This window comes from Proteiniclasticum sp., assembly GCF_003514505.1.
In the GTDB taxonomy this organism is placed as follows: domain Bacteria; phylum Bacillota; class Clostridia; order Clostridiales; family Clostridiaceae; genus Proteiniclasticum.
The window spans coordinates 57,672-114,218 of the sequence record NZ_DOPX01000019.1; the positions used below are offsets into that span (position 1 = coordinate 57,672).

General features: G+C 43.8%; 60 protein-coding genes and 1 riboswitch (2 of these 61 running past the window's edge). Of the genes, 31 read left to right on the forward strand and 29 right to left on the reverse strand.

Features of this window, described 5'->3' with window-relative positions; translation table 11 throughout:
• Both DEF30_RS06530 and DEF30_RS06535 read left to right on the forward strand, forming a co-directional pair.
• Positions 1–156, forward strand: the final stretch of a protein-coding gene (locus DEF30_RS06530; protein WP_294097505.1) for a methionine gamma-lyase family protein. 1,131 nt of this gene lie to the left of the window's left edge; only the last 156 of its 1,287 coding nucleotides appear in the window; its start codon lies beyond the left edge, outside the window; its stop codon occupies positions 154–156.
• Positions 157–250: 94 nt separating this feature from the next.
• Positions 251–1,576 (forward strand): hemolysin family protein, encoded by a 1,326-nt coding sequence (locus DEF30_RS06535; RefSeq protein ID WP_294097506.1) that lies wholly within the window; start codon positions 251–253, stop codon positions 1,574–1,576.
• Positions 1,577–1,621: 45 nt separating this feature from the next.
• On the opposite strand, the gene lexA is transcribed toward DEF30_RS06535, so the two are convergent.
• Entirely contained in the window at positions 1,622–2,227 is a 606-nt protein-coding gene (gene lexA, locus DEF30_RS06540) for a transcriptional repressor LexA (RefSeq protein WP_074909580.1), read from the reverse strand.
• 219 nt (positions 2,228–2,446) lie between these two features.
• Here lexA and deoD point away from each other — a divergent pair, with 219 nt between their 5' ends.
• The 25 genes from deoD to DEF30_RS06665 all read left to right on the forward strand — a co-directional run bounded on the left by deoD (position 2,447) and on the right by DEF30_RS06665 (position 23,368).
• Positions 2,447–3,154, forward strand: a complete 708-nt coding sequence (gene deoD, locus DEF30_RS06545; RefSeq protein WP_294097507.1) for a purine-nucleoside phosphorylase — start codon at positions 2,447–2,449, stop codon at positions 3,152–3,154.
• Between the two features lie 163 nt (positions 3,155–3,317).
• Positions 3,318–3,794: a DUF2975 domain-containing protein gene (locus DEF30_RS06550; RefSeq protein ID WP_294097508.1), complete on the forward strand. Its 477-nt coding sequence runs from the start codon at positions 3,318–3,320 to the stop codon at positions 3,792–3,794.
• Between the two features lie 14 nt (positions 3,795–3,808).
• Complete coding sequence (locus DEF30_RS06555) at positions 3,809–4,009, forward strand: helix-turn-helix transcriptional regulator (protein ID WP_074909574.1); 201 nt, start codon at positions 3,809–3,811, stop codon at positions 4,007–4,009.
• Positions 4,010–4,140: 131 nt separating this feature from the next.
• A riboswitch (cobalamin riboswitch) is annotated at positions 4,141–4,334 on the forward strand.
• A 90-nt stretch (positions 4,335–4,424) separates the two neighbouring features.
• Positions 4,425–5,807 (forward strand): cobyrinate a,c-diamide synthase, encoded by a 1,383-nt coding sequence (locus tag DEF30_RS06560; RefSeq protein WP_294097509.1) that lies wholly within the window; start codon positions 4,425–4,427, stop codon positions 5,805–5,807.
• Complete coding sequence (locus DEF30_RS06565; RefSeq protein WP_294097510.1) at positions 5,785–6,303, forward strand: ECF transporter S component; 519 nt, start codon at positions 5,785–5,787, stop codon at positions 6,301–6,303. The genes DEF30_RS06560 and DEF30_RS06565 overlap by 23 nt, the downstream gene beginning before the upstream one ends.
• On the forward strand, positions 6,300–7,037 hold the full coding sequence (locus DEF30_RS06570; protein ID WP_294097511.1) for an AIR synthase related protein: 738 nt from the start codon (positions 6,300–6,302) through the stop codon (positions 7,035–7,037). Before DEF30_RS06565 ends, DEF30_RS06570 begins: the two co-directional genes overlap by 4 nt.
• 15 nt (positions 7,038–7,052) lie before the next feature.
• The gene (gene cobU, locus DEF30_RS06575; protein ID WP_294097512.1) at positions 7,053–7,625 is read left to right on the forward strand and encodes a bifunctional adenosylcobinamide kinase/adenosylcobinamide-phosphate guanylyltransferase; all 573 of its coding nucleotides are present in this window, start codon (positions 7,053–7,055) and stop codon (positions 7,623–7,625) included.
• Positions 7,615–8,373, forward strand: a complete 759-nt coding sequence (gene cobS, locus DEF30_RS06580; RefSeq protein WP_294097513.1) for an adenosylcobinamide-GDP ribazoletransferase — start codon at positions 7,615–7,617, stop codon at positions 8,371–8,373. The genes cobU and cobS overlap by 11 nt, the downstream gene beginning before the upstream one ends.
• 31 nt (positions 8,374–8,404) lie before the next feature.
• Positions 8,405–9,904 (forward strand): cobyric acid synthase, encoded by a 1,500-nt coding sequence (locus DEF30_RS06585; protein WP_294097514.1) that lies wholly within the window; start codon positions 8,405–8,407, stop codon positions 9,902–9,904.
• Complete coding sequence (gene cbiB / locus DEF30_RS06590; protein WP_294097515.1) at positions 9,873–10,856, forward strand: adenosylcobinamide-phosphate synthase CbiB; 984 nt, start codon at positions 9,873–9,875, stop codon at positions 10,854–10,856. The genes DEF30_RS06585 and cbiB overlap by 32 nt, the downstream gene beginning before the upstream one ends.
• A complete protein-coding gene (locus DEF30_RS06595) occupies positions 10,849–11,901 on the forward strand; it encodes a histidinol-phosphate transaminase (RefSeq protein ID WP_294097516.1) in 1,053 nt (350 codons plus the stop codon). Before cbiB ends, DEF30_RS06595 begins: the two co-directional genes overlap by 8 nt.
• A 32-nt stretch (positions 11,902–11,933) precedes the next feature.
• Positions 11,934–12,902, forward strand: coding sequence for an ABC transporter substrate-binding protein (locus tag DEF30_RS06600; RefSeq protein ID WP_294097517.1), 969 nt, complete (start codon positions 11,934–11,936; stop codon positions 12,900–12,902).
• 8 nt (positions 12,903–12,910) lie between these two features.
• Positions 12,911–13,957, forward strand: coding sequence for an iron ABC transporter permease (locus tag DEF30_RS06605; protein WP_294097518.1), 1,047 nt, complete (start codon positions 12,911–12,913; stop codon positions 13,955–13,957).
• On the forward strand, positions 13,954–14,751 hold the full coding sequence (locus tag DEF30_RS06610) for an ABC transporter ATP-binding protein (protein ID WP_294097519.1): 798 nt from the start codon (positions 13,954–13,956) through the stop codon (positions 14,749–14,751). The genes DEF30_RS06605 and DEF30_RS06610 overlap by 4 nt, the downstream gene beginning before the upstream one ends.
• Positions 14,748–15,278 carry a cob(I)yrinic acid a,c-diamide adenosyltransferase gene (locus DEF30_RS06615; protein ID WP_294097520.1) on the forward strand — a complete coding sequence of 177 codons (531 nt, stop codon included), beginning with the start codon at positions 14,748–14,750 and terminating at the stop codon, positions 15,276–15,278. The genes DEF30_RS06610 and DEF30_RS06615 overlap by 4 nt, the downstream gene beginning before the upstream one ends.
• 284 nt (positions 15,279–15,562) lie before the next feature.
• Positions 15,563–16,036 (forward strand): Na+/H+ antiporter subunit E, encoded by a 474-nt coding sequence (locus DEF30_RS06620; RefSeq protein WP_294097521.1) that lies wholly within the window; start codon positions 15,563–15,565, stop codon positions 16,034–16,036.
• The gene (locus tag DEF30_RS06625; protein ID WP_294097522.1) at positions 16,033–16,299 is read left to right on the forward strand and encodes a monovalent cation/H+ antiporter complex subunit F; all 267 of its coding nucleotides are present in this window, start codon (positions 16,033–16,035) and stop codon (positions 16,297–16,299) included. The genes DEF30_RS06620 and DEF30_RS06625 overlap by 4 nt, the downstream gene beginning before the upstream one ends.
• 12 nt (positions 16,300–16,311) lie before the next feature.
• Complete coding sequence (mnhG, locus tag DEF30_RS06630) at positions 16,312–16,626, forward strand: monovalent cation/H(+) antiporter subunit G (protein WP_294097523.1); 315 nt, start codon at positions 16,312–16,314, stop codon at positions 16,624–16,626.
• Positions 16,613–16,852 (forward strand): hydrogenase subunit MbhD domain-containing protein, encoded by a 240-nt coding sequence (locus tag DEF30_RS06635; protein ID WP_294097524.1) that lies wholly within the window; start codon positions 16,613–16,615, stop codon positions 16,850–16,852. The genes mnhG and DEF30_RS06635 overlap by 14 nt, the downstream gene beginning before the upstream one ends.
• Positions 16,849–17,157 carry a hydrogen gas-evolving membrane-bound hydrogenase subunit E gene (mbhE, locus tag DEF30_RS06640; protein WP_294097525.1) on the forward strand — a complete coding sequence of 103 codons (309 nt, stop codon included), beginning with the start codon at positions 16,849–16,851 and terminating at the stop codon, positions 17,155–17,157. Before DEF30_RS06635 ends, mbhE begins: the two co-directional genes overlap by 4 nt.
• A complete protein-coding gene (locus DEF30_RS06645) occupies positions 17,150–17,575 on the forward strand; it encodes an MnhB domain-containing protein (RefSeq protein ID WP_294097526.1) in 426 nt (141 codons plus the stop codon). The genes mbhE and DEF30_RS06645 overlap by 8 nt, the downstream gene beginning before the upstream one ends.
• Positions 17,572–17,949, forward strand: coding sequence for a cation:proton antiporter subunit C (locus tag DEF30_RS06650; protein ID WP_294097527.1), 378 nt, complete (start codon positions 17,572–17,574; stop codon positions 17,947–17,949). Before DEF30_RS06645 ends, DEF30_RS06650 begins: the two co-directional genes overlap by 4 nt.
• Positions 17,942–19,438 (forward strand): proton-conducting transporter membrane subunit, encoded by a 1,497-nt coding sequence (locus DEF30_RS06655; protein ID WP_294097528.1) that lies wholly within the window; start codon positions 17,942–17,944, stop codon positions 19,436–19,438. The genes DEF30_RS06650 and DEF30_RS06655 overlap by 8 nt, the downstream gene beginning before the upstream one ends.
• Positions 19,439–19,447: 9 nt before the next feature.
• Positions 19,448–21,502, forward strand: a complete 2,055-nt coding sequence (locus tag DEF30_RS06660; protein ID WP_294097529.1) for a proton-conducting transporter membrane subunit — start codon at positions 19,448–19,450, stop codon at positions 21,500–21,502.
• Positions 21,503–21,778: 276 nt separating this feature from the next.
• Complete coding sequence (locus tag DEF30_RS06665) at positions 21,779–23,368, forward strand: complex I subunit 5 family protein (protein ID WP_294097530.1); 1,590 nt, start codon at positions 21,779–21,781, stop codon at positions 23,366–23,368.
• 543 nt (positions 23,369–23,911) lie between these two features.
• Here DEF30_RS06665 and DEF30_RS06670 read toward each other — a convergent pair.
• The 17 genes from DEF30_RS06670 to DEF30_RS06750 form a co-directional block, all read right to left on the reverse strand.
• Positions 23,912–24,904 carry a tyrosine recombinase XerC gene (locus tag DEF30_RS06670; RefSeq protein WP_294097531.1) on the reverse strand — a complete coding sequence of 331 codons (993 nt, stop codon included), beginning with the start codon at positions 24,902–24,904 and terminating at the stop codon, positions 23,912–23,914.
• 624 nt (positions 24,905–25,528) lie between these two features.
• Positions 25,529–26,518, reverse strand: a complete 990-nt coding sequence (locus tag DEF30_RS06675) for a hypothetical protein (protein WP_294097532.1) — start codon at positions 26,516–26,518, stop codon at positions 25,529–25,531.
• Between the two features lie 13 nt (positions 26,519–26,531).
• On the reverse strand, positions 26,532–28,034 hold the full coding sequence (locus tag DEF30_RS06680) for a hypothetical protein (RefSeq protein ID WP_294097533.1): 1,503 nt from the start codon (positions 28,032–28,034) through the stop codon (positions 26,532–26,534).
• Positions 28,009–28,914 carry a substrate-binding domain-containing protein gene (locus tag DEF30_RS06685; RefSeq protein ID WP_294097534.1) on the reverse strand — a complete coding sequence of 302 codons (906 nt, stop codon included), beginning with the start codon at positions 28,912–28,914 and terminating at the stop codon, positions 28,009–28,011. Before DEF30_RS06685 ends, DEF30_RS06680 begins: the two co-directional genes overlap by 26 nt.
• Before the next feature lie 136 nt (positions 28,915–29,050).
• Positions 29,051–29,464 carry a protease inhibitor I42 family protein gene (locus DEF30_RS06690; RefSeq protein ID WP_294097535.1) on the reverse strand — a complete coding sequence of 138 codons (414 nt, stop codon included), beginning with the start codon at positions 29,462–29,464 and terminating at the stop codon, positions 29,051–29,053.
• Between the two features lie 131 nt (positions 29,465–29,595).
• On the reverse strand, positions 29,596–30,129 hold the full coding sequence (locus tag DEF30_RS06695; protein WP_294097536.1) for a hypothetical protein: 534 nt from the start codon (positions 30,127–30,129) through the stop codon (positions 29,596–29,598).
• A gap of 15 nt (positions 30,130–30,144) precedes the next feature.
• Positions 30,145–31,140 (reverse strand): flotillin-like protein FloA, encoded by a 996-nt coding sequence (gene floA / locus DEF30_RS06700; protein ID WP_074909512.1) that lies wholly within the window; start codon positions 31,138–31,140, stop codon positions 30,145–30,147.
• Between the two features lie 15 nt (positions 31,141–31,155).
• Positions 31,156–31,416, reverse strand: coding sequence for an NfeD family protein (locus DEF30_RS06705; RefSeq protein ID WP_294097537.1), 261 nt, complete (start codon positions 31,414–31,416; stop codon positions 31,156–31,158).
• Between the two features lie 6 nt (positions 31,417–31,422).
• Positions 31,423–32,715, reverse strand: coding sequence for an NfeD family protein (locus tag DEF30_RS06710; protein ID WP_294097538.1), 1,293 nt, complete (start codon positions 32,713–32,715; stop codon positions 31,423–31,425).
• A 235-nt stretch (positions 32,716–32,950) separates the two neighbouring features.
• Positions 32,951–33,547: an alpha/beta hydrolase gene (locus DEF30_RS06715; RefSeq protein WP_294097539.1), complete on the reverse strand. Its 597-nt coding sequence runs from the start codon at positions 33,545–33,547 to the stop codon at positions 32,951–32,953.
• Between the two features lie 177 nt (positions 33,548–33,724).
• Positions 33,725–34,486 carry a hypothetical protein gene (locus DEF30_RS06720; protein WP_294097540.1) on the reverse strand — a complete coding sequence of 254 codons (762 nt, stop codon included), beginning with the start codon at positions 34,484–34,486 and terminating at the stop codon, positions 33,725–33,727.
• 147 nt (positions 34,487–34,633) lie between these two features.
• Positions 34,634–36,061, reverse strand: coding sequence for an adenylosuccinate lyase (gene purB / locus DEF30_RS06725; RefSeq protein WP_294097541.1), 1,428 nt, complete (start codon positions 36,059–36,061; stop codon positions 34,634–34,636).
• 39 nt (positions 36,062–36,100) lie between these two features.
• Entirely contained in the window at positions 36,101–37,000 is a 900-nt protein-coding gene (locus DEF30_RS06730) for an MBL fold metallo-hydrolase (RefSeq protein ID WP_294097542.1), read from the reverse strand.
• Between the two features lie 153 nt (positions 37,001–37,153).
• On the reverse strand, positions 37,154–37,414 hold the full coding sequence (locus DEF30_RS06735; RefSeq protein WP_031576178.1) for an HPr family phosphocarrier protein: 261 nt from the start codon (positions 37,412–37,414) through the stop codon (positions 37,154–37,156).
• A 71-nt stretch (positions 37,415–37,485) separates the two neighbouring features.
• The gene (locus DEF30_RS06740; protein ID WP_294097543.1) at positions 37,486–37,944 is read right to left on the reverse strand and encodes a PTS glucose transporter subunit IIA; all 459 of its coding nucleotides are present in this window, start codon (positions 37,942–37,944) and stop codon (positions 37,486–37,488) included.
• Positions 37,945–37,955: 11 nt separating this feature from the next.
• Positions 37,956–39,149 carry a pyridoxal phosphate-dependent aminotransferase gene (locus DEF30_RS06745; protein ID WP_294097544.1) on the reverse strand — a complete coding sequence of 398 codons (1,194 nt, stop codon included), beginning with the start codon at positions 39,147–39,149 and terminating at the stop codon, positions 37,956–37,958.
• A 33-nt stretch (positions 39,150–39,182) separates the two neighbouring features.
• Entirely contained in the window at positions 39,183–40,013 is an 831-nt protein-coding gene (locus tag DEF30_RS06750) for a PHP domain-containing protein (protein ID WP_294097545.1), read from the reverse strand.
• A 295-nt stretch (positions 40,014–40,308) separates the two neighbouring features.
• Between DEF30_RS06750 and DEF30_RS06755 the strand changes: the two genes are divergently transcribed.
• Both DEF30_RS06755 and eutP read left to right on the forward strand, forming a co-directional pair.
• Complete coding sequence (locus DEF30_RS06755) at positions 40,309–40,671, forward strand: BMC domain-containing protein (RefSeq protein ID WP_031576170.1); 363 nt, start codon at positions 40,309–40,311, stop codon at positions 40,669–40,671.
• A 2-nt stretch (positions 40,672–40,673) separates the two neighbouring features.
• The gene (gene eutP, locus DEF30_RS06760; protein ID WP_294097571.1) at positions 40,674–41,105 is read left to right on the forward strand and encodes a EutP/PduV family microcompartment system protein; all 432 of its coding nucleotides are present in this window, start codon (positions 40,674–40,676) and stop codon (positions 41,103–41,105) included.
• A gap of 85 nt (positions 41,106–41,190) precedes the next feature.
• Here the strand turns inward: eutP and DEF30_RS06765 are convergent, their stop codons facing one another.
• The 5 genes from DEF30_RS06765 to DEF30_RS06785 all read right to left on the reverse strand — a co-directional run bounded on the left by DEF30_RS06765 (position 41,191) and on the right by DEF30_RS06785 (position 48,517).
• Positions 41,191–42,384 carry an MFS transporter gene (locus DEF30_RS06765; RefSeq protein WP_294097546.1) on the reverse strand — a complete coding sequence of 398 codons (1,194 nt, stop codon included), beginning with the start codon at positions 42,382–42,384 and terminating at the stop codon, positions 41,191–41,193.
• A 152-nt stretch (positions 42,385–42,536) separates the two neighbouring features.
• Positions 42,537–44,093 carry a ribonuclease Y gene (gene rny, locus DEF30_RS06770; RefSeq protein WP_074909485.1) on the reverse strand — a complete coding sequence of 519 codons (1,557 nt, stop codon included), beginning with the start codon at positions 44,091–44,093 and terminating at the stop codon, positions 42,537–42,539.
• Between the two features lie 315 nt (positions 44,094–44,408).
• The gene (recA, locus tag DEF30_RS06775) at positions 44,409–45,509 is read right to left on the reverse strand and encodes a recombinase RecA (RefSeq protein WP_074909484.1); all 1,101 of its coding nucleotides are present in this window, start codon (positions 45,507–45,509) and stop codon (positions 44,409–44,411) included.
• Positions 45,510–45,653: 144 nt separating this feature from the next.
• Positions 45,654–46,739 (reverse strand): hypothetical protein, encoded by a 1,086-nt coding sequence (locus tag DEF30_RS06780; RefSeq protein WP_294097547.1) that lies wholly within the window; start codon positions 46,737–46,739, stop codon positions 45,654–45,656.
• Between the two features lie 50 nt (positions 46,740–46,789).
• Positions 46,790–48,517, reverse strand: coding sequence for a phospho-sugar mutase (locus DEF30_RS06785; protein WP_294097548.1), 1,728 nt, complete (start codon positions 48,515–48,517; stop codon positions 46,790–46,792).
• Positions 48,518–48,795: 278 nt separating this feature from the next.
• Here DEF30_RS06785 and DEF30_RS06790 point away from each other — a divergent pair, with 278 nt between their 5' ends.
• Complete coding sequence (locus DEF30_RS06790) at positions 48,796–50,256, forward strand: aminotransferase class I/II-fold pyridoxal phosphate-dependent enzyme (RefSeq protein ID WP_294097549.1); 1,461 nt, start codon at positions 48,796–48,798, stop codon at positions 50,254–50,256.
• 59 nt (positions 50,257–50,315) lie between these two features.
• Here the strand turns inward: DEF30_RS06790 and DEF30_RS06795 are convergent, their stop codons facing one another.
• Together DEF30_RS06795 and DEF30_RS06800 are read right to left on the reverse strand one after the other, a co-directional pair.
• On the reverse strand, positions 50,316–50,912 hold the full coding sequence (locus DEF30_RS06795) for a YdcF family protein (RefSeq protein WP_294097551.1): 597 nt from the start codon (positions 50,910–50,912) through the stop codon (positions 50,316–50,318).
• Positions 50,913–50,935: 23 nt separating this feature from the next.
• The gene (locus tag DEF30_RS06800) at positions 50,936–51,715 is read right to left on the reverse strand and encodes an acyl-ACP thioesterase domain-containing protein (RefSeq protein WP_294097553.1); all 780 of its coding nucleotides are present in this window, start codon (positions 51,713–51,715) and stop codon (positions 50,936–50,938) included.
• Between the two features lie 207 nt (positions 51,716–51,922).
• On the opposite strand from DEF30_RS06800, the gene idi reads away from it, so the two are divergent.
• The gene (gene idi / locus DEF30_RS06805) at positions 51,923–52,438 is read left to right on the forward strand and encodes an isopentenyl-diphosphate Delta-isomerase (RefSeq protein WP_294097555.1); all 516 of its coding nucleotides are present in this window, start codon (positions 51,923–51,925) and stop codon (positions 52,436–52,438) included.
• A 63-nt stretch (positions 52,439–52,501) separates the two neighbouring features.
• Here idi and DEF30_RS06810 read toward each other — a convergent pair whose 3' ends face one another.
• The 4 genes from DEF30_RS06810 to DEF30_RS06825 form a co-directional block, all read right to left on the reverse strand.
• A complete protein-coding gene (locus DEF30_RS06810; protein ID WP_294097557.1) occupies positions 52,502–53,107 on the reverse strand; it encodes an indolepyruvate oxidoreductase subunit beta in 606 nt (201 codons plus the stop codon).
• Positions 53,100–54,875, reverse strand: coding sequence for an indolepyruvate ferredoxin oxidoreductase subunit alpha (gene iorA / locus DEF30_RS06815; protein WP_294097559.1), 1,776 nt, complete (start codon positions 54,873–54,875; stop codon positions 53,100–53,102). The genes DEF30_RS06810 and iorA overlap by 8 nt, the downstream gene beginning before the upstream one ends.
• On the reverse strand, positions 54,872–55,780 hold the full coding sequence (locus DEF30_RS06820; protein WP_294097560.1) for a phosphate acyltransferase: 909 nt from the start codon (positions 55,778–55,780) through the stop codon (positions 54,872–54,874). Before DEF30_RS06820 ends, iorA begins: the two co-directional genes overlap by 4 nt.
• A 205-nt stretch (positions 55,781–55,985) precedes the next feature.
• Positions 55,986–56,547: the 3' portion of an alpha-hydroxy-acid oxidizing protein gene (locus DEF30_RS06825; RefSeq protein ID WP_294097561.1), read on the reverse strand. 470 nt of this gene lie beyond the right edge of the window; the window shows 562 of its 1,032 coding nt (coding positions 471–1,032); its start codon lies off the right edge, out of view — the gene reads right to left on this strand; the stop codon is at positions 55,986–55,988.

The following is a 56,547-nucleotide window of genomic DNA, read 5'->3' on the forward strand; positions in this document are numbered from 1 at the left end:
GTCATCATGGCGGCAGGAGCTTTTATACAGGGCGCTTCCATTGAGCTGTCCTGTGATGCTCCAATTAGAGAACCCTACACTGCATATTTTCAGGGCGGCCTGAGTTTTGACCATGGAAAGATCGGTGTGCTCATTGCTCTCTCAAGAATCCTATAGATTCTCGAGAACTTATGCTATAATGAAATCAGTTTATTTCAAGAAATCTATATTTAAAGGAGAAGAGAATAGGCTTACAGCCTAGAATGAATGTATGGAAAGTGATTTAGGTCCCCAGTTGTTAACCATTGTTTTGCTTATACTTGTCAATGCTTTTTTTGCGATGGCTGAAATGGCCATGGTGTCTGCCAACAAAGTCCGGATTGGTGTGGAGGCGGACAAAGGAAATCCCAGAGCGCTAAAGCTACAGAAGATACTCGAAAGGCCCAGTGATTTTCTTTCAACCATTCAAGTTGGGATTACCCTCGCCGGATTCCTGGCATCCGCCCAGGCAGCCACAGGAATTGCGCAAGAAGTGACAATGCTCTTTGCTTCTATCAGCATCAGAATCAATCAGCAGGTGGCAATTGTTCTTATTACAATTGTTCTAGCATATTTCACTCTGGTTTTTGGTGAACTGTTACCAAAACGCATCGCTCTTCAGAACTCGGAGAAAATTGCCATGACCATGGTGCCGATCATAGGATTTGTCGCTATGATCCTCAAACCTTTTGTGATGCTTCTATCTTTTTCCACCAGTCTTTTTGCGAGACTTTTTGGTATTCATACGGATAAGCTGGAGGAAAATGTGTCTCTGGAAGAGATACGCTCCATCATTGAAGTTGGAAAAGAGAAAGGGGTCATCAATGAGACTGAACGTGATATGCTGGATGGGATTTTTGAGTTTGACAATAAGCTTGCAAGAGAAATCATGACACCAAGAACAGAAGTGGAAATGATTGAAATCTCTGAGCCCACTAATAATGTCATTGCAAAGGTCACCAACGGCAATTACTCCAGAATCCCCTTCTATCTGGATGAAGTGGACAATGTCATTGGCATTCTCTATATCAAAGATTTATTCCGCGAACTGGTCAATAAGGGAAAACCCGGCAGTATCGAAGAGATTCTGCGCAAGCCATATTTTGCGCCGGAAAACAAGTATATTGATGATCTTTTTAAAGAAATGCAGGTGGCCAATGCTCAAATGGCTATACTGCTGGATGAGTACGGTGGATTTTCAGGGATAGTGACCATCGAGGATATCCTGGAGGAGATTGTCGGAAACATTTATGATGAGCATGATGTGATGGACGAGTACATCAATAAAGTCACAGACAATATCTATCTGGTAGATGCTCTGGTCTCCATTGATGATTTTAATGACAGTCTTGGTTTTGAGATAGAATCCGAGAATGCGGACTCCATTGGTGGATATGTCATTGAAAGACTGGGACGTGTCCCCAAAAAGGGAGATTCCGTTTATTACCAAGGGCATGAATTCAAAGTACAGCAAATGGCTGGAAAAAGAATCAAAGTGCTGAAAGTCATCATGAATCAGGAAAAACTGGATAAAGGATATATTGATGAAGAATCATAACTGAATAAACGCCTGACAGAAATTATTCTGCCAGGCGTTTTATTTTTAATATTTTCTGTAGAGGCCTACCAATTTACCGAGGATTTCACATTCCATGACAATGATCGGTGCCATGCTGGAGTTTTCCGGCTGAAGCCTTACATGATTTTTTTCCTTGAAATATCTCTTGATGGTGGCGTCACTGCCAATCATTGCCACTACGATATCTCCGTTTTTAGCACTGCTGGCTTTTTCGATGATGGCAAAGTCGCCATTGTGGATTCCAGCTTCGATCATGCTTTCTCCCTCCACCCTCAGAATGAAGAGATCATTATCGTGCTTCACAAATTTTAGAGGCATCTGGAAGTAATCTTCAACGTTTTCTACGGCCAGGACGGGCTCACCTGCGGTGATCTTACCCACCATGGGGATTGGCACCATTTCGATGCTCTTGTTGATAAGTTCAGGTATCATCAAGGCACGAGGTTTTGTTGGATCCCTCTCAATTTTGCCGTCTGACTCCAACTGATTGAGATAGGAGTGCACAGAGGATGTGGACTTAATATCAAGCGCACTGCAGATTTCTCGGACAGATGGTGGATATCCCTTAGCCTCTGTAAAGGAAAGCAGATATTCATATACCATTTCTTTTTTTTCTTGGCCTTTTTTCATAAGTTCACCCCAAACTGATTTTAAGCCTATTATAGCATGGAAAAGGCTTGAAATCAAACGAATGTTCCTGAATGGGTGTTCTGATTCCTTGAGAATCAAGATTTTTTGGTACGACTCACTTTTTTCTTCTGAACATGTTAAAATAGGAGTGGACACTTACAGATGATACAGCTTCAATCTGTATTGTCTGTAAAAATATGGAAATATGGAGGGAAACCAATGTCAACACATATTGGTGCTAAAAAAGGCGATATCGCAAAAACAATACTGCTTCCAGGAGATCCGCTTCGTGCAAAATACATTGCAGAAACATTCCTGGAGAATCCGAAACAGTTCAACGAAGTACGGGGAATGCTTGGTTTTACTGGAACATATAAAGGGGTGGAAGTATCTGTCATGGGTACTGGAATGGGTATACCATCCATCTCCATTTATGTGCATGAACTGATACATGAGTATGGTGTAAAGAACCTTATGAGAGTAGGCAGCTGTGGCGCCATGCAGGAGCATGTGAAGATCAGAGATGTGATTCTTGCAAGCTCAGCATCCACCACCTCATCCATCAACAAAAACCGTTTTAGAGGCATGGACTTTGCTGCCACTGCAAGTTTTGAACTTCTTTACAAGGCCCATGAAAGTGCAAAAGGTCTAGGCATAGATGTTCATGTAGGAAATGTATTAAGCTCTGACATTTTTTATGATACAACAGGTGCGACAAAACTTTTCATGGACGCTGGAACTTTGGGCGTGGAGATGGAAGCAGCTGCACTATACACAGAGGCTGCTTTGGCTGGTGTGAATGCATTAACTCTTCTTACGGTCTCCGACAGTCTTATCACAGGGGAAGAAACCACAGCCCAGGAGAGACAGGAGACATTTAATGAAATGATGAAAATTGCACTGGAAACCGCTGTAGCCATGGCATAATTCCCTGGCGGTATCCATGAAGTGGGTATTGCTAAAGTGTCCGTTGCGACGGAATCAGAATCGGAGAGGGAGAAATCCCTCTCTTTTATTCGATAATTATTTATTGATTAACAATAAATAATGTGATAAGATATGTTCATAAAGGTAAAAGTGAGGTATCCAAATGAAAAGAATGAGTATTCCCCTGTTCCAGATCGGCGTATTATTTATCACCTTATGTATCCTGCTTCTCTGTGTTTTCTGGCTTCCCGATACCGCGGCATTTTTTGCGGAAGATGCACCGGAGTATGCCTATCTCAGATATCCGCTTCTCTTTGGCATTTATCTTACCGTACTCCCATTTCTCTTTGCCATTGTGGAAGGACTGAAGCTCAGCAGAAGAGTGGCCATCAATGATGCTTTTTCACTCAAGTCTGTGAACCATCTGAAAAACATCAAAAGATCCGCTTTTCTAATTACAGTGATGTATTTTACTGGGTTTGTGGTGCTGCTGCAGCTTGTGGATCTCAGCCCGGGAATCGGTCTCTTGGGTATCCTGATCATGCTGGCCTCTATGATGATTGGTCTTATTGCAGGCATTTTGGAGGAGCTTCTGAGAAAAGCGCTGGAAATCAAAGAAGAAAATGATCTCACTGTGTAAGGAGGGGGAAATTTATGCCAATTATTGTGAATTTGGATGTGATGCTTGCCAAAAGGAAAATGAGCGTCACAGAACTTTCTGAAAAGGTGGGGATCACCTTAGCCAATGTTTCCAATCTGAAAACCGGAAAAGCCAAAGCCATCAGATTCTCCACATTGGAAGCCATCTGTAAAGCATTGGAATGCCAACCTGGAGATATATTAGAATACAGATAACTATGAAAAATATGGATGAGATTCCATGAGTCTAAAGGAAATAGGGAAGATGATGAAAGAATATTGAGCTTTTTCTTCTATTTTTCCTTTGACATTTCATATCGTGATATTCTATACTGGACATAATCAATCAACTGAATAATACATGAGGTGCTTTTGTGTAGCAGCAAAAGCTTAAAAGGGAAAGAGGTTAGATTCCTCTACAGCCCCCGCTACTGTGTACAGGGATGAAATCTTCAATACCCACTGGATCATTGATCCGGGAAGGGGAAGAGAGTAAAGAGATCTGTAAGTCAGGAGACCTGCCTTGTTGTATGGATACTGCGAGAGCTTCGGTGGGAAGTTCGTGCGTTTTTATTTTGCCTGAAAACACACGGATTTCCGTGTGTTATTTTTTTTATAAGGAGGGAAAAGCATGCATCATATGGTCATTGCTGCCATTTCAAGCAGCTCTGGAAAAACTGCCGTAACCATGGGGATTTTGGCAGCACTGAAGGAGAGAGGGTTTTCCGTACAGCCCTTTAAGATCGGGCCGGATTTCATTGATCCGTCTTTTCAGAAAAAAGCATCCGGAAAGGTAAGCCATAATCTGGATCTTTTTATGATGGGTAAAGACGGGATACGCGATGTGTTCCAAAAAGCCAGTGAACATAGTGATATTTCTGTGGTGGAAGGCGTCATGGGTCTTTATGACGGCAGCGGGATCGCATCCATGGAGGGCAGCACTGCATCGGTTGCAAAGCTCTTGTCCATTCCGGTAATCCTGGTTTTGGATGCGAAAGCCATGTCCAAAACTGCAGCAGCGGTGGTTCTTGGTATAAAAGAGTTTGATCAGGATGTGAATCTCAGAGGGGTTATCCTGAACCGCGTGTCTTCAGCCCGGCATTATGAGCTCATCGAAAGCAGCATAGTGGAGAAAACAGGGGTTCCCTGTCTTGGATACCTGCCAGAGGATCCTGTCATGGAATTTCAGTCCAGGCACTTGGGTCTTCAGCTGGATCCCCTTTACGAGCGCGGAATCAGCGAAAAGATTGCAAACATGGGCAGGTTTGTTGAAATGCATCTGAACCTTTCAGATCTTCTAGACCTGACCCTAAAAGAATCGGACGCAATAAAGGCGGAGCATCCCATAGAGGAGAAAAAACAGAAGAAGGATCCGCTGCGGCTCGGCATCGCAGAGGATGAAGCTTTCAGCTTTTATTACGAGGATAATCTGAAACAGCTGCGACATAAGGGAGTTCAGCTGATTCCCTTCAGTCCTCTGAGAGACAAGCGGTTGCCTGAGCGCTTGGATGGTCTGTACTTCGGAGGCGGGTTTCCAGAGCTTCATCTGCGTGAGCTTGTGGAGAACAGCTTCCTACGTGAAGAAATCCGTAGGAAGCTGGAACAGGGAATGCCAGCCTTTGCGGAGTGTGGGGGGTACATGTACCTGACTCAGGGCATCAGAGACAAGGACGGGACCTTCCATGAAATGGTGGGCTTTTTCGAAGGATCCAGTGAAATGACGGATACACTGCAAAGATTCGGCTACACAAGCATCCGCATCGGTTCTTATGAGATGAAAGGTCACGAGTTTCATCATTCCCGGTGGGTGGGACAAGAAGAGAAAGAACAGGAATTCTTATGCATAAAACATTTTGGCAGCCGGGATGAAAGATATCGTACGGGTCAGAAGAAAAACAACTGCTACGGTTCTTATGTGCACATTCACTTACGGAGCTGCAGCGAAATAGTAGAGTCCATGGCACAACACTTAACAAAATGGAGGAATCAGAATGAAAACCCGATCTGCCGTTAACACACCTAAGCATATCGCTCTAGCTGGTCTTCTTATTGCACTTTCCTACGTAGGCGCTTTTCTGAAGCTTCAGGGAACCATTGCCTTGGATGCTCTTCCCGCTTTTTTTGGCGCAATCTTTCTTGGCCCTTTCTACGGAGGCATCATAGGAGCCTTAGGGCACTTCTTTACTGCGCTCTTCAGTGGGTTTCCATTATCTTTCCCCCTTCATGTTCTGATATCTCTTCTGATGATGGGGACAGTTCAAGTGTTTGGGGTACTGTATCAAAAAGGCCAGAGAGTCCTTGCAGCAGCTGCTGGTATTATCCTCAATGGACCAGTATCTCTTCTGGTCCTCTCGGTGGTTTCCAGCTTTATCGGCCTGCCCTTTCACGGGAAATGGATGTTTTTCAGCCTGGTCGTTCCCCTTAGCGCAGCTTCAGCTGTGAATATTCTGGGGGCAATTCTCATATGGAATCTTCTTCTAAAGAGGAAACTGAAGGAGAGAAGCTTATGAAATGGCGGGACCTCACCTTAGTGGATATTCATGAAGACTACTTACTGGCGGTATCCTGTGACAGCGCTGGGGGCATAGGGGATAAAACTCATGATGTAGTCAGAACATCGCCTTTTATTGTGGGCTATCATACAGCAAAAGTTGCGCTGATGGAGCTTCTCTGTGTCTATGGAGAACCGATTCTCCTATCAAGCACACTGTCTGTGGAGATGCATCCCGCAGGGGCTGAAATGATGCGAGGGATAGAGTCTCTTCTGAAGGAATACGATCCCTTGCATTCAATAGAACTCACAGGCAGCACCGAGGAAAACTTCCGGGTTACAGTCACCGGTCTAGGCGTTACTATAGTGGGACGGATAAAAAAGAGTCATTGGCCGCTGAAAAAAACAGAAGCGGAAGATGTGGCGGTTATGGTGGGTGATGCGAAGTATGGAGAAGAGGTGCTTCAGACTGAAAAAGAAAGATCCCTCACCCTCCATCACGTGAAGATTCTTAGAGAGCTGCCCTATGTCAGGGAAGTGGTACCGGGAGGATCAAGAGGGATGGCACATGAGATCGCCCTTGTGGAAAGAGCCTCACAGATTCGGTTTCTCCAAAGAGAGGCAGTGGAGCCTCTACTTTACCGCTCCTGCGGACCTGCAAGTGCACTGCTGGTGACTCTTAGGAAAGAGCACCTCAAAGATCTTCAGAAAACCTTGAACGTTCCCGTTCATGTATTAGGTGTATTCGACTAGAAAGGAGCAGTACAAATGGGGAAAATTACTTTAATCACCGGTGGAGCAAGAAGCGGTAAAAGCACTTTTGCGGAAAGTCTTCTCAATAAAACCCACCCGGTTCTTTACATCGCCACAGCCGTTCCAGTGGATGAAGAGATGAAGATAAGGATCAGGCATCATCGGAAAGACCGGAATCCCTCCTGGGATACTCTGGAGGCATTCTCTTCTTTACCGCAGCGGCTTGCAGAGCGAGAACGCTATTATGGAGGAATTCTTCTGGACTGTGTCACAGTTCTACTGACCAATCTTCTATTTATCAGAAGTGATCTGAATCTGGACTGTTATGAGGAAGAGTTCTGGATGAAGGCGGAAATGGAGATTCTCGAAGACCTGAAGAAGACTTTGGACTTTTTCAGAGGATCCTCTGCCGAATGCGTCCTCGTCACCAATGAGCTGGGACAGGGACTGGTGCCTGAAACAGCCTTCGCCCGAGCCTTCCGAGACCTTCAGGGCAGAGTGAACCAGTATCTTGCAAGAGAGTCTGATGATGTGTATCTTCTGGTGTCGGGCATTCCGCTATGCATCAAGGAGACCGATGATGAATGAGATTCTTCTGATGCTTCAGTTTTTTACCGTGGCGCCCATCCATAAGGAACTCCCTTATGATCAGGTGAGATTTACAAAAACAGCTGTGCTTTTACCGATTCTTGGAGGCGTCATTGGTCTACTGGAAGGAGGAGCCGCTCTTCTTTTGCAGATGTTATTCGGGCCGATATCATCAGTCCTCTTCATTCTGATGATGGATGCGTTTCTGACCAAGGGCATCCATCTGGATGGACTTGCGGATACTTGTGACGGGCTGTTTTCTAGAAGCGACCGCAAAACCATGCTGGAAATCATGAAAGACAGCCGTCTGGGCACCTTTGGAGCGCTGAGCCTTCTTTTCTATCTTCTTTTGAAGGCAGCACTTCTTTTGGAATTTGACAGAGTGATGATCTTAAAGCTGGTGCTTCTTCTTGCTGTCATTGGACGAAGCATGATGGTCTTTGGGGCGTTTAGAAGTGTTTATGCCAGACCCCATGGGTTCGGCGGCATCTACATCGGGAAGATCTCCATGTTGTCCTTGGTCATCTCTTCAGGAGCGGCGCTTCTTTATTCACAAGCACTGTTGGGAAGTAGTGCAGGAATCTCCTGGTTCGCCGTCTGCTTCCTCATCTTTCTGATGAAGCGCTTTGTGGAGAAACGGTTGGGGGGAATCACAGGAGATGTGTTAGGCGCGTTTATGGAAGTTTCCCAAGTGTTATTTCTCCTTGTCTATATGCTGATAGAAAAGTTTGGGGAGTATGTTTTGTGAGGACGCATGAATGCAGAAAGGAGGAAGAAAAATGTGTAAGAAAATCATGCTGGTGGGGACAGCATCTTCGGTGGGAAAAAGCACCCTATGTGCAGGATTGTGCCGGATTCTACAGGAGGATGGACGGAATCCAGCTCCTTTTAAAGCCCAGAACATGTCTCTTAATTCAGGGGTAACGCCGGAGGGTCTAGAGATGGGGAGAGCTCAGATTCTGCAGGCGGTGGCAGCAAAGGTGGTGCCGGATGTGAGAATGAATCCAGTTCTTTTAAAACCCACTTCCAATGAAGGCTCACAAGTGGTGCTCTTAGGGAAAGTCTATGGCGTGGTGGGGGGCGAAAATTACATCTCCATGAAAGAGGAGCTCTCTATAAAGGTGCTTCAGTCCTATAGGGAGCTTGAAAAGGAGCATGACACCATAGTGATTGAAGGAGCAGGCAGTGCGGCAGAGATCAATCTGAGAAAGAATGACTTTGTGAATATGGGACTGGCCAGGATGGTAGATGCACCGGTGCTTCTTGTGGCGGATATCGATAAGGGCGGAGCTTTTGCATCCATCTATGGGACCGTGATGCTGATGCCGGAAGAAGAGCGGAAGCATGTGAAGGGAATCATCATTAATAAGTTCAGAGGTACCAAAGCTCTTCTAAAGCCTGGTATCGATGAGATTGAAAAACTTGTGGGCATCCCGGTGCTTGGAGTGGTTCCTTACCTTCCTTTGAATCTCCCGGAAGAGGACAGTCTCATGGAGTATCCAAGAGTAGAAAGAATAAGAAAAGCGGACATTTCCGTAGGCGTGATAAATCTGCCTCATATCTCCAACTATACAGATGTACAGCCGCTTCTTATGTATCAAGATGTTGAAGTCCATATGCTATCACCTGAAGATTCCTTGGCGGGGATGGATCTTATCATCCTTCCTGGCAGCAAGAATACGCAAAAAGATCTGGAAGCGCTGAGAAGGGCAAAAATGGATGAAAAAATTCTGAAGGCCCATGAAGAAGGTGCTTTTCTCCTGGGAATCTGCGGCGGCTATCAGATGCTTGGGGAATCCTTGGAAGATCCTCATGAGGTGGAGTCTACGCTTATGGTATCCAGGGGATTGGGACTGGTTCCCATGAAGACCATACTGGAACAGAGAAAAAAAACCTCCCTTTTGGAGGGAGAAAGTATTCCGATGGAGTCTCCAGTGAAGGGATATGAGATTCATATGGGCAGAAGCACTTTTCAAAAAGACATGCAAAGACCTTTCCTGAGAATCAGAGAAAATGGAGAAATTACAGAGGAAGGATACTTTCATGAAGATGAGAGAATCATGGGCACATATCTGCATGGGATCTTTGACAACAGCGGATTTACAAGAAAACTTCTCAATCTCATCAGAAGGCATAAAGGACTGGGGGATATGAGCGAAGCGCCCCAAAACTACTGGGAGCAAATGGAAAAGGAGCTTACGCATCTTGCGGATACACTTCGAAATACCCTGGACATGGAGGCGATGTATGAGATTCTTGATGAATACCCCCGTGACTAGCATGCTTTTTGCAGTAGTGCTGGATTTTATAGCAGGCGATCCAAAGAGTCTCTGGCATCCGGTCATGGGGATTGGCAAACTGATCCATAAATTAGAGGGGAAGCTTTACCGGGAGAAAGACACTTCTTCCCTTAAAAAGAGAAAGGGCATTCTTCTTGTGCTTTTTGGGTCCATCACCGTTACAGCCTTTGTGTACATTATGCTGGCCTTAGCATTCGAAGTATCCTTTTGGCTTTACTATCTTCTTTCAGTGTACTTCCTGTGGACAGGTCTGGCGGGAAGAACACTGAAAGAGGAAAGCCTTAAGGTGCATTGTGCTCTATATTTGAATCAGCTGAAGGAAGCGAGAAAAAGGCTCTCTATGCTTGTTTCCAGACAGACAGAAGTGATGTCAGAGGAAGAAGTCATAAAAGCAGCGGTGGAAACGGTGTCCGAGAATACATCCGATGGCATCCTAGCACCACTTTTCTTTGGCGTTCTCTTTGGACCCTGCGGCATGTGGCTTTATAAGACGGTGAATACCATGGATTCCATGGTGGGCTACAAGAATGAGCGGTATGTCGACTTTGGCTGGTGTGCCGCAAAAACTGATGATGTGCTGAACTTTATTCCGGCTCGATTGACGGCCTGGTTCATTCTCTTTAGTGCTCCCTTTGAAGGAAGATCCTTAAAAAGAGCCATAAAGGTTTATAAAAAGTACAAGAACTGTCATGAGAGTCCCAATGCAGGGCATCCGGAATCCGCTGCTGCAGGAGTTCTTGGCATCTCCCTGGGAGGGAATGCCGTGTACTTTGGGAAACCTTTGTATAAACCGGCTTTGGGAGAAGCAGAAAAAGAGCCAGAACCGTCAGATATCATCACGACTGTCAGGATGATGGAGCGTGCCTACATCATGAGCGCGGTGATGCTTATCATGCTGACTGCCGTAGGGAGGTGGGTATTTCGTGTATGAGCATGGAGGCAACATCCATGGGTTTGAGACGCCTATGGTAGACTTTAGTGCCAACATCAATCCGCTGGGAATACCTGAGAAGCTTCGGATTGCCTGGATAGAACAAATGAAGGAGGTGACATCTTATCCGGATCCAGCTTACAGAAAACTGAAAAAAGCCATAGCAGATCATCACCTTCTATCAGAAAAAGCCGACATTCTTTTGGGAAATGGCGCTGTGGATCTCATTCACAGTGTGATAAAGAGTGTCAGACCTCAAGAGGTTCTCATTCCTTCTCCTGCTTTTTCGGAGTACCGCAATGCCAGCATCAGAAATGAAATACCATATCGGGAGGCTCTACTGTACGACAGCTTGGGTCATCTTCAGATGGAGAAGTTTCTAAAAGCGGTGCGTGACCGTTCCCTGGTGTTTCTCTGCAATCCCAACAACCCTACAGGAAAAGCACTGAAGGCTTCTGAGTTGGACCGGATTCTCAAAAAGATGGAAGAAACAGGGAGTTTTCTGGTGCTGGATGAGACGTTTCTTCCTTTTGTGGAAGAAGAAAAGAGACATTCACTGCTGGGAGAGGAGCCGGAAAACGTGCTCTTTCTCCGTGCTTTGACCAAAATCTATGGCATACCTGGAGTAAGGCTGGGCTATGGGATTCTATACAATGAGATTCTGGCAAAGAAAATGATTTCTCTACAGGAGCCCTGGCATATCAATACTTTTGCAGACATCGCAGGCCAGGTGGTGCTGAAAGAAACAGGGTATCTTCTGGAGACAGCCTCCTGGCTTAAGAATGAGAAAGCGTTTCTTTATCGGGAGCTATCTAAAGTGCCTTGGCTTACATGGATTGAAAGTGACTGCAATTTTATTCTGGTGAAATCTTCATGCGCATCAGCAGAAGAAATCCAGAAAAACCTTCTGGCGGATCAGATTTTGATCAGGCTGCCCTATGGGTTTAACGGACTCACCTCTCATCATTTTAGAATCGCTGTGAAAGACAGGTCATCCAATCTGAAACTGATGAACGCACTGCAAAAAATAAAAGACATAACATAAAAGACATTGAATGAAACGGAGTGAATATATTAATGTATAAAAAAAGTAAGTCAACAAAACTCATACTGGTTCTTTTCCTTCTGATGCTGGTATTCAGCGGCTGCAGTGGCAAGAAAGCGGAAAACGGCCCTTCTGTTCCAAGTGTGGAAACGGAAACGCCATCAGGAAACAGTCTTGATACAGCATATCCACTTGTTGTTACTGACAGTACAGGCAATGAAGTCACCATCTCGGAAAAACCCATGAATGTGGTGTCTTTGGCGCCAAGCATCACAGAAACCTTCTTTGCATTGGGCGTAGAAGAACTTTTGGTGGGCAGGACAGAATACTGTGATTATCCATCAGAGGTTTCCGGTATTGAATCCATTGGGACCCTTCAGGAGCCTAACATTGAAAAAATAGCAGAACTGGAAGCAGACCTTGTCATTGCCTCTACGCACTTTAAAGAAGAGGCTCAGAAAAAGCTGGAAGAGCTGGGGATCACAGTTCTTGTTCTTAATCCCAATGATAGCTTCGAAGGGGTTTATGATGTCATCGGAAAAATGGGAACTGTTCTGGATGCTCAAGTGAAAGCCGAAGAAATTGTGGTTTCTATGAAGGAAAAAGTTTCTTCCGTCGAAGAGAAGGTCAAAGAACTTTCCTCCCCATCGGTCTATTATGTGGTTGGTTACGGTGAGTATGGAGACTACACTGCAGGAAAGGGCACCTTCATCAGTGAGATGATTGAAAGGGCAGGAGGGATCAATGTTGCGGATGATGTAGAAGGATGGAGCTACAGTCTGGAAAAACTTGTGGAGCATGATCCTCAGATGATCCTTGTGTCAAAATATTATGAGACAAAAAGCGGGTTTATCAGTACAGAAGGATATAAAGAGCTGACTGCTGTGAAAGAAGATAAAGTGGTGGAGATCGACAGCAATCTTATTGACAGGCAGGGTCCAAGACTAGCCGATGGATTTGAGGCTCTGGCCAAGGCCATACACCAGGATGACTTCAGGTAGGGGGAGCCATGGCATATTATGAGAAAAGAAAGCACTACAGAAGACTTTTCTTCGGGATGCTCTTTCTCCTCATAGCCTCCATGATCTTGGCAACCACTGTGGGTGCAGCAGAAATTTCAATGAAGGACAGTCTGAAAATACTCATGGGAGAAATTCCTTATGTGAAGAAGCTCTTTTCATGGGCAGGGTCTGAAGAGAAGTTCCGTGTGATTGTTCTTTCAATCAGGCTGCCGAGAATTCTTCTTTCTGCAGTGGTTGGGACAGGGCTTTCTGTGGTGGGTGCCTCTTTTCAGGGGCTCTTTAAAAATCCCATGGCAGACCCCTATATCATGGGGGTGTCTTCCGGTGCAGCGCTGGGTGCGGCGGTTGGAATTACAGTTATATCAGGAGGATTTCTGCCGGTGCAGGTTATGGCCTTTATCGGCGCATTATCGGCGGTTCTTCTGGTGTTCCATATTGCAAGAATAGGTCATAAGATTCCAGTTCTACCGCTCATCTTAGCGGGTGTTGCCATCAGCGCCATGTCTTCTGCAGTGATTTCGATGCTGATGATTTTTCATCGGGACCAGGCGGATCAGATTATTTTTTGGACCATGGGTTCTGTGGCATCGGCTTCATGGGAAGACCTGCTCTTGGTAGGCCCCCTTGTGCTGTTGTCTGTAGTTCTTTTAAACTTGTACAGACGGGAGCTGAATCTTATGATTTCGGGTGAGGACACGGCATACAGCCTAGGTGTAGATGTGGAGAAAGTGAAAAAAGGACTTCTGATCCTCTCATCCTTCACAGTTGCGGTCATCGTTTCGGTCAGCGGAATCATCGGCTTTGTGGGACTGATTGTCCCCCATGGTGTACGAATGGTTCTAGGAGGCGACCATCGGGTGCTTCTTCCTTTTTCAGCGGTGGCTGGCGCTTTATTTATGCTCTTTTCGGACACACTGGCCCGTACGGTCCTTGCACCTATGGAAATACCGGTGGGGGCGATTACAGCTCTATTTGGTGCACCTTATTTCATCTTGCTTCTTTACAGGAGCAAAAAAAGTGGAGGCTTTGTATGAGTGAGTTAACTGTATCTTCTCTTCGATTTTCTTATGGAAAAGAGGAAGTGCTGAATGACCTTTCGTTTTATGTCAAGAAAGGATGCTTTTATAGTATATTGGGGCCTAACGGTTCAGGGAAGACCACAGTTCTTCGTCATATACAGAAACTGCTTCTGCCCCAAAGCGGGAAAGTGATGCTGGGTCCAGAAGAGATCAGGCAGATGAAAGTTCGGGATCTGGCGAGGAAAATCGCCACAGTCCCTCAAGAAACCCATGTGTCTGTTGATTTTCCAGTCCTTGACTTTGTGCTGTCCGGTAGAGCTCCCCATCTGAAAAGATTTGAGAATGAAACAACATCGGACTACAAAAAAGCTGAAGAGGCGATGATTGCTACAAATACCTGGCAATACAGCCACAAATCAGTGCAAGAGCTGTCTGGTGGTGAACTCCAAAGAGTGGTGGTGGCAAGAGCCATGGTTCAGGAACCAGAACTGCTTCTTTTGGATGAGCCCGTCTCACATCTGGATCTTCGGCATCAGATCCTGATCCTGGATCAGGTGAACAGCTATTGCAGAAGATATAACAGCACAGTGATTTCTGTTCTCCATGACATCAATCTGGCTATTACCTATAGTGATGAACTGATTCTTATGAGAAAAGGAGAAATTTTCGTAAAAGGGGCTCCAGAAGACATCATCACGGAAGAAAATCTAAGAGAAGTTTATGAAACAGAATGTCTGATCATCAAGAATCCATTGAATGGGAAACCTTATGTGATACCGAAGATCAGCAGAAGGAGAGAGGAAGAATGAGTAGCAAAGGACAGATTCACATCTATACTGGAGAAGGAAAAGGAAAGACAACCGCTGCGCTTGGCTTATCCATGCGAGCTGCGGGAAGAGACAGAAAAGTGCTGTTTGTGCAGTTTCTGAAGGGTCAGGATACGGGAGAGCAGTATCTGATGAATAAGATACCACAGATCACACATGTGAAACTTGCGAATGCACGGACCTTTTTCCATGCCTTGACTGATGAAGAACAGAGGAGCCTAATAGAAGAAACGGAAAAGGAATGGGAAAGCCTATATGAACAGATCTTGAACGGCGGATTTGATCTCGTGGTTCTAGATGAAATCATGGCGGCCATGTATCTTGGCATCATACCAGAGTCCAAAGTAATGAAACTTCTTCAGGAAAAACCATTTCAGATGGAACTCGTGTTGACAGGGCGTAACGCCCCTGATCTGATTTCGAAGGAAGCAGACCTTATAACTGAAATGAGAAAAATACGGCATTATTACGACCAGGGCATTTTATCCAGAGAAGGAACAGAATATTAGCGTTCTAAAGACATCTGCAGTGCAGGTGTCTTTTTCTGTCGAGAACGTTAAATCTACATCATTTCTATAATGACAGACAATAATAAGATTCGTAAGTAGATTGTTTGAGAGCTAAGAGCTAAATTATTAAACTATCATAGTTTAAGATGGGAATCCTTGATTTCATTGAAAATAATACACTTTTACGATAAAGTAACTAGTATAGAACGTTGTAAAACTCAATTTTATCAATGGGTGCGAGGTGTCGGATGGAGACGAAATTTAAAATTTCTCTAAAAAAATCTATGTTTATGTATGTTCTTTTACTGCTTTTCTGGGTTGTCATTGACGGAAAAATAACCGTAGAGTCTGTCCTTATAGGAAGTATTGCCGCCTTTGCTGTAATTATTCTCAATAAGGATTTATTTTTTAATCAGTCCGAAGGCGGACCTCTTACTTTCAAGTATCTCTTAAAGTATGCCAAAGTGATTGGTGTTCTTCTTGTGGAAATAGTGAAGGCCAATATTGCCGTTGCAAAAATTGTGCTGAAAAAGGATATGCCCATCGAGCCTATGTTTATTAAGGTTCCAGCATCTCCTAAGAAAAATTTTCATAAGATGCTCTATGGGAACCTCATTACACTGACTCCAGGCACCCTGACAGTGGATGAAGTCCAAGGAAATTTTATCATTCATGTCATAAACAGAAGTGCGGCAGAGGGGCTAGACGGAAATACCCTTGAGAAGCATGTGCTGGAGCTGGAAAGGGAAGAATCATGAGTACTTCGGTTTTAACAGTATACACAATAATCCTATCAATCTTTGCATTTATATGTCTTTATCGGGCTTATGCCGGCCCAACCACAGCGGACCGCGTGGTTTCAATCAATGTCATCTCCACAAAAGTCACTGTTCTGATTGCTGTCATTGCTGTTTTTACAGAACAGAATGAGTTCATCGATGTGGCTGTGATTTATGCGATGATGGGCTTCATTGCCACCATTGCGGTTTCAAAGTATATCGAAAAAGGGAAAATATATTAGGAGGTGTATCGCATGATTAAGGACATCATCATTCTTCTTTTGACATTATCCAGTTTATTCTTTTTTATGGTAGGCACCGTTGGCCTGATAAGGCTTCCAGATGTATTCAGCAGAATGCATGCAACGACGAAAAGCGATACACTGGGTGCTGGACTTGGATTACTGGCCCTCATAGTTTATAAAGGGCTGGATCCAGTGAGTCTCAAGCTTATGCTGATTCTTGTGTTTATTTTCATTACAAATCCTGTAGCTGCTCATATCATTGCGAAAGCTGCCTACCATAAAAAAATGAGAAATCAGAAGGAGGATGATCATGGAACTGTTTAATGTCATTCTCATTGTATTTCTCATCGTAGCAGCGATAGCGGTGGAAAGAACCAAAGATCTGCTAGGTGCAGTGATCATCTTCACTGCATACAGCCTGGTGATGTCATTATTATGGCTTCTTCTTAGAGCGCCAGATGTGGCAATGACAGAGGCTGCCATTGGTGCAGGAATAACTACAATACTTTTTGTCGCTGTGATCAGCCGTACAGGGAGGATGGAAAAATGAAAAAGATATTTACTTTTGCCATCCTAGGTGGACTTCTTCTTGTACTTCTTTCCAGTATTTCAGAGATTCCACCCCTGGGTGAGGAAAAGAATCCCTCCTATAACGAGATTTCTGAGTATTATGTTACTGAAAGTGTCCAAGACACCGGCGCGAAGAATATCATCGCAGCGATTATCACGGATTACAGAGCATTTGATACCCTTGGAGAGACCACAGTGCTCTTTACTGGAATAGCAGCTGTCAGTGCAATGATCGGAATATCCCATCATAAAGGAAAGAAGGAGGATCAGGAGCATCATGGATGATTTATTTGTCAAACTGACAACCAGAATGATTTTACCATTTATTCAGCTTTACGGGGTATATGTCATCCTGCATGGTCATCTGTCCCCTGGAGGAGGCTTTTCAGGAGGAGCAATTTATGCAGCAAGTATTGTTCTCTACACCTTAGCTTTTGGCCTGGAAAAAGGAAAGGAGAGGATGCCCCATGAGATTTCGTCTAAGATCGAAACAGGAGGGATTCTTGTATATGTTCTTGTTGGTTTATCTGGTATTTTTCTCGGATACACTTTTTTGACCAATATTGAGGCCGGATTTCCTATTGGCACCTTTGGAAAGGTACTGAGTGCGGGATTGATACCGGTGGTGACTTTTGCCATTGGCCTGAAGGTTATGAGCACCATTGTCACACTGTTTCATACGATGTTGGAGGAAGAGTCATGAACTTTAGAATGATCATAGAAAACATCAACTATATTGGAGCGATGATTCTATTTGTCATCGGACTATATACCGTTCTGACCCACTCCAATTTAATCAAGAAAATCATCGGGATCAATATTATGGAGACCTCAATCTTCCTGTTTTTTGTGTCCATTGGGTATAGAAAAGGTGCTGCTGCACCAATTTATGAGTCTATTAGCGGTGAAGGATTCTTTGTGAACCCCTTGCCTGCAGCTCTGATGCTTACTGGTATCGTGGTGGCTGTCAGTATCACTGCATTTTCCTTAAGTATTGTGATTAAAATTCATGAAGCCTATGGAACAATTGAAATGGATGAGATCATCAAGATAAGGAGTGTGGAGTCCGATGAATAGTCCTCATTTACCGGTGTATATCCTGATGGTTCTTCTTATTTTTGCGGTTTCCATACCTCTTTTTAAGAAAGCATATGGCAGATGGTTCCACGTTCTAATGTTGTGCGTTCTTGGCAGTGCGCTTGGACTGTCTCTTCTGGAACTTTTAAAGGTGAATAGGGAAGGGGCATACAGCTATACTTTTGGCAATTATGAAGCAGGGATTGGTATACAGTTTCTCGTAGACGATTTTTCAGCCTTAATGACGTTCATTGTCCTTCTTTTAGGGTTTCTTATCATCATGTATTCTTTAAAGGATCTTGATCATGAAATTGAACCGTCGAGGAGATATGGCTACTATACACTGGTTTTTCTTATGCTGTTTTCGATGATTGGGATGATTTTTACCAACGATATGTTCAATCTGTATGTATTTATGGAAATCTTATCCCTTGTTTCTGTTGCGGTGATCGCGATCAAAAAGAAGAAAGACACACTGATGGCTTCTATGAAATATCTGATGATGGGTGCCATTGGATCGGTAACGATACTCATGGGATTTGCTCTTCTTTACATGGTCACAGGGCATCTGAATATGACATTGATTTTTACAGAGATCAATGAGGTTTGGGAACAGTACCCCAGAAATGTTCTGCTGGCAATGGGGTTTATTCTTACTGGTTTTGGCATAAAGGCTGCCATTTTCCCCCTTCACAACTGGCTTCCAGACGCCCACTCCAGTGCCCCTTCACCATCCAGCGCTCTTCTGTCAGGACTTGTTGTGAAAGCATATGTCTTTGCCATTGCAAAAATGATGTATCGTGTGATCGGGCAGGATATTTCTGTAAATATTGGCATCAACAATTACATCATAATTTTTGCAGTCATGAGTATGATCATGGGATCGGTTTTTGCACTGACACAAAGAGATATCAAGAGAAGACTTGCTTATTCCAGTGTTGCTCAAATTGGATATATTTTCCTTGGATTAGCGCTTGCAACACCCTTGGGATTTTCAGCAGCCTTATTTCATGTCATCTCCCATGCATTCATGAAATCAGCGCTGTTTCTCAGTGCCGGCTCTATCATTTATCTCACAGGACGACGTGATGTCAAGAACCTGGATGGTATCGGCTATGAGATGCCTATTTCCATGACGGTCTTCAGTATTGGTGTGCTTGGCATGATCGGAATTCCAGGAACCAGCGGATTCATGAGCAAATGGTATTTGGGCCTTGCAGTTCTTGATGCAGGACATCCAGGGCTTCTTCTTGTCATATTGCTCAGCAGCTTTTTAAACGCACTGTATTACCTGCCCATTGTCATTTCTGCTTTTCTTCGGGAAAGACCTGGAGTCCCCCTTGAAATGCATAGAGATGGAATACCGAGAACCATGAAGTTATCTATGGTCCTTGTCGCTCTTGGAAGTATTGTGATAGGACTTTTTCCGCATCTTGTGATGGACATCATTGAAAAAGCTGTACCCACATTTATCCAGATGGGACTGTAGTGGAGGATTATGTTGAAAGAAAACTTGAAACGGGAAAATAAACCAAATAAAGGCTGCGGCTGCAAGAAAGGCAAGAGACTTGACTCCTACTGTATCAGCTGCATTGTAGCATATATTGTCTTGGGAAGCCTTTTCGCTGCATTTTTGCTTTTCGCAAAGAATGTAGATAAAAATCAGGTAAGCGGGGTCATGCTTTTCCTTGTAAATCTAGCAGACGGAATCTCAAATTCCTTAAACAACTTCAAAAGCTTACCCCTTATCATAATCCTGATTCCTCTCGTTGGAGGTCCTATAGAAATGTATTTCTTCAGAAGAAGAGAAAATGCAAGAGATATGGCGATTGTGTATACGACTGTCTTAACATTTTTCCTCATTCTGGCGTTATTTCCGCAAGTGCTGGAAGGGACCATGCGTTTTGAGATCCCAAGAGCTTTGGGTCTTGGAATCAGGTTCAAAGTGGACATGTTGGGATTTATTATGCTTGTGGTATCATCCATTTTATGGGTTCTTGTCAGTATGTATGCCCATGATTATATGATGATAGAGAAACATAGAAATAGATTTTTCCTTCAGATGAGTATCACCTATGCTGGAGTGCTTGGAACAATTATGGCGGGAGATCTCATCACCATGTTCCTGTTTTTTGAACTGATGACCTTTGCATCCTATTTCCTTGTTGCGCATAATCAGTCCAAGGATTCCCTGATTGCGGGAGACATCTTCATATATATGGGAGTAGCCGGAGGGTTGGCGCTGCTTCTTGGAATTATTCTCCTTTATGTGAATACAGGAACTGTGGCATTTATTCCTTTGGCTGCAAGAGTCAGTACATTGGGAAATGTGAAATATCTCATGGCAAGCCTGTTTATGATTGGATTCGGAATCAAAGCAGGAATGCTTCCATTACATATTTGGCTTCCCAGGGCACATCCAGTTGCGCCAACTCCAGCTAGTGCACTATTGTCAGGACTAATGATCAAGATTGGTGCTTTCGGAATTCTTCGTGTGCTGACCAGCTTTTTCATGCCTGCAAAGGGAGCCTATGTCTCGTATGAGAGCCCCATTTGGGATCTCAGCATAGAACTTGGTGCTGCCATTATTTGGATTGGGATCTTCACCATGGCTGTAGGAGTTTTTATGGCTCTGCAGCAAAGCAATATAAAGAAGATGCTGGCCTATCATAGTATAAGTCAGATGGGATATATCATCATGGGAATTGGCGTGGCGGCATATCTTGGGCCCAAAGGAGCCATGGGCTTCTCTGGTGCAATCTATCACATGATCAATCATGCGCTCTTTAAAGCTCTCCTATTCATGGTAGCAGGTGTCATTTATTTAAGGACTCATGAGCTGGACATGTATAAACTTGGTGGGATGTGGAGAAAGTTACCATTTACAGCGCTGGTATGTCTTATTGCAGCCCTTGGTATTACAGGGATGCCTCTTTTTAACGGGTATGCGAGCAAATCGATTCTTCATCACGCCATCGTGGAAGCTTACGAATACGGACATCCTTCGTTCCGGTATGCCGAAATGATGTTCACTCTGATCAGTGCAGGAACCGTCACCTCATTCATTAAACTTTTTGGATTTGTTTTTGTCGGGAAAATGCCTGAGAAATATAAAAAAGTCCAAGGTGAAAGTATCATGATGAGTTTAGGGATGGGGGGATTGGCGCTTCTCATCGTTCTGATTGGTTTCTTCCCGAACTTTGTCATGGATCAGTTTATTATTCCTGCAACCCAAGGGTATGCTTACAGCAGCGATTTTATCAAGAAATATCTGATGGACATGAATTTCTTCAATTCACATGATCTGATTACTATGGTCTATGTTTATGGGATTGGTATTGCAATCTTCTATCTGGGGATCCGTTTCCATTTATTCCATCTTCATTTACCTAGGTGGATGGATGGAGATTTTGCCATGAACAAAGGGATACGGAAGAAGACTCTCGCCATGTCCAATACGTTTCTGAATGGAATAGAGACATCTATCATAAAAAGTGATGTAGTAATTTATGCTTTGGTACTTCTTGGTATCATTCTGTATCTGATTACCTAAGGAGGGATTTATGTGAATGCAGTGCGACTGGCTGTACAGCTGTGGTTGCCGGCAATACTTCTTGTCGTGAGTCTTATTGAACTCTTTCTCATTCCTCTTTTAGGAGGGAAGAGAAGAAGAGCAAGAAGAATGACCGTGCGAGGGGTTATCCTGTTAACGTTGATTTTTATGATGTCTATCTTCTCAGAGGTGCTTGATGGACCCATCGAGTACAGAATGGCAGATCTTTTCGGAAATGGAGTTGTTTTCAGGATTGATCTGTTGAGTCTGATTTTCATGATTTTTGCAGCTGTTATTTTCTTTACGGTCAGTCTGTATACAGCGGTTGATATAAAAGGCTGCGGTCGGGAACGTAGTTTTTATATGTTTTTCATGATTACATATATGGCAACCCTTGGAACGTTAATGGCTGGAGATCTACTCAGCTTCTTTTTATTTTTTGAAATCATGACATTTGCAAGTTTTGCGTTGATGGTCCATGAACGAGGTCAAAAAGTCATTGAAGCAGGAAGTATCTATATTTACTTCGGAATTGCAGGCGGACTCTCTATCCTTGCGGGTATACTGGTTCTTTCCGCGTATACTCAAAATTATGAATGGATTACATTGGGAGAAAAATTTGGTGAGATCGGTGCAGTAAAATATGTGTCTGCAGTGTTTTTTATCATCGGTTTCGGCATAAAAGCAGGTATGGTTCCTTTGCATCACTGGGTTCCGGTGGTATATCCTAAATCGCATCTATCAGTGAATGCGCTTTCTTCAGGAATACTGATGAAAATTGGTGGTTATGGAATTTTAAGACTTATTGTTTCAGTGCTTACCAGTACAAAAGGACTGCAAGAGGCGAATGTGAACACGATTCTCCTGACGCTTAAAGATGTTGGTGCAGTGGTGATCTGGATTGGCATCATAACGATGATTTTCGGGGTGATTGCAGCTCTTGAACAGGAAAAAATGGTGAGAATGCTTGCTTACCACAGTGTCAGTCAGATGGGGTATGTGATAATGGGGATTGGCGTCACTGCATATTTGGGTTTTGATGGGGCCATGGGATTTGCTGGCAGTTTTTACCATATGATCAATCATGGAATTTTTAAAGCACTGCTTTTCATGGTGGCTGGTGTTGTATTCTTTAGAACAAGAGAAAAGAATATGTACAAACTGGGAGGGCTCTACAGGAAAATGCCGTTTGCAGCAACTGTTGGTTTAATTGCTGCACTGGGAATTACAGGTATGCCGCTGTTTAATGGTTTTGCAAGCAAATCTATTCTTCACCATGCGATTATTGAAGCCTATGAGTATGGGCACCCGGCGTATCGTTGGGCGGAATATCTATTCACCTTTGTAAGTGCTTGTACAGCTGCTTCTTTTATAAAACTGTACTCTCATGTTTTCCTAGGACCAATGCCTGAAAAATTCAAATATGTGAAGGAAAAATACAATATTGGCACCATAGGCATGGTGGTATTAGCGCTTCTTGTTGTTTTCATTGGTGTATTTCCGAATTTTATCATGAATTATGCGATCATCCCGAGTGCTAGAGCGATGGAGTTTGATCCATACTTCATTGATAAGTATTTAATGTCTATGAATTTTTTCAATTCTAAGGATTTAAGCTCAATGCTCCTAGTCTATACCTCCGGGTTTATTATTTATATTGCAGGTGTAAGATTCAATCTCTTCCATTTTCATCTTCCCAAACAGTTGGATCCTGAGAGTGATTTTTATCAACCTCTTTACAAGAAATCCGGAGAACAGATACGTTCTATTTTTAAAAAGTTGGAGCAGATCATCAACGTGTCAGATGTATTTATATATGGAGTGATGCTCCTGCTTCTGATTATCCTACTCATTAGTTTTCTATAGTGTAAAAAGAAAAGCCCAATCGTTTCAGATTAACTGAGCGGTTGGGCTTTTCTGATTTTTTAAGTAGTGGGGGAGAACACTGGCCTAAATACGCGGAATAATTCAAGAAATCACGGGTTGTTAAAATTTGTCAATACCTTCATGGTTTTCTCACTATGTAATTATCTGAAAATTATAATATTGTATTTATATAGAGGACATCAATAAACAGAAAATTAAATAAATTTAAAATTAAGAATAAAGTGATATTTATAAAAATACAATAAAAATACAAATCTGAAAGTGGTTTTTAGCTGGCGAAAGATGTGGATCCTGACTCCAGAGATGTTATAAGAAAACCATTTAAACGCGCATTTTCTTGCTGCAATAATAAGAGAGAAGGGGATGGGAAGGGGGAAGAGAGAAAAATATCCACATAATAAACATTTAAATAATTATGTAAACATAAAAAAGTGAAAAATCTACCGAAAAATAACACAATATATAGATGAGTGTTTAGGTAACTTATCATACATATTGTGTTTTTGGTTATTTTTCTTGTTTTTATTCAGTTTCTTCGGCCAGAGGATTCAGTTTTACAGCTTCACGTAAGGCTTCATTATCAACATGTGTATAAATTTGTGTTGTAGAGACGTTTTCGTGTCCTAAAATCATCTGAAGGCTTCGGATATCGACCTTGCCATGCTTATACATAAGTGTTGCAGCAGTGTGACGAAGCTTGTGAGGTGAATATTTTTCATCAAATAATCCAGCAATATGCACATGTTTTTTTACTAGTATTTCCACGGTTCTCTTATTTATGGGTCTTTTGTGGGTGGACAGAAACAGGTAATCCTTATATTCGTCTTTTGTTTCGATATTGGATCGAATTGTAAGATACTGCTGTATACTGCTTACGCTGGCTTGATTAAGATAAACAACACGTTCTTTATTTCCTTTACCAATGACAGTGAGTGTATCATCTTTTATCTTACTTAATCTGATGCTGACCAGTTCGGATAAACGCATCCCGTAGTTTAAAAATAATGTGAGGATACAATAGTCTCTTTTATAATTAATGTTCTCTTTATCCATGGATCTAAGTAATGTTCTACTTTCATCCAAAGTGAGGTAGACTGGATTTCTTTTCTTGATTTTAGGTCTTTCTAGTTCTAAAGTTGGATCTTTATCGATGATACGGGCCTTAACGGATAAGTATTTAAAAAAAGTTTTGATACAGGCCGTTTTTCTTGCTCTTGCGTATGCGCTGTTATGGCGTTGCTTGTCCATATAGGATAAGAAAGCGTAAATCTCTGACAGGGACACTTTTTTCAGAAAATCATCATTGACATCGTGAATTAGAATCTCATTGAATGGTATCTCTGAGCTTACAAGTTTTCTATGCTTTTTTAGAAAGCGAAAGAATAAGCCGAGGTCATATCGGTAGGCTTCAATAGTGCTGTCGGATTTACCTCGTATTGTGCTGGAGTAGTTGAGGAAATCCAGAACTCGTTCAGGATAGATTTCGTAGAATGAAGTTGCGTTGTTGTTATCCATAAATACCATCCTTAACAGTAAATTCAGAAGGGTGATTTTGGTCATAATCCAATAAATAAACCTCTGTACTCTAATTATATCGCATTATATTCGCGAAATCAACATTTCGCGAAATAAATTATTTAAAGGAATTCACCACCTCTTCTGGTTGCTTTTGCGCTGTTTCTTCATTATTGTTGTTCAAGACTGCTGAATGATCTCCAGGATATTCATTTGTATGTTTCAACATGCTCATGTGTTCTGTGTTGTTGGGATTTTGCTCCATTATGATTGTTCAAAGCGGCTATATACTTTCATTGGCAACCGTACTTTCCATAAGTGCCTGACGCTTCAATCAGTACATTAGTTTTTCAACCATTCAGAATGCGGCTTTTTACCTTCGTTCAATATAGATTCTTTGTGTTAAAGTCTACGGATCTCATTCTTAGGTGTTCTACAGTTGGATAGATTGATAAAATTTGTCAATACCCCGAAGAAGTTCGGGGTTTTTCCTCTTCTTTTTATGCTACTATGTATTCAAGATAAGTTTTGCCCAAAGAGCTTATCACTTCAATCTATCACGCAATACGATAAAGAACTAGGAAAGAGTTGTGCTCTCCCTAGTTCTTTTTCGCTGTTTCAGATTCAATATCCTTGATCATCGATGCGCCATGGTTCACCCTTACTGCTTCTAATGAGGATCCACTGATAGTCGGTGTAGGTGCTGTTTGGGTTCAGTGCTGGGTTTTCTTCTGTTTCATCTGTAATGAACTCAGAAAGGATCACAAGGACATTTTCCGGACTGCTCCCATTGATTTTACCCCTTCCATACTTCATATAGGAATCACGGAGTGTAGTCGACGGTTCTTCTTCGTACCACAGTTTCTTCAATGTAGCACCTGGAAAACTGAAGGTTTCTTCGATGAGACTCATACCATTTCGGATCTCCTTATCCGTGAAGTTCATTGGAGTCCCCTTAATTAGCTGCTCAACCTCATTTCTAATAAAAAGACTGTTTATAGGAACCAGCTCTTCGATATTGGTTCCATCTTTGAGCTGTAAAGTGTCCCCTTCTATTTTAAAGATATAGTGTTCTTCTTTTGAAACCTCCAATATCAGCTCATCGCCGGTGATTCTATAAGTTCCTTGTGGAACATAGGATGTAGCCAAATCTCTCATGAAGACGAAAGTTTGGTCGGGTCTCAGATAGATCCAGGTGCCACCTGGAACTCTAGCTTCATTCATCAAGTATTTTCCTGAAGTTGGTACGTAATCTGTCCTTTTTGTGAATTTTACCCATTCCTGATCTATGGATACGACCACATACTCTTCTGTTTCCGTTATCAGAGCGTAGGAACCGTTATCCAAAGGGAAGTTGATCGTTCCCTCTTCGGTTGGGAATTCGGTCCCTGGTATGATGCGAGTCACTTTCTGGATCATAGATGGATCCACTTCTATTGGAAGGGTTTCTCCTGTGGTTGTGTACACCAAGCCGTCCACATATATGCTGGGTGGCTTGGTGTTTGGTGATTCTGGCACGCTTTCTGTAGTTTTGTTTTGGTTTGTGATACTGCAGCCGGAAATACTGATCAGAACTGCAGTCATGAACAATATAAAGATAGGTAGTTTTTTCATGTGCTTTCTCCTGCTAATCAAACAATTTGAGGTGATCTAAACCAATTTGCTTAAAAGGAAGCCCGAACTGTACAGGGTATTCTTCCTTTTCACTGGACTTTACGGGTTTTGTCGTAAAGTAGAGCCCATCTCCAGAGATTCGGAATGTAAGGCTCTCATAAAGTTCATCCACGTTAGGATCAAATTTCTTTTGTTCGTAAGATAATGCGTCCTCCAGCAGGCTCATGATGATCGGTTTGTAATTGAAATCAGGTTTGAATACCTGTTCCAGTGTGAGGATTTCCCCTACTGGAGAATAGACTCTAAAAAAGTTCTGGAAGACATATTGTTCATCAGGACCAGAGTAGTTCATCGATATGGAAACTGAAATATACTCTCCGCTAAATGCGATACTTCCTTCTTTATAAACAGTTCTTATATTATCAGGGGGAATCTCATCAAGGTCCAGATGTGTGATGAAATCATCCACGATGTTTTTGGGAATGGATGGAGGATACCTGTAATTTATATAGTAGTCTACCCCATCTTTGTTTTCCTGATAGGATTTACCGGTGACGTATTTATCGTAACTGCTGATCATTATGATATTAGGAGCGCTTTCGTCCAAGTAGAGATTGCCGACATCAGCAGAAAAACGTTCGTTGATTGCCAAAATATCCTTTAATTCAAGGTAAGGGATATTCAGATATTGAGTGTTGTAATGAGTGTTAAACTCTGGAGTCTCATAATCCAGAAGCAGAGCCAGTGTATTATATGATAGGAAAAACTTTGGATTATCATGGATTCCTTTAAACGGTGCAGCAAGTTCAATGCTCCCGAACCATTCCTGATATTCCTCATAGGCGAACTCTTGGTCCAAAAATCTCTTGATATAATCGTTGATGACTGTCTCATAGTCGGCATCATTTACAAAGAGATCTTCAAAATGAAGTGTTTCTCCAGTGGCAAGATCTAACGTGAGAGTCTCGGTAAAGTCTATATAGATATCTTTACTTGGATCTCCGTTACTGTATAAGAGACTGCTGTTGCTGGCTAAAGACAAAAGGTTATTGAAGCTGAAAGTTGGATAGGTATTGATATAGTGTTCCTTCAGTTCAAACTCATCGGTAATCACTCTCTTTATGCCTCGATAAGGTGGAATTGCGAGCTCCTTTCTGCTGTTATGAAAGGACTTCACTTTCTCATTGATGCTTTTCTGGAGATCTTTGTCTTTATATCCTCGTACCTGCACATAGGTTTCTCCAAACCCATCTTTCAAGTCTTTTGTCACGGTATCGGTCACTAGAGGGTTTTCAGTCATGTAGACAAAATGTACTGGAGAATAAACCTCTTTGAAGGGAGACTCATAGGGGGTCTCTGATATGCTGTTTTGTACCGGAGTGACGTTCAAGTCTTGTGGTTCTTGAGTATCTTTCTGACAGGCTGTGGAAAGAAGTACAGAAAAACATAAGGTGAGCACAGTGAGGTACTTGAATACAATACTAAGCAGTTTATTTCTTTTCTGTAATTTTAACATATCCAGCCTCCTCCATCAGGTTCTGGCCGTCCTCAGAAAGAATGTAAGAGATGATGTTTCTGACATCAGAGTCTTTTGCTTCCTCTTTTCGGATGACTGCGTAGTATGCAGTGTGAATGGGGTATTCGTGAGAACTTATGGTCTTATTGCTTGGTGCGACGCCATCTATAGAAAGGAGTTTAACTTTCTCATTCCCCCACATTTCACTGGTGTAGTAATAATAGGAGTAACCAATCCCGCTGGGCTCATTGGTATAGGCTGCCACTGTATCAATGAGCTCCCCCATCCCTGCGATGACCAGTGTGGAGGGTGCCTCCATGGGTTTCTGGTCTTTCATCACAAGATCAAGAAATCCGGTCTGACTTCCTGAGTCTACTGGTCGCTGGTATGCTGTAATCGGAAGATCCTCTCCACCCACCTCTTTCCAGTTGGTGATTTCACCTTTGTAAATACGTTGAATCTCCTCTAGAGAAAGGTTTGTCACAGGGTTATCGGCTCCAGTGAGAAAGACAAAGGCTTCACTGACAATTGGGATGACTTCAAGCTCTACATCCTCCTGGTCAGCTAGTTCCATTTCTCCGATGGAAGGGCTGGTAACGAAGATTAGATCTGCTTTTCTTTCAATGAGATTCACATAGGCTTGATGGGTTTTATTGTGCAGCACATACTGTCTGGCCGTTTCCAGATCAAGATTCATAAGGGAAGCTGCCAAGTGCTCTGAAAGTGGAATTGTTACAGTAGAACCATCAATAATGGGATAGGTTTCTGGTGTGAAGCTGGGTTTTTTCACTGGTGAAGTAGCTCTACTGCATCCTCCTGCGAAAATACCGATCACAACAACAAAAATGAGCAGTATTTGATTTTTACCATGAAATTTCATTTGTTGGCATCTCCCTTCATCAAGATCGTCTAAAAATTCTCAATTCTATTGTAGCTTTATCCGAAGATTGGGAGATGACATTTTGGAAAAGAAAAGAAAAAGCTGTCTCATAACAAGACAGCTCATGGTGATTTTCTTATTCTTTGCTCTTCACATCCACAGATTGGATCATACCATCATCCGCTACAGAAATGGAATAGTCTCTTACTTCAATGGCGGTATCTTTATCTTCCCAGTTTCGATAGTATCTGAAAGTCAAAGTGATTTCGCCTTTTTTCTGTCCAGTGAAGCGATACAGGTGTGTTCCTCCGCTTCCTACAGTACCTTCGGTGGTGGATGCGCTGTATTCGTCCTTCTCCAGCTTCAGTATGCTTGTATCATAATCATCCATTGTCCAGCTGTACCCAGTGGTGGGATTCTCTTCCAGGAGGATCTCCAGATGCGTCCCATCTTTGGTGACTTCCTCAGGCAAAGCATTCTCGGTGCAACCAAATAAAGCGAGTAGCGGTACTACCAGCACGAGACAACAAAGTGTTTTTTTGAATCTCATGGAGACTCACTTCCTTTCTTTCCTATTACAAGATAGTTGTAGCACATGAACTCAGTAAAATGACTACAATTTGATGAAATTATCATAGAAAAAAGCACCCCAAAATATGGAGGTGCTTTCTTAAGTTTCAGTTACTTCCTTAGAGACAGTGGTTTTTCCAGAATTTCACTCCAGATGATTCCTTTCTTTGCATCTGACAGATCCAGCTCAAACTCCTCACTGAAGTCAGCAGCTGCTTCATCATCCAATGTGATGATCTGAAGCCCGTCAATATCCTCCTGATCCATTTCAGAGATAAAATCAGCCGTCGATGCGGTTATATCAGGGACTGTGTTAGATACAGCAGAATCTGGCATATCCATGGATCTTTTGGCTTCTATTATTCTTCGAGCTCTCTCCTCGTCTCTTTTCTTCTCTTCAGGAGATTTTAGGATCTCTTCCCCTGCAAGAGCATTGAAGATCGTTGTCAGGCTGTCCTGAAGCGATTCTCTGCTTTTTGGGGAGGAAGAGGATGTCTGACGGGGTCTGGAGCTTGGAGAGGGATTTTGAGGTCTTTGGTTCTGTGGAAAGGAAGATCCGGGTCTTTTATTCTGAATCTGTTTTTTGTTGTTTTTTCCCAGGGCGGAAATAACCCCGAAAATAATCAGCAGTACGATAAAATCCATAGGAGACCTCCTATCTTAGTCTTCCTTCTGTGTGCCCTTCTGAGGCTGTTTTCCTGTCTGAGAAATAGCATCTCTCATATTGGTGTCAGCCATGATATTTTTCATGTTGTAATAATCGAAGGCACCAAGGTGACCTTGTCTGAATGCTTCGGAAAGAGCTTTTGGCACCTCTGCTTCTGCTTCTACTACCTTTGCTCTCATAGCCTGTACTTCAGCTCTCATTTCCTGTTCCTGAGCCACAGCCATGGCTCTTCTCTCTTCCGCCTTGGCCTGAGCGATTTTTTTGTCCGCCTGAGCCTGATCTTCCTGAAGTTTTGCACCAATGTTTCTTCCGATGTCCACGTCAGCGATATCGATGGAAAGAATTTCAAATGCAGTACCGGAATCCAGACCTTTCTTTAATACGGTGGAAGAAATGGAATCAGGGTTTTCAAGTACTGACTTATGATCTTCTGCTGAACCTACTGTGGTAACGATACCTTCACCAACTCTTGCGATGATGGTTTCCTGACCAGCTCCACCTACCAGACGGTCCAGATTAGCACGTACTGTAACTCTAGCTTTAACTTTTACTTCTATTCCGTTTTTAGCTACAGCGGAGATAAAAGGAGTTTCAATCACAATAGGGTTAACAGACATTTTAACAGCTTCCAGCACATCTCTACCAGCAAGATCTATTGCTGCCGCTCTTTCAAACTGCAGCGGAATCTGAGCTCTTTCTGCAGCGATAAGCGCATTGACCACGCGGTCCACGTTTCCACCTGCCAGATAATGGGCTTCCAGTTTGTTTCCGTTGAGATTCAGTCCTGCTTTGTCTCCCTTGATCCAAGGATTCACAATTCTGGATGGGACAACTCTTCTAAGTCTCATACCGATGAGATTGAAGAATCCCACTTTAACACCAGCTGCCAGTGCGCTGATCCATAATCCCACAGGGATGATGGTGAAAAGAAGAATCAAAGCGACTAGAATGATGATAAAAATGAAGATAGGTCCAAATAGTTCAGGCATTTCTACACAACTCCTTTATTGTTCTTTTACGATGACACGCATTCCTTCTACACTGGTGACCACGATGGCAGTTCCAGCTTCCAGAAACTCTCCTAGGGTTACAACATCCACAGGCTCTCCATCAATGATGGCGGTTCCTGCAGGCCGGAGTGTGGTTTTTGCCACTCCAGTTTTTCCGGTGAGGTCTTTCAGGCCTGGCTTAGCAGCCACATACCCGTTGTCTTTTGTTTCTTCCATGCTGAGCACAAGTTTTTTGAAAAACTTCTTTAATGGCATGCACCATCACTCCTTCTTCACTTCTCTGACAATGACACGCATACCTTCAACATCCATTACTTGAATCCTGGTTCCTTCTTCGACATATTCTCCGGAAGTGACCACATCAATGAACTGATTTTCAATCTCCGCAGTGCCAGATGGTCTTAATACTGTTTTTGCTGTACCGGTTTTACCGATGAGATGATGTAGACCTGGTTTTGCTGCCACATAGCCGTTCGCTCTGGTTTCTGAAGTTTCAAGAACCAGCCTTTTGAATACTCTTCTACCGGGCGTGAACCTGAGAACGACTGCTACCAGCACAATGGATCCAATGAGAGCAATCACAAGAGACTGTATGGCAGATGCTGGATCTGGTGTTGCAAGGAAGATGCTGCCGAACATAGCAAGCATTCCAAGGATTCCAGTGACCCCAAAACCGGGTATCACAAATACCTCCAGAATGAGAAGAACCAGTCCAACGATGAAAAGAAGTACCGTTTCCCACCCGGAAGCTCCTGAGAGGATACCTCCGCCAAAGTACAGAGAAAGAGCTCCGAGTCCTATGGCTCCTGGAATACCGAAGCCAGGTGTAAAGAACTCAATGAGGAGGCCCGCAATACCGATGGTGAGAAGCAGTGTGCTGATGGCTGCAGATGTCAGAAAATCTGTGACATAATTAATGGTGGTTTTTCCGGTGGAGCCAATGATGTTCAGGTTTTTCTCTTGTCTGAAATCCTGTTCGCTTTTGTACACTCCATCCGTCATTCCTGTATTCAATGCTTCTTCAGCAGTGAGTGTAAGGAGTTTTCCGCTTTCCACAAGTCCTTCGATTGCAATGGTTTCATCAGCCATGGCCCTTGCAATTTGTGGGTCTCTTCCGTTTTTCTGTGCCTGGGCTGCCAGTTCAGCAGACCATACAGAGACCGTCTTCTCATCCGCCCGTTCTCCTCCTATCTGAGGTTCCGCACCTCCGATGGTGGATCCTCCGACCATGTACATTTCGCTGCCGCTGAATGCAAGAAGCGCCCCAGCAGAAATAGCACTGCCGTCTACAAGTACAAGGGTTTCCATGGAAGAGATGGTTTTGGACATTTCCAGGGCGGAATCTACCCGGCCGCCTAGAGTATCCAGGACGAGATAAACAGCTTCAGCGCCATTTTCTCTAGCCTCCTCATATGCTTTTTCCAGCCACACAGACTGGCTTGGGGATACCTCTCCTCGGAATTGGATCTCCCACACATCGAGAGCCATGACGGAAGTAAGAAAAAAGCTCGCAAAAAGCACGGTCAGCATCATGGTTTTGAACAGTTGTTTCATGAAGAGTCCTCCTTTTAGTGAGCATCAGCACCCGACGTAAGGTATGGTGTATCGTTTATGGATGCTTCACCTTAATAATAGCACTAATATAGCGTATTTTCTATCTTTTTCATATTTTTTAACACATATCGGTGGATAATAATCTATAATATAATCCGTTCCATTTATTCTGAAGAAGCGGAAAAACCACGGATAACAAGAAAACGCACCTGATTCTCTTCAGGTGCGTAATTTTTTATCGAGCGGAATACCATGCTTTCGCATCTTCTACTTCTTCTAAGGTAAGCCGGTGCCCCATTTCATAGGTTTTCATAGTCACAAATGCTCCTTGCCGGGAGAGTTCCTGCATCAGCTGAGTAGTGTTGTCATAGGGTACGATGGGGTCATTGAGCCCTGCACCAATAAATATTTCAGTGCTGTCCAGTGAAAGAGCAGCACCAGATTTCAGAGGAACCATCGGATGAAAAAGGATGGACTTCTGAAATACATCTCCAAAGAGATAGAGCATGCCAGCGATGATATTCGCACCATTGGAATATCCTGCACTATATAGAGCTGTTTCTTCCAGTCCGTAGTGTGTAAGCAGCCTTTCAATCTCCTGGAGGATTCTCTCAGCCCTCATCTTCAAATCTTCCTCATCAAAGACTCCTTCTGCCACTCTTTTGAAGAAACGGTTCATCCCGTTTTCATTGACCTCTCCACGTAAGGATAGGATATGGGCCTCTGGATCCAGCATGTTGCCTATGGATACAAGGTCCTCCTCTGTACCGCCGGTGCCGTGAAACAGCACGAAGGTGCGTGGGGCAGTTCCTTTTCGATAGTAATGTATCATTCGTGTTCTCCTTTAAGATCGGTATTTTACATAGGATTCAAAATGGGTATGGTGACATTTTCCATTCTTTTTTATTAGTGTACGGTGTATTCCGAGATAAGTCAATGATAAAATTTAATTTTACTCAATTTATAAAACGAGGTTCATAGAACAAAAAAAATGATCGTAAAGATCATCTTAGAGCTCTTTTCTATAGAGTATAATGCCAGTTTCTGTGCTGACCACGTAGCTGAAATCGAAGATTCCTGTGTCTTCAATGGGCAGACTGAAATAGAGATTATATACTTTTTTGTTGTTGTATACATCCACTTCATACCGGATGAGATCCTTAGTCAGAAGGGGTGCGTATTTTTCAGTGGAAGCGTTGGTGGAGAAGTAGTTGATGATGATCTCCTTTGCTTCGTCTGGTGTGATTTTATCCACGGTGTTCAGCACATCCGGGTTTTCGTACTTGAAGGACACACTGATGAGCGTTCCGTCACCAGCGTACTGGATGTAGATGTTGTTTCCGGTGAAAGCATCCCCTTTCTTTTCCCGTGAGACGCTTTCGTATTGCTTCAGGCCTTCATTGAATCGGATGTCCGTCTGGAACTTCGTGATGTCATAATCCAGTCTTCTCAGGTTGTCATTGCTCTTCAGAAGGATTTCTTCCTTGGTGGCCAATGTCGCTGCTGTGGTTGCGGGGGCTGTTCTTAAAAAGATTGTCATCAGACGGCCGTCTTCAGTCACCTCATAGAAGAATTTGGAATCGGTGTACTCTCTCACGGTTCTTCCATCATATTCCTTGGTTCTGACAAACTTGATGTTATCCTCTACATCGGAGGTGAAGTTTAGGATGGGTCTCATCTGTTTTTCAAGATTTTCCTCCCCTGATCTGCAAGCACTGAAAGACACCACAGTCAGGATCATGAGAGCATATAGGATTGTTTTTTTGAACATGGTGCTTCCTCCTTCCCTTGAAATCATTCTACTGGAAAATCATAAATTACATATAAAGTTTATCATAGAATGCTGTAAAAACCCATGACTTTTCTGTAGAACAAGTGAGAAGCGAAGGAGAAGAGAAGTTTCAAAGGAAAATCAGATCTAAACTTCAATGGTTGCCTGTATGCTGGAGCCTTTAAGGGCTTCAAGGACGGGATCCACCTCTTCCGTAATGAACTCTACAACCTGCTGTGGAGCTCTTCCCACATACTCTGATGGATTCAGAGTCTTCTTCAGGTCTTCCTCAGAAAGACCGAATCGGCTGTCCTGTCCAATTCTATCGAGAAGATCGTTGTCGAGCCCTTCTTCTTTTACCCTTCTGGATGCGGCCATGGAATGGGTTCTGATGAGCTCATGAAGCTCCTGGCGGTCTCCGCCTTTCTTCACGCCTTCCATGATGATGTTCTCTGTTGCCATAAATGGAAGTTCCTGCCACAGATGTTTTTCGATGATTTTCTCATATACCACCAGATTTTCTGAGATGTTTATATAGAGATTCAAGACACCATCCAAAGCAAGGAATGCTTCAGCCACGGAGATTCTTTTATTGGCAGAATCATCCAGTGTTCTCTCAAACCACTGAGTGGAAGCGGTAATGGCTGGATTTAATGCGTCCACGATGATGTATCTGGCAAGGGCACTGATTCGTTCGCTTCTCATGGGGTTTCGCTTGTAGGCCATGGCTGAGGAACCGATTTGGTTTTTCTCAAAGGGCTCTTCCAGCTCCTTCATGCTTTGCAGCAGTCTCAAGTCATTACTGAACTTGTAGGCGCTTTGTGCCACTTCACTGAGCCGGTTGAGGATGATGCTGTCGAGCTTTCGAGGATACGTCTGTCCTGTGACCTTGAAGCTCTTGTTGAAACCGAAGGCTTCTGTCACCATGAGATCCAGCGCCTTCACCTTCTCCTCATCTCCATCAAAGAGATTCAGGAAGCTTGCCTGGGTCCCAGTGGTGCCTTTCACGCCTCTAAACTGCATGGTTTCGATGGTGAAGCGAAGATTCTGAAGGTCTATCAGAAGATCCTGCATCCATAAAGTTGCTCTTTTTCCTACTGTGGTGATCTGGGCGGGCTGATAGTGCGTATATCCTAGGGTGGGCAGATCTTTATACCTAAGGGCGAAAGCTTTCAAATTTGAAAGCACCTGGAGGATTTTCTTCTCCACGAGAAGAAGACCTTCTCTCATGAGGATGAGGTCGGTGTTGTCACCTACATAGCAGCTGGTGGCCCCGAGATGGATGATGCCTTTTGCGGAAACCGCCTGCAGACCATAGGCATGCACATGGCTCATGACATCATGACGGACGATTTTCTCTCTCGCTTCTGCTTCTTCGAAATTGATGTCTTCCTGGTGCTTTTTCAGGTCTTCCAGCTGCTCATCTGTAATAGACAGTCCAAGCTTCTGTTCCGCTTCTGCCAGTGCGATCCATAGTTTTCGCCAGGTTCTGAATTTTTTCAGATCGGAAAAGATATAGCTCATTTCCTTGGAAGCGTAGCGTTTGGTTAAAGGGCTTTCATAGGTTTCTCTCATGGGTTCCTCCTTGGTTTGCCTTACTTTAAGGCATCGACATTAATGGGATGTTTTGGTGTATTTCAGAAAATCCTCTTCTAAAACGAGGGTGATTTTTCCTGTTTCCTCCAAGTATTCGATATAGCAGCGAAGCATCCTCTCCACCGCGATGTATTTGAACGGAGTGGTGATGCAGATGCGCATGGAGCGGGACAGGGATTTTAGGATGTCTTCAAAGGTCATGGGTTTTTCTATGACCTTCAGAATCTCTTCTGCACGGTTTTTATAGAAGTAGATATTGTCTGTGATGAGATCTTTGATGTCCGTATAGATGCCTTTGTGTGCCAGAATATACCAGCTGGATCTCACATGATAAAGCTTCATTTTGCTCATGAGATCTTTGGACAGAATATGCGCATAAGGGAGTTTTGAGCTTCTCATCACTTCTTCACCGATGAGTGCATCTCCGATGTAGGTCACATCATCTGGAGTGGTGATGGCGATGTGTCCTGCGCTGTGTCCTGGTGTATGAATGATTGAGAAAGGAACACCCTGAAAGAGAATTTCAGTCTCCGTTTCCTCAATGAATCTGTCTGCTTTAATCACCATATGTCCGAAGTGGTCTCTGATTCTATTCATAGGATAGGTTCCATAGAAAATCTTCAGGTTCAGTAAAGAGGAGACAATTTCAGCCTCCACTTTGGGCATGGCGATGGGACAGCCATATTTTTCTTTCAGCCAGGCGGCATTTCCCACATGGTCAATATGTGCGTGGGTACAGAGGATGCCAGAAACTGTAAGGTTCTCTTCCTCGAGGAAGCTCAGTAGTGCAGCTTCATGTTCTCTTTTGAGTCCTGTATCCAGAAGTATGATCTCTGTCTCGCTTTTCTTATAATACGGCAGATGAAGCACCGGAAAATCCAGTACATAAGTGTTTCCTGCCACGTGTATACTTTTCATAAAGTCCCTCTTTCCATATCATAGAATTGGATCAGCAGTCTCATTATACACTAAAACACAAATGATTTTTATAAAAATATGAAAAATGTCTGTGTTTTAGAAACGCAAAAGAAAACTAGGACTACTGGAGCCCTAGCTTTTCTCATGTTCAAATTACTCTTCCAATGTTTCGATGAGCTTTGCTACTTCTTCACAAGCAACTTCTTCATCTTCTCCACTGGCAATAACTGTAATTGTTGCACCCTTTGTTACGCCTAGAGAAAGGACACCAATCAGGCTCTTTACATTTGCCTTCTTGCCGTTGTACTCTACGCTTACATCAGATTTAAAGGATGATGCCTTTTTAACGAGCAAAGTAGCTGGTCTTGCATGCAATCCAGTTGGGTTCTTTACTGCAACGTCTTTTGAAACCATTTAATCACCTCATATTCAAATACTGTAATAAACAAGTTTATTATATCATGTTTTAAGTCTAAAACAACCAATTATGAAAGAGAGATTTCTGCGAACTTCACAAATGCACCAGATGCTTTATAGTTGATGTCAAGATGTTTCACTTTCTCTGGAGTCGTGATGATGATGGGCGTAGTTATCTTTGCTGTCAGCTCCACATAATCTCTATCCATATAGAGAAGCTTGTCTCCCACACTGACCTGGTCTCCGGTTTTCACATAGGTGGCAAACCCCCGACCTTCAAGTTTTGCGGTATCAAGCCCCAGGTGGATAAGGATAGTCAATTGTTCCTTGGTGCTGATTGCCACTGCATTGAGATTTTCTGAAACCAACACCACTTCACCGGAAACCGGAGCACAGAATAAATCACCATCTGGAATAATGCAGACCCCAGTACCACCAAGCATGTCATCTTTCAGGTAACTGTTGGCTTCCTCCAGCGGAAGGATTTCTCCGGCTACAGGCATATAGAGCTCACATTTTGTTCCCATGGTCTCGCCTCCTATTGGATTTCAGAAAGGAATGCTTCAATACGGTCAAATCCCTTGCCGATGGCATCGGTGTTGATGGCATAGGAGAGTCTCACAAACCCTTCTAAACCGAACCCTGACCCAGGCACCAAGGCTACCAGATAATCTGTCAGAAGTTTATCAGCAAACTGCAGGGAATCTTCCAGAATTTCGCCACGATAAGTTTTCCCAAGATAGCTTCTGATATCCAGCATCAGATAGAAAGCTCCTTTTGGGTATATGTACCGGAGGCCTTCGATTTTGTCTGCACGTGAAACCATATAATCTCTTCTTCTCTTGAACTCTTCATTCATTTCAGGAATAAAGCTCTGATCTCCATTAAGAGCTTCCACTGCCGCATACTGGACAAAGGAGGTGGAGTTTGATGTGGTATGGCTCTGGATATTGGACATCATCTTAATGAGGTCTTTAGGTCCAGCTGCATAGCCAAGTCTCCAACCTGTCATGGCATAGGCTTTGGAAAGCGCATTGACGACTAAAGTTCTTTCATAGGCATCCTCACTTAAAGTGGCGATGGAAACATGACTGTCTCCCCCGTAAATAAGAGGCTCATAGATTTCATCGGAAATGATGAAAAGATCATGTTCTTTGCAGAACTCTGCAAGATCCATTAGCTCCTCTTTGGAGTAGATGGTGCCAGTGGGGTTATTGGGAGAATTGATGATGATGACCTTGGACTTTTCAGTCAGGGCCTTCAAAAGATTCTCTCTTGTGAATTTATAATCTGTCTCTTCTGAGGTTTCGACAATCACAGGAACACCATCAGCCAGATGCACAAGATCCGGATAGCTGACCCAGTAGGGCTTTGCGATGAGCACTTCATCCATGGGGTTTAGTAGTGCGGTCAATGCGTTGGCCAGACACTGCTTTCCACCAGTAGAAATGATGATTTGCTCCCTTTTGTAGGTAAGTCCGTTGTCTCTTCTGAACTTCTCAATGACAGCATCTTTCAGTTCATTGATTCCGGAAGCGGGCACATACTTGGTTTTTCCTTCCTCCAGTGCCTTGTTGCAGGCGTCAATGATGTTTTGTGGCGTATTGAAGTCTGGTTCGCCTGCCCCAAATCCTACGATGTCTTTCCCTTGCGCTTTCAGCTCTTTCGCTTTGGCGGTTATGGCCAATGTGATGGATGGTGCAAGTCTTTTTGCTTTGTTTGAAAAAATCATGTCTTTCCCCCTTGTTTCTGATTGTATTACGATTTATTTGAGCTTTTGATGAAATGTGATGAGCTTTTGAAGAAGATGGTCATTAAGACCATAGCGTCCAAGCTTGTCATTGGATCCAGTGAATCTTGCACCTTGCTGCCCATGATAGTCGCTGCCGCCGGTGATGACCAGATGGTTCTTTCTTGCAGTTGCATAGAGCTTATTGGACAGCTCCCGCCGATGGGACGGGTGATAAACTTCAAGACCCAGAAGCCCATGGACTTTGAGCTCCTTCAGGAGCGTTTCAAAGTGTAGGTTATAGAGTCTTTCACCAGGGTGTGCAAGAACAGGGATCCCTCCTGCATTGCGAAGGGCACGAAGGGCTTCTCGGGTATCGATCTTGAATCGTTTTTCGTAGGCGATTTTATCCACATCCAGATACAGCTGAAAAGCTTCTTTGATATTTTTGACATAACCATGCTCGATGAGCAGCTTTGCGATATGAGCCCGTCCATAAGAGTCCATGGGAGGAGCATCATCAGGCAGATGGATTTTGAGGTTCTCAAGGTTTCTCAAGATCTTGTAGTACCGTTCCACCCGATCATTTTTAAAGCGGTCCAGCAGTGCGAGCAGTGGTTCATCCTTCGGATTGTGGAAATACGACAGAATATGCAGCTCCATTCCTTTATAGTAGGTGGAAACCTCAACACCGGAGATGATGGTGAGGTCCTCCTGGGCGTCGTCGAAATTCCCGTAAGCGCCCATGGTGTCATGGTCTGTGATGGAAATATACCGGATTCCCTTCTCTTTGGCCATTTCTATAATTTCATCGGGTGTAAATGCTCCATCAGAATAGGTCGTATGAATGTGTAAATCATTCAGCATTACATCACCTCTTTCTCTATATTAAATTTAACATATTCTCCTGAAATTGTAATGGCCTTGACCTAAAATTATACTCAATTCATAGGCTCATAGAAAAACCCTGAAATCATTGAAGATATGTCATCGTTTTCAAGTTTTTTCAGCGCTTTTTCTTTGAAGAACCCAACGCTGAGTACTTTTGTGCACGAACACCAATATTCCAGCAATAATATACCAGTTTTTCGCAAGATAGTATCACAAGAAGGAAATGGGTCCTCTCTATAATAAACATAAGAGAAATAGCGGGAGGGATCTTATGCAGCAAATTGAAGAAAAGATGAGAATCATTCAGGAGTCCGTTCCCGGGAAGCAGGTGACTCTGGCACACCTCATCGCCAATCCCGACAAGGTCGTTTATAAAAAGTTGGGCCTCAACCCTCATATCGACTACCACAAATCCTCCATCGGTATATTGACCATGACTCCCAGTGAAACTGCAATCATCGCCGGGGACCTGGCTGCAAAAACAGCCAATGTGGACCTGGGCTTCATAGACCGGTTCAGTGGAAGCCTCATCATCACCGGTAAGATTTCAGAAGTGGAATCCGCTCTGAAAACAATTCTGGCCTACGTGGAGACGAAGCTCGGCTTCACTGTCTGTCCAGTGACGAGGACTTGATGATGAGAAGAATGATGCTGGTCGGCCGCAGTGAGAGTGGAAAAACATCCCTCACCCAAGCCCTACGAGGAGAGAAGATCCAGTACATGAAAACCCAGAGCATCAGCTACCATGACGTGATCATTGACACTCCAGGAGAGTACGCAGAGAACAAAGATCTTTCTGCGGCTCTTGCGGTCTACTCTTATGAAGCAGATATTATAGGGCTCCTCATGAGCGCCACGGAGCCCTATTCCCTCTACCCTCCCAATGTCACGGGATGTGTCAACCGGGAGGTCATAGGCATTGTCAGCAAAGTGGACAAAGAAGAGGGAGACCCGGCTTTGGCTGAAACCTGGTTGAGACTCACAGGGTGCCAGCAGGTTTTTCATGTGAGCTCTGTCACCGGAGAAGGAATAGATCAGCTTCTTTCCTATCTGATAGAGGAGCCTTAAAGAATAAGCGGACTGGACGAAATAAAGACCGGAACAGCACCTCCTTTTTTGAGGCACTGTTCCGGTCTTTGACATGCAGCTTCTTTTAGGCGGAAGCCTTTATCTTCTCTTCTTTTCTCTTTATGAGGAGATTGATGCTTTCTGTGGAACCCAGAAGAACCATCAGAAAGAGAAGAAGGTATCCTGGGAAATATGGAAGAAAGCCTTTACCTGCAAGGTAGCCGAATACGGCTGGTGAGAAGGTGCTGCCCATATAAGCGAAGGCCATCTGAATCCCGATGATGGTCTGTGCATGAACTTTTCCAAATCTTTCAGGGGTCTCATGAATCATACCGGGAAAGACCGGAGCACAGCCAAGTCCGATGAGAAGAAAGCCAGCAATAAAGAGCACTTGGATGCCCGAGCTTAAGAGAAGAATACCCGTGAACATCGAGAAGATCCCACCTCTGATGATGGTTTTAAAGCTGAATTTCAAGGTGATGAAACCTGTGAGCATCCGGCCCAGTGTGATGCCGGCGAAAAAAAGTGAACTGTATCTTGCGGCAATGTCATTTTGGATATTGTGAATCCGTACAAGAAAACTCGCGCCCCAAAGTCCTGTGGTCATCTCCACTGCGCAGTAAGCAAAAAAGCTTGTAATGGCTAGTTTGACGCCGGGAATCTTATAGACATTTTTTTCTTTATTTACGGTGTTTTGGGTCACTTCTTTGGTGCTGGATGCCTCTTCTTGGTTGAATCTCTTCCAAAGGGGCAAGGAGAGAAACAGCAGTGCCACAATGGTCATCTGAATCAGAGAAATCACAAGATACCCGCTTCTCCATCCAGAGCTTTTCAGGAGGAAAAAGGACATGATCATAGGGCCTAAGGTGGCCCCTACTCCCCAGAAACTGTGAAGCCAGCTCATATGCTTTGCCTCATAGTGAAGGGATACATAGCCGTTCAGCGCTGCATCTACAGACCCTGCACCGAGTCCCAGTGGCAGTGTCAGAATCAGGAGCATATAGAAAGAAGGCGCCATGGAAAAACCAAGAAGCGCGATGGCGGTCATCAGCACGCTGACTGTGGTGACTTTTCCCGTGCCGAATCTTCTGGTGACCTTGCCGCTCATAAAACTTGAACAGATGGTTCCAGCGGTGGTCATCATGGATAGGATGCCCGCATATTCCAGTGGCACATTCAAGGCCAGATGAATGGTAGGCCATGAAGCGCCAAGAACAGAGTCCGGGAGTCCGAGCCCGATAAATGCAATATAGATCATGATAAGAAATAATGTAGCCATGAATACTCTCACTTTCTTCTGTAAACTTCTTTTATTATAGGAAGGATGTCCTGTTCGGTCAAGAAAACAGAATCCAGGCAAATAGAAAGAGCAAGCCTTCACAAGGTCTTGCTCTTCTTCATTTTCAAATTCAGAATCCAAAAAATCTTGGATTATTTTGCGTAATCAACGGACCGGGTCTCACGGATGACATTGATCTTGATCTGTCCAGGATATTCCATTTCATCCTCGATTCTCTTCACAATGGATCTTGCCATCAGCATGGCACCAGCATCGTCAACCACATCAGGTTTAACAATGATTCTAATCTCTCGTCCAGCTTGAATTGCATATGACTTCTCAACGCCTTCGTAAGAATTTGCAATTTCTTCCAGTTTCTGCAGTCTCTTGATGTAGTTTTCCAGTGTTTCACGTCTTGCACCAGGTCTTGCTGCGGAAATCGCATCAGCTGCCTGTACCAGCACGGCTTCCATGGACATCATCTCCACATCGCCATGATGAGCGCCAATGGCATTCACCACCAGGGCAGATTCATGATACTTCTTCGCCAGGTCTGCACCTATCAGTGCATGAGGTCCTTCCACTTCATGGTCTACGGCCTTACCGATGTCATGAAGAAGTCCGGCTCTCTTGGCCAATGTAACATCCAAACCAAGCTCTGAGGCCATCAGACCTGCAAGGTTTGCCACTTCGATGGAGTGTTTCAGTACATTCTGACCATAGCTTGTTCTAAATTTCAGTCTGCCTAACAGTTTAAGCAGTTCAGGATGGATTCCATGGATTCCAATTTCAAAGGAAGCCTGTTCGCCTTCTTCTTTGATGGAGTTTTCCACATCCTTTTTGGATTTGTCTACCATCTCTTCGATTCTAGCAGGATGAATTCTTCCATCTACAATCAGTTTCTCCAGAGTGAGTTTTGCAACTTCTCTACGGATTGGATCAAAACTTGAAAGGATCACCGCTTCAGGTGTGTCATCAATGATGAGGTCAACACCGGTAAGGGTTTCCAGAGTTCTGATGTTTCGGCCTTCTCGACCGATGATTCTTCCCTTCATTTCGTCATTTGGCAGGGAGACTACATGAACAGTAGTTTCAGATACATGATCTGCCGCACAACGCTGAATGGATGTGGTGATGATTTCGCGCGCCTTCTTGTCTGCCTCTTCTTTGGCTTTTGTCTCCATTTCCTTCACCATCATGGTGAGATCTCGTTGAACTTCGCCTCGGACTTCAGACATTAACAGCTGCTTTGCGTCCTCTTGGGAAAGACTGGCGATTCGTTCCAGTTCTTCTCTTCTTTTGGACAGCAGTTCTTCCGCTTCTGTTTCTTTTGAGGTCAAATCCTGCACTTTTTTGGCAAGATTCTCTTCTTTCTTTTCCAGCTGTTCCATTTTCTTGTCAAGGGCTTCTTCTTTTTGAATGGTCCTTCTTTCAAGTCTCTGGACTTCACTTCGACGTTCACGGACTTCTTTTTCCGCTTCAGACTTCAGCTTGAACGCTTCATCTTTTGCTTCCAAAGCAGCTTCTTTCTTTAAGGCTTCAGCATCTCTCTTCGAATCCTCAAGGATTCTCTTGCTGTCTGTTTCTGCGTTGCCAAGAATTTCTTTGGCGGTTTTCAGTTTGCTATTAGATAAATATAAAATTATGGCACCGACTACTAGTAAAGTAACAACACCTGTTACAATGATAGCAATTTGTTCTGTGCTCATATTTACACCCCCTTGCTTTTTTTAGTCATTTTTTATAGCTAAATGTGAAAGCTTGGAAGTGCATATCATTCTCACTGTGATAATTGATAAACCAATACAAATTAATTGTATCGTATCCCTTATAAAGTGTCAAACTATTCAGCTCTTTTTATACGATTTCATCACGATTTCATCACATCACCAAAAGTCTCCTAATGTCTTTAAATAAAATCCGCCTATCCTTTCATACCAGGAGGTTTGCTGCAGACTGGATAAAATCTGAGGTATGGATAAAAACAAGAAAAGCTCTTCTTTTTGGAAGAGCTTTTCAGAAAGTTATTCGCCTTTTTTTGTTTTCTTGGATTCTTTTTCTAATACAATTTCTTCATCAATGGCTTCCACTGTTTCCTTAGCTTCAAGGATTTCCTCGATTTTCACCAGCGGAAGTTCGTACTTGGCTCGGATCTTGTTTTCGATTTCAAGAAGCAGTGAAGGATTTTCAGAAAGATAAGTCTTGCTGTTTTCTCTTCCCTGTCCGAGTCTTGCACCTTCATAGGAGAACCAGGCACCGGATTTATCCACGATTTCCTCTTTCACGCCCACATCCAGGACATTACCTTCCCTGGAGATACCGCCGTTGTACATGATATCAAATTCAGCAGATTTAAATGGTGCAGCCACCTTGTTCTTGATGACTTTTACTCGGGTCCTGTTTCCAATGACATCCTCTCCGTTTTTGATGGAGTCGATTCTTCGGATGTCCATTCGAACGGAAGCGTAGAATTTCAATGCACGTCCACCAGGTGTGGTTTCTGGGTTACCAAACATAACGCCGATCTTTTCTCTCAGCTGGTTGATGAAGAGAATACTGCAATTGGTCTTGCTGACAGTTCCAGCAAGTTTACGGAGTGCTTGAGACATGAGTCTTGCTTGAAGTCCCATATGGCTGTCTCCCATATCCCCTTCTATTTCTGCTCTAGGTACCAGCGCTGCAACAGAGTCTACGATGACAAGATCTACAGCATTGGAACGGACAAGAGCTTCTGCGATTTCCATGGCCTGCTCACCAGTATCTGGCTGGGATACAAGAAGATTGTCGATATCTACACCGAGTCTTCGGGCATATTGAGGATCCAGTGCATGTTCTGCATCAATAAATGCGGCAATGCCCCCAAGTTTCTGTGCTTCAGCAATACAATGGAGTGCTACTGTGGTCTTACCTGAAGACTCAGGTCCATAAATTTCGATGATTCTGCCCTTTGGAATACCACCAATTCCTAAAGCGATATCCAGACCAAGACATCCCGTTGGAATGGAGTCCAGATTGAGTTTGGAATCTGCTCCCAGTTTCATTACGGAACCTTTTCCGAATTGTTTCTCTATTTGGGACATGGCAGCATCCAGTGCCTTCATTTTATCTGCATTGATATTAGCCAAATTATTCACTCCTTATGTGCTGATTTTTAAATGGTTCTATTCATAACAGAACATTCGTTCATAAAATGATTATACGGGAAAATAGAATGTGTGTCAACCAAATCCATGGATAAGAATAGTATGCGGTTCAGGAGATTTATTATGCTATTTCTGCTCCAGTTTTCGCATATAATTTTTTATTTCCAAGAGGATTTCATCTTCGCTGTCGATGAGTTCGCCGATTTCGATATGCTTTCTCGCCTGTTCCAGATTTCCCATATTGATATAGCACATAATAAGGTTTGTGAGAATCTCAATGGTTCTCACTTCTGAAAACAGTTTATGGAAGTAGGTCACAGCTTCCTCATAATTTCCGATGGCGGCATAATTGATGCCCATCTCATTGAGGACATCCACATAGGTCTGGTCCACAGCCAAAGCATCATTCAGGTAATAAAGGGCTTTATCGTGGTTTTCCAGCATTCTGTAGGCGATGGCAATCATGAGAAGGAGTTTAGGGTTATCCTCTTCCAGGCTGAGTAGAGGCAGCACAAGTTCGAGAAACCGCTCTGGATTCTCGTAGAGGATGGCCTCCCCTTCTGTGATACGGGCTTTTCTATCGAGAAACTCCATCTCTTCTGTAATCTCTTTTGTCTCTTCTCCCCCAAGTCTCAGATATTCTCTCAGGTGGAAAAGTGACTGGGAAAAGTTTCCAGCAAATCTTAGAGCAGAACCTTTAAACAGATGCCCCTCCAGAAGCTCCTGTTCAATAGCGATGTCTGCATACCGGAGAAGAGCCTGCTGATACATGCTTTCTTTCACAGACAGTTCTTCTAATAGAACCAGGAGGTTCTTAAGGACATCTTTTTCACCGTGAATGGTAAAAAGCCCCAGAAGATAGACGAGCCCCTCTTCCTGTTTGTCCTCCCCAATCAGCTTGGCCACTAGACCTTTGATTACCGTTTCTCTGTGCAATGAAACAAGAAGCTCCCGGTAAACCGGAATCTGATTGAAAGATGGATCAGCCCCTGCTACATAATACATACCTTTGACAAACTCCCCAAAGGGTAGATGCTTCGTCAGGTCTTCATTGATATTTTCGGCAATATACTCCGGAGAAAGAGGAAGAAACAGATCTTCCCTGCTCTTGCTCAGCTCCGGAATATTAAAGTTCTCAGCAAGAACCTCTTTGTTGATTTCAAGAAATATAAGCTTTGAGAGCTTAGATTTTAGATGATTTATATATTCCACGTGTTGGTTTCCTCCTCGTGATAAAAGGATCATGAATGCTTATTGGAATGTTATGCTTCAAATCCTTTTTCAACAATGGCTACGACTCTCTTTTTGAATGTTTCCATTTTATCTTTTGCGTCTTCCAGGGAATCTCCCTTTACTGCGACATAGGCCTTCATCTTTGGCTCTGTGCCGGATGGACGAACCACGAACCAGGAACCGTCTTCCAGAGTGTACTTGATGACATTGGAAGATGGCAGCGTGATGGCAGTCTTTTCTCCTGTGAGAAGATCTGCTCTCTCCCTCAGCTTATAGTCTTCCTTGGACACGGTTTTCACACCGCCCACTTCGTCTATGGTGCTGTTTCTAAAGTACTCCACACATTTGCGGATCTGTTCCTGCCCGTCTTTTCCGGTTCTCGTGAAAGATTCGATGCCTTCCAGATAAAAACCGTACTTCTCATAGATTTCCACCAGTGCATCGTACAGGGTCATACCCTTTGTCTTATAATATGTGGCAATCTCACAGAGAATCATGGAAGCCACCACCGCATCTTTATCTCTTACGTAAGTGCCAGCCAGATAACCGAAGGACTCCTCAAAACCAAAGAGGAAGGTTTTTTCGTTGGTTTCTTTATATTCCTCGATTTTCTCACCGATGTATTTGAATCCTGTAAGCACATCCAGAAGCTCCACTCCAAAATCTTTGGTGATGGCTCGAACGCTTTCGGTGGAAACGATGGTCTTGATGACAACGCCATTATCAGGCACTTTGTTCTCTTCTTTCATGGCTTTGAGAAGATAATAAGTGATGAGCATACCAATCTGATTGCCAGAAAGCACTTGATCATTTCCCGCTTTGTCTTTGACAATGACCCCTACACGGTCACAGTCCGGATCCGTTCCGAAGATGATGTCCGGATGGACTTCTTCAGCCAGTTTCAGAGCCAGTTCAAACACCTGAGGATTTTCAGGATTTGGATAAGGAGCGGTTGGGAAGGTGCCGTCAGGAAGTTCCTGTTCCTTCACCACATTCACTGTATAGCCCAGTTCTTTCAGCACCCTTCTTACCGGGATGTTGCCTGAACCGTGGATGGGTGTATAGATAATTTTCAGGTCTTTTGCATGTTCTTTCACCATGTCTTTTTTTACGGTTAAGGTTTTGATGGACTCCATATAGGTCTTCATGACCTCTTCGCCGATGTACACCAGCAGATTCTTTTCAAGAGCTTCCTTCTCTGAAATGGAAGACACATCCTCAAACTTCTCGATGGCATGCATTTCTTTCAGGATCTTATCCGCCTCTTCATCCGTGACCTGACCTCCATAGGATCCATATACTTTGAATCCGTTGTATGCCTGAGGATTGTGGGAGGCTGTGATGACGACGCCCGCACTGGTTTTATAGTGCCTTACCGCAAAGGACAGAAGCGGTACTGGTGCAAGGGTTTCATAGAGATAAACTTTCACTCCATGAGCTGCAAGGATCTGTGCAGAAACCATGGCAAACTCATCCGATTTGATTCTGGAATCGTAGGCAATGGCACAAGATGGATTCTCTACGTTTTTCACCAGATGCCTTGCAAGACCTTCTGCTGCTTTTCCAACGGTGTGGATGTTCATGCGGTTGGTACCTGCGCCGAGGACACCTCTCAGGCCAGCGGTGCCGAATTCAAGCTCTGTATAGAAACGGTCCTCCAGTTCTTTTTCATCTTCAATGCTCCGAAGTTCAGTTTTAAACTCCTCGGAAACAAATTCACTTTCAAGCCATTCATTGAGTTTTACTTTATAAGACATGGTAAAATTCCTCCTTTGTTCATCTCAATTCTACTCACATTATATAATAAACCACTGAAATATTCACCGTTTAATCTGATTCCTCGGTGAAATTCAAAAAAGAAATGAACTTTCGCCACAATAGATGAAAATCCATGGAGAATAGTCTAAAATGAAAGTAGCGGAGAATGTGAAAATTCATTGTAATACCATGAGAATTATGCTATTATTCAATAGTTATTTTTGGAAAAGAAATTCAGGGAAACTGATGAGAATTGTGAAAGAAGGTGGCTGTAAAGTTGTATAAGCTGAACCAAAATGAAACGCCTCTTTTTGATGCGCTTATGGAATATGTAGACCGTGGAACCGTCCCTTTTCATGTGCCGGGTCACAAAAAAGGCGAAGGAATTGAAAAGAGCTTTAAAAAGTTCATTGGGGAAAATCCCTTTAAAATAGATGTAACGGTGTTTCAGCTGGTGGATTCTCTCCATCATCCCACCGGACCCATCAAAAAAGCACAGGAACTGGCGGCAGATGCGTATGGTGCTGATGCTTCCTTCTTCTCCATCCATGGCACATCAGGCGCCATTCAGGCTATGATTATGTCTGTGGTTGGAGCGGGAGATACGATCATTGTGCCAAGGAATGTTCATAAGTCCATCACCGCAGGTATTATTCTCAGTGGTGCAATCCCTGTTTATATGCAGCCTGAACTGGACAAGAAACTTGGGATTGCGCAAGGGGTTACACCAGAGACCGTAGAGAAAACCCTGAAAGAAAATCCCCATGCGAAAGCAGTGCTCATCATCAATCCTACTTATTATGGTGTTGCCACTGAGCTTCAGAAAATTGCTGAAATTGTCCATGAGTACGATATTCCGCTCATCGTGGATGAAGCCCATGGACCACATCTGGCTTTTTCAGGAAAGCTGCCCATGTCGGCCATGGAAGCAGGGGCCGATCTTTGTGCCCAGAGTACTCATAAAATCATTGGAGCCATGACCCAAGGGTCCATTCTTCATGTGAGAACCAAGTATGTCAGTGCAGCTAGAGTGCAGCAGATTATGAACCTTCTGCACACCACCTCCCCTTCCTATATCCTTCTGGCTTCACTGGACACTTCCAGAAAGCAGATTGCTTTAGAGGGAGAAGAGCTTCTGGAAAAGGCCATTGAAAATGCCAACTATTTAAGAGCCGAAGTGAACAAAATCGAAGGATTCTATTGTTTCGGACCGGAACTTGTGGGAAATCCCGGTGTGTTTGCGGTGGATCCCACCAAGATCTGCATCACTTGCAGAGATCTAGGCATCACAGGATTTGACCTGGATATGATCCTGGCAAACAAATACCATATTCAGATGGAGCTTTCAGATCTTTACAACACGTTAGCGGTGGGCAGTTTTGGAGACACCAGGGAAAACATGGACAAGCTCATTCATGCGCTGCAGGAAATCAGCGAAGAGTATAAGAACAAGAATCAGGTAAAACCCGATTTCATCGATATCCCTTCCATTCCAAAGCAAGTACTGATTCCGCGTGAAGCTTTTTACGCGGAGAAAGAGTCTATGCTCCTGGAAGACAGCATCGGTGAAGTTTCAGGAGAATTTCTGATGGCCTACCCTCCTGGTATTCCGGTACTTTGCCCAGGAGAAGTTATCACAGAAGAAATCGTAAACTATGTCTCGGACCTGAAAAAAACAGGACTTTATGTCCAAGGTACTGAGGATCCTCGAGTAGAATACATCAAAGTAGTCCGATAAGTCAGAAAGCCTGCAGACATCCATAAAGATGTGTGCAGGCTTTTTTAGTGACCAGGAGATCAGCGGAAGGTTTTGGGGCGGTCCAGAATCAGATACTTCAGGACACTCAGATACTCCCTAAGGTAGGATTTCAGAATGATACTGGGAGGCGTTTTGGCTGGAAGGCCCACTGCACTTATACCAAAATCTTTGGCGGTCAAGGTGCTTCTGAAGATATGGAAGTCATTGGTGACAATGCCGATCAGAAGATTCTCTTTTTGAAGTCCTAGTTTTTTTTCTTCCATGATCTGAATACTGTAGAGAAAGTTCTCATAAGTATTATAGGAGTTCTCTTCCACAAAAATACGTTCTTCCTGAATACCTTGAGCCACAAGATCCTTTTTCATGGCAGATGCTTCTGTCATTTCTTCGCCACGTCCCAGACCTCCAGACACTATGACGAGGGCGCTGGGATGTTCCTTCAGGTAGGCAGCACCCCGGTCCAGACGATGCTGAAGTGCGGGAGAAGGAATGGTTCCGTACAGTCTTGCACCGAGGATGATAAGGACATCAGGGTCTTCCTGGGGTTCTTTCTGGGCATAGTAGAGGATGAAGCCTTCGATGACAACAAAGGTGCCTATAAAAACAGCAAGAAGCAGAAAAAAGATCTTTTTCATGACTGTGGAAGACGTACTCTTACTCAGTTTCTCTTTTTCCATATGAACTCCACTAGTGTCAACAGACAGCCTTCCTTGTCATAGATCTCATGATAGTTTTTTGAGTCTTCGAGCAGGCATCGGATGAGAACTTTGCCGCCTGGCATTTTTTCTTTCTTATATACGATGGAAAGATCCTCCACCACATGATCCTGAAGAAAGCTTTCATCTTCATCGGTAGTTAAGGACTCCATGGCCCATTCCACATAGACGGTGTTGTTCACATGACCATTGCTGTCAATATCATGGAAACGCAGTTCAATCTCTTTTTCGAAGGTGTAGTCCTGTATCTTTCTTTTCTTTAAAGGAGCTGTGGAGAGACTCTCCACAATATAGGCCTGCTCTTTTGTAAGTTCTGAATCAAATTGTGAGAAGTAAACCTTCTGTACATCCTCTGGGACCTTTACCATTTTACGCTTTTCAAAATCAATGACGATCCAGACCGAAACAGCATAGCCCACGAGGGTCCCCTCTTCATCCTTTACGAGAAAATACCGGTGGGAATAGATGTCTTTATGAAACAGCGCAAAAGTCGTGAACTGGAGCTTTCTTGCGTAATAGTCCCCTTTGAACAGTTTGATGTTCCAGGAGTAAAGCACCCAGACCATTCCTCTTCTCTCCATGTAGTCCGGTGCAAGTCCAAGGCTCACAGTATGGTACATTGAGGTTGTATTAAGCATCTGCATAAAAGCATCCAGTTTCAGATGAAGAAAGCGGTCTACTTCTTTGAAATCCACTATCATGGATTTTGTATAGTCTTTCATGAATTTCCTCCAGTCGTCAAAAAAGTATAAGAATTATAAATGGAATCTCTTGTGACATTGTGATTTTCGTCACGGATATAATGAATATATCGTAAAGTTTTTAAAATGGTCTTAAGATTTCGGAAATACATAAGATACAACTGGATTGAATAAAATGCAATTATTCGTTATAATAATGAAAATTATGGAGAACAGGAGAAGAAAGAGATGGAAGATATACTGATTCTTGTGGATGAGAAAGACAATTTTCAAGGATACATGGGCAAAGAGGAAGCCCATGTCAAAGGAGTAAAGCATAGAGCGTTCAGTATTTTTGTCTTCAACGACAAAAAAGAGCTGCTCCTTCAGCAGCGAGCGCTTCACAAATACCATACCCCAGGTCTCTGGGCCAATACATGCTGCAGTCATCCAAGATATGGAGAAACCACAGACAGTGCTGTTCACCGAAGACTTCCGGAAGAAATGGGGTTCGACTGTGAGCTAACCCACGTGTATGAGATGTCCTATGATGTGAAGTTTGACAACGGCATCATTGAAAATGAGTATGATCACGTCTATGTTGGGCGGTATGAAAAGGATCCGGAAGTGAATCCTGAAGAAGTCCAGGATTTCCGGTGGATTTCACTTCCGGACCTCATGATGGAGATGGAGGATGAGCCTGAGAAGTATACGTTCTGGTTCAAAAAAATCATGAAGGAATTTGATTTTACAGCAGTTCTTTAATAAAGCATCTGAAACAAGAAGGAGCATCCAGGACGGATGCTCCTTCTTGTTTTATAACTTTCTTCAGATGGTCAGTGAAGGTGAACGGGTATCATCGTAACTGTATCCTTTCTTCAGCGCTTTCAGGTTCACTTCCTGCAGCTGTGGCTTAAAATACTGCTTGATGAGTCTTTCAAGAAGCTCCTGGGAAAGACCCAGCTCCCTTGCAAGGATTCCAAGAAGAATCATGTTGGCCGCCTTCCCATTTCCCAGGGCTATGGCCTTTTCCTGTGCATCTAGGGAAATGACATCTATTCCCTTCTCTTTCAGCTCAGAAAGAGAGTTTTCAGGATAAACCTCTTTGCCAACGTTGACGAGATAGGGACGGATCTCATGAAGGCTGGAAATCACCTTTCCGTCTTCTTTCAGGAATCCGATCCATCGGAGGGATTCACTCTTTTCAAAGGACATGATGTAATCTGCAGTACCTTTCTCAATGAGCGGAGAATGTACTTTCTCCCCGTAACGCACCTGGGTGGATACACTTCCCCCTCGCTGCGCCATTCCATGTACTTCACTCATTTTCACATCAAATCCCAGCTCTATGAGTGCTGCAGACAGAAGATTCGAGGCGGAAATGGTCCCTTGACCGCCTACCCCGACAAATAAAATATTCGCTTCTTTACGCATGAACAAGATCCCCCTTCTTTTCAATGGCCTGGAACGGACAGACCTGATAGCAGAGCGTACAGCCATTGCACATCTCGCGGTCGATGAATACGCTGCCGTCCTTCATGAAAATAGCAGGACATCCGGTACGCACGCAGGTTTTGCATTTTCTGCATTTCTCCTGATCAATCTCCACATAGGAGTTTCTTCTAAGAATCTGAACTTCCTTCAAAAGTGCGCAGGGTTCCTGGGTGATGATGACAAAGGGCTCTTCACAAGCTTTGGCTGCTTTGATGACTTCCTTTGCCTTCTCCTGATAGTAAGGGTTGATGATTTTGATGTTTTCGTCTTTGATGCCCAAGGAACGGACAAGCATTGGAATGTTGATGTCGCCTGCAGTTTCTCCCATGAGGGTTTTTCCGGTTCCTGGGTTTTGCTGGTGGCCTGTCATTCCCGTGGTGCGGTTGTCCATGATCACGGTGACCAGTGGGATTTTGTTGTAGATGGAGTTCACGAGTCCTGTGATACCGGAATGGAAAAAGGTAGAATCTCCAATGAAAGAAAAGATCTTTCTTTTTTTATCTCCTTGGAGCTCCAGTATTTTTTGCATTCCCGTTCCTGCTGAAATAGAAGCACCCATACAAATGACGGTATCTGTGACATTAATGGGGTCCATGGCGCCTAAGGTGTAACAGCCGATGTCTCCAGAGGCGATGATGTCCTTATCCGTTTTCAGGGCATTGAAGAATCCTCTATGGGGACATCCGGCACAGAGCACAGGGGGTCTTGTAGGAGCTTTGCTTTCCATCACGGGAGGCATTTTGGGTGATTCTGATAAAAATGCTTCGCGGATGATCTCCGGGTTCAGTTCGCCACAGGTGGGAAGGACATCCCGGCCGGTGCAGTGGATGCCCATGGCCTTGATTTCCTTTTCAAGATAAGGTTCATTCTCTTCTATGACAATGATTTCCCGCATCTCTTTGGCAAACTCCTGAATCAGCTCTTTTGGCAGTGGGAAAGTCATGCCCAGTTTCAGATATGAAGCGCTTTCCCCAAATACCTCCTTGGCATAGGCATAGGAGATGCCCGAGGTGATGATGCCCAGCTGCTCTGTATGTTTCTCCACTTTGTTTAATGTACTGTGACAGTTATAGATTTCAAGGCTTTTCAGACGTTCTTCCACAATGGGATGTCTTTTTTGGGCGTGACCTGGAGTCATGACATTTTTCAGCTTGTCCTTTTTGTATTCTCTGACGGGGATCTCCACTCTGTCCTCCAGATTCACCAGAGACTTGGAGTGGTTCACTCTTGTTGTGGTACGAATCATCACAGGCGTGTCAAACTCCTCGCTGATCTCGAAAGCTTTTTTGGTGAAGATGCGGCATTCTTCAGAATCTGAAGGCTCCAGCATAGGGATTTTCGCATGAGGCGCGTAAAATCTGTTGTCCTGCTCATTCTGGGAGGAGTGCATGCCAGGATCATCTGCATTAATGATGACAAATCCACCGAGCACACCGATATAAGCCATGGTGAAGAAAGGATCTGCAGCCACGTTCAGCCCTACATGCTTCATGGTGGTCAGTGCCCTTGCTCCGATGATGGAGGCTCCTGAAGCCGCTTCCATACCTACCTTTTCATTTGGCGCCCATTCGGAGTAGACTTCTTTATACTGGGAAAGATTTTCCAGGATTTCGGTGGAAGGTGTTCCTGGATAGGCGGAGGCAAAGTGCACTCCTGCTTCAAAGGCACCTCTCGCAAGAGCTTCATTTCCGGTCATCAATGCTTTCATATGGTTTCCCCCTCGGTTCTTGTCATAAGTACAGCCAGTGCGATGCTGTTGAGTTTTGCTTCGCTGGAATCAGACCTGGAGGTCAGAATCACAGGACATTTGGCGCCTAGAATGATGCCAGCGCTGTCGGCGTCTGCCATATAGGTAAAGGACTTTCCGAGGAAGTTCCCGGATTCAAGGCTCGGCACAAGAAGCACATCGGCGTCTCCGGAGAATTTTCCTTTATACCCTTTATGTAGCGCGGATTCCTTGGATATGGCAATATCGAAGGATAAAGGACCTTCTACCAGAAGATCTGGATCATTTTGATAGAATTCTTTCAGTTCATGGGCATCGGTGCTGCTTTCCAGATTTGGATTCACCTTTTCAACGGCAGACAATGCGGCCACCTTCATAGGCTGAAGGCCCAGAATTCTACCAAGGATTCTGGTGTTTTCTATAATTCCCTTTTTGTCTTCGAGGCTGGGTTTCATCACCATACCTCCATCTGTAAGAAGTATCAGCTTTTCATAATTTTTCATTTCATAGATCATCACATGAGACAGAAGCCCGCCTCCACGAAGATTAAGATCTTTGCTGAGCACAGCCTTCAACAGGATTTTCGTGTCCACAAGACCTTTCATAAGAATATCCGCTCTCTCTTCAGAGATGGATTTTGCAGCTTCATATGCGGCTTCTTCCGGTGATTTTGCATCAATGATTTCCGCATGGCGGAAGGAGAGATTGTTCCCTTCCATGACCTCCCTGATCTTCAGGGCATCCCCATAAAGGAGAAATGTGGCAAGACCGTGGCGCTCTGCTTCACTCAGTGATACCAGAACATCTTTGTCTTCTGCGCAGGCTACTGCGATGCGTTTCTTCTGATTCTTCGCCAGTGTCAGTATTTCCTTTAAACTGGTAATCAAAAACTATACCCCCCCGTACCTTGATAACGTATACAATAAAGTTGAAAAAGAAGATGAAACCTAAGGCTCATCTTCTTTCAGTATAAAATATCCTTTTTACATTATCAATTGAATGGACAAACTATACAAATTCCGTCAGAGATTTCACGAAAACCAAAATAACCTGTCAATAAAACAAAACAGATACTGGCAGTTTCGTAATGATTTAGACTTCAAAATGCAGTGCGCTTCTGCCCTGCTCTTTCAGAGTCTGAAGGTCTTTGATGCCGGTGAGAAGCATAGCGCCTTTCAGCTCCTGTGCTACCTTTTTGGCATAAAGCTCCACCGCTTCTTCTCCACCACCGATGGCGTACTGCGCAAAAGGTCTGCCGATGAGGACAGCATCCGCTCCTAAAGCCAGGAACTTAAATACATCCACACCACTTCTGATGCCCCCGTCTGCAAGAACAGGCACTCTGCCGTTCACAGCCTTGGCTATTTCAGGCAAAACGGATATGGTGGCCCTTGCATGATCAAGGACACGTCCGCCGTGATTGGAGACCACGATGGCGTCCGCTCCAGCTTCCACTGCAAGCATTGCCTCATCAACGGTCATAATGCCTTTCACGATGAAAGGTACTGTTAGATAAGCTTTAATGGCTTTCAGCTCCTCCAGAGATTTTGGATCCACCCGATGACCATGGATCTTCAGGGTATCAAGCCCTGCGGAGTCGATGTCCACACCAATAGCAACGGGATTGGATGCCATGGCCAGATCGATTCTGGCA

What these genes read in the sequence shown, in the direction of transcription:
- DEF30_RS06535 (WP_294097506.1), top strand. Translation starts at nt 251, where the DNA reads ATGGAAAGTGATTTAGGTCCCCAGTTGTTAACCATTGTTTTGCTTATA.
- lexA (WP_074909580.1), bottom strand. Translation starts at nt 2,227, where the DNA reads ATGAAAAAAGGCCAAGAAAAAAAAGAAATGGTATATGAATATCTGCTT.
- deoD (WP_294097507.1), top strand. Translation starts at nt 2,447, where the DNA reads ATGTCAACACATATTGGTGCTAAAAAAGGCGATATCGCAAAAACAATA.
- DEF30_RS06550 (WP_294097508.1), top strand. Translation starts at nt 3,318, where the DNA reads ATGAAAAGAATGAGTATTCCCCTGTTCCAGATCGGCGTATTATTTATC.
- DEF30_RS06555 (WP_074909574.1), top strand. Translation starts at nt 3,809, where the DNA reads ATGCCAATTATTGTGAATTTGGATGTGATGCTTGCCAAAAGGAAAATG.
- DEF30_RS06560 (WP_294097509.1), top strand. Translation starts at nt 4,425, where the DNA reads ATGCATCATATGGTCATTGCTGCCATTTCAAGCAGCTCTGGAAAAACT.
- DEF30_RS06565 (WP_294097510.1), top strand. Translation starts at nt 5,785, where the DNA reads ATGAAAACCCGATCTGCCGTTAACACACCTAAGCATATCGCTCTAGCT.
- DEF30_RS06570 (WP_294097511.1), top strand. Translation starts at nt 6,300, where the DNA reads ATGAAATGGCGGGACCTCACCTTAGTGGATATTCATGAAGACTACTTA.
- cobU (WP_294097512.1), top strand. Translation starts at nt 7,053, where the DNA reads ATGGGGAAAATTACTTTAATCACCGGTGGAGCAAGAAGCGGTAAAAGC.
- cobS (WP_294097513.1), top strand. Translation starts at nt 7,615, where the DNA reads ATGATGAATGAGATTCTTCTGATGCTTCAGTTTTTTACCGTGGCGCCC.
- DEF30_RS06585 (WP_294097514.1), top strand. Translation starts at nt 8,405, where the DNA reads ATGTGTAAGAAAATCATGCTGGTGGGGACAGCATCTTCGGTGGGAAAA.
- cbiB (WP_294097515.1), top strand. Translation starts at nt 9,873, where the DNA reads ATGAGATTCTTGATGAATACCCCCGTGACTAGCATGCTTTTTGCAGTA.
- DEF30_RS06600 (WP_294097517.1), top strand. Translation starts at nt 11,934, where the DNA reads ATGTATAAAAAAAGTAAGTCAACAAAACTCATACTGGTTCTTTTCCTT.
- DEF30_RS06605 (WP_294097518.1), top strand. Translation starts at nt 12,911, where the DNA reads ATGGCATATTATGAGAAAAGAAAGCACTACAGAAGACTTTTCTTCGGG.
- DEF30_RS06610 (WP_294097519.1), top strand. Translation starts at nt 13,954, where the DNA reads ATGAGTGAGTTAACTGTATCTTCTCTTCGATTTTCTTATGGAAAAGAG.
- DEF30_RS06615 (WP_294097520.1), top strand. Translation starts at nt 14,748, where the DNA reads ATGAGTAGCAAAGGACAGATTCACATCTATACTGGAGAAGGAAAAGGA.
- DEF30_RS06620 (WP_294097521.1), top strand. Translation starts at nt 15,563, where the DNA reads ATGTTTATGTATGTTCTTTTACTGCTTTTCTGGGTTGTCATTGACGGA.
- DEF30_RS06625 (WP_294097522.1), top strand. Translation starts at nt 16,033, where the DNA reads ATGAGTACTTCGGTTTTAACAGTATACACAATAATCCTATCAATCTTT.
- mnhG (WP_294097523.1), top strand. Translation starts at nt 16,312, where the DNA reads ATGATTAAGGACATCATCATTCTTCTTTTGACATTATCCAGTTTATTC.
- DEF30_RS06635 (WP_294097524.1), top strand. Translation starts at nt 16,613, where the DNA reads ATGGAACTGTTTAATGTCATTCTCATTGTATTTCTCATCGTAGCAGCG.
- mbhE (WP_294097525.1), top strand. Translation starts at nt 16,849, where the DNA reads ATGAAAAAGATATTTACTTTTGCCATCCTAGGTGGACTTCTTCTTGTA.
- DEF30_RS06645 (WP_294097526.1), top strand. Translation starts at nt 17,150, where the DNA reads ATGGATGATTTATTTGTCAAACTGACAACCAGAATGATTTTACCATTT.
- DEF30_RS06650 (WP_294097527.1), top strand. Translation starts at nt 17,572, where the DNA reads ATGAACTTTAGAATGATCATAGAAAACATCAACTATATTGGAGCGATG.
- DEF30_RS06655 (WP_294097528.1), top strand. Translation starts at nt 17,942, where the DNA reads ATGAATAGTCCTCATTTACCGGTGTATATCCTGATGGTTCTTCTTATT.
- DEF30_RS06660 (WP_294097529.1), top strand. Translation starts at nt 19,448, where the DNA reads ATGTTGAAAGAAAACTTGAAACGGGAAAATAAACCAAATAAAGGCTGC.
- DEF30_RS06665 (WP_294097530.1), top strand. Translation starts at nt 21,779, where the DNA reads ATGATTTTTGCAGCTGTTATTTTCTTTACGGTCAGTCTGTATACAGCG.
- DEF30_RS06670 (WP_294097531.1), bottom strand. Translation starts at nt 24,904, where the DNA reads ATGGATAACAACAACGCAACTTCATTCTACGAAATCTATCCTGAACGA.
- DEF30_RS06675 (WP_294097532.1), bottom strand. Translation starts at nt 26,518, where the DNA reads ATGAAAAAACTACCTATCTTTATATTGTTCATGACTGCAGTTCTGATC.
- DEF30_RS06680 (WP_294097533.1), bottom strand. Translation starts at nt 28,034, where the DNA reads ATGTTAAAATTACAGAAAAGAAATAAACTGCTTAGTATTGTATTCAAG.
- DEF30_RS06685 (WP_294097534.1), bottom strand. Translation starts at nt 28,914, where the DNA reads ATGAAATTTCATGGTAAAAATCAAATACTGCTCATTTTTGTTGTTGTG.
- DEF30_RS06690 (WP_294097535.1), bottom strand. Translation starts at nt 29,464, where the DNA reads ATGAGATTCAAAAAAACACTTTGTTGTCTCGTGCTGGTAGTACCGCTA.
- DEF30_RS06695 (WP_294097536.1), bottom strand. Translation starts at nt 30,129, where the DNA reads ATGGATTTTATCGTACTGCTGATTATTTTCGGGGTTATTTCCGCCCTG.
- floA (WP_074909512.1), bottom strand. Translation starts at nt 31,140, where the DNA reads ATGCCTGAACTATTTGGACCTATCTTCATTTTTATCATCATTCTAGTC.
- DEF30_RS06705 (WP_294097537.1), bottom strand. Translation starts at nt 31,416, where the DNA reads ATGCCATTAAAGAAGTTTTTCAAAAAACTTGTGCTCAGCATGGAAGAA.
- DEF30_RS06710 (WP_294097538.1), bottom strand. Translation starts at nt 32,715, where the DNA reads ATGAAACAACTGTTCAAAACCATGATGCTGACCGTGCTTTTTGCGAGC.
- DEF30_RS06715 (WP_294097539.1), bottom strand. Translation starts at nt 33,547, where the DNA reads ATGATACATTACTATCGAAAAGGAACTGCCCCACGCACCTTCGTGCTG.
- DEF30_RS06720 (WP_294097540.1), bottom strand. Translation starts at nt 34,486, where the DNA reads ATGTTCAAAAAAACAATCCTATATGCTCTCATGATCCTGACTGTGGTG.
- purB (WP_294097541.1), bottom strand. Translation starts at nt 36,061, where the DNA reads ATGAGAGAAACCTATGAAAGCCCTTTAACCAAACGCTACGCTTCCAAG.
- DEF30_RS06730 (WP_294097542.1), bottom strand. Translation starts at nt 37,000, where the DNA reads ATGAAAAGTATACACGTGGCAGGAAACACTTATGTACTGGATTTTCCG.
- DEF30_RS06735 (WP_031576178.1), bottom strand. Translation starts at nt 37,414, where the DNA reads ATGGTTTCAAAAGACGTTGCAGTAAAGAACCCAACTGGATTGCATGCA.
- DEF30_RS06740 (WP_294097543.1), bottom strand. Translation starts at nt 37,944, where the DNA reads ATGGGAACAAAATGTGAGCTCTATATGCCTGTAGCCGGAGAAATCCTT.
- DEF30_RS06745 (WP_294097544.1), bottom strand. Translation starts at nt 39,149, where the DNA reads ATGATTTTTTCAAACAAAGCAAAAAGACTTGCACCATCCATCACATTG.
- DEF30_RS06750 (WP_294097545.1), bottom strand. Translation starts at nt 40,013, where the DNA reads ATGCTGAATGATTTACACATTCATACGACCTATTCTGATGGAGCATTT.
- DEF30_RS06755 (WP_031576170.1), top strand. Translation starts at nt 40,309, where the DNA reads ATGCAGCAAATTGAAGAAAAGATGAGAATCATTCAGGAGTCCGTTCCC.
- eutP (WP_294097571.1), top strand. Translation starts at nt 40,674, where the DNA reads ATGAGAAGAATGATGCTGGTCGGCCGCAGTGAGAGTGGAAAAACATCC.
- DEF30_RS06765 (WP_294097546.1), bottom strand. Translation starts at nt 42,384, where the DNA reads ATGGCTACATTATTTCTTATCATGATCTATATTGCATTTATCGGGCTC.
- rny (WP_074909485.1), bottom strand. Translation starts at nt 44,093, where the DNA reads ATGAGCACAGAACAAATTGCTATCATTGTAACAGGTGTTGTTACTTTA.
- DEF30_RS06785 (WP_294097548.1), bottom strand. Translation starts at nt 48,517, where the DNA reads ATGTCTTATAAAGTAAAACTCAATGAATGGCTTGAAAGTGAATTTGTT.
- DEF30_RS06795 (WP_294097551.1), bottom strand. Translation starts at nt 50,912, where the DNA reads ATGAAAAAGATCTTTTTTCTGCTTCTTGCTGTTTTTATAGGCACCTTT.
- DEF30_RS06800 (WP_294097553.1), bottom strand. Translation starts at nt 51,715, where the DNA reads ATGAAAGACTATACAAAATCCATGATAGTGGATTTCAAAGAAGTAGAC.
- idi (WP_294097555.1), top strand. Translation starts at nt 51,923, where the DNA reads ATGGAAGATATACTGATTCTTGTGGATGAGAAAGACAATTTTCAAGGA.
- DEF30_RS06810 (WP_294097557.1), bottom strand. Translation starts at nt 53,107, where the DNA reads ATGCGTAAAGAAGCGAATATTTTATTTGTCGGGGTAGGCGGTCAAGGG.
- iorA (WP_294097559.1), bottom strand. Translation starts at nt 54,875, where the DNA reads ATGAAAGCATTGATGACCGGAAATGAAGCTCTTGCGAGAGGTGCCTTT.